The sequence below is a fragment of the Nocardiopsis alborubida genome (assembly GCF_012396365.1).
In the GTDB taxonomy this organism is placed as follows: Bacteria; Actinomycetota; Actinomycetes; order Streptosporangiales; family Streptosporangiaceae; genus Nocardiopsis; species Nocardiopsis alborubida.
In genome coordinates this window covers 1-55940 of sequence record NZ_JAAXPG010000009.1, presented here as the reverse complement: position 1 = coordinate 55940, position 55940 = coordinate 1, and the positions used below count along the sequence as shown (strand labels likewise).

At 70.6% G+C, this 55940-nt stretch carries 58 protein-coding genes (1 of these 58 running past the window's edge); 29 read left to right on the top strand and 29 right to left on the bottom strand.

Annotated features, from left to right (window positions below; translation table 11 throughout):
• From HGB44_RS11370 to HGB44_RS11350, 5 genes are all read left to right on the top strand, one after another.
• Nucleotides 1–1015, top strand: partial view of a 2-oxoacid:ferredoxin oxidoreductase subunit beta gene (locus HGB44_RS11370; RefSeq protein ID WP_082768634.1) — the 3' portion only. It extends 62 nt beyond the left edge of the window; the window shows 1015 of its 1077 coding nt (coding positions 63–1077); its start codon lies off the left edge, out of view; the stop codon is at nt 1013–1015.
• A 264-nt stretch (nt 1016–1279) separates the two neighbouring features.
• Complete coding sequence (locus HGB44_RS11365; protein ID WP_061083388.1) at nt 1280–1948, top strand: SDR family oxidoreductase; 669 nt, start codon at nt 1280–1282, stop codon at nt 1946–1948.
• A 154-nt stretch (nt 1949–2102) separates the two neighbouring features.
• Nucleotides 2103–2624 carry a hypothetical protein gene (locus HGB44_RS11360; protein WP_061083389.1) on the top strand — a complete coding sequence of 174 codons (522 nt, stop codon included), beginning with the start codon at nt 2103–2105 and terminating at the stop codon, nt 2622–2624.
• 318 nt (nt 2625–2942) lie between these two features.
• Nucleotides 2943–3155: a hypothetical protein gene (locus tag HGB44_RS11355; RefSeq protein ID WP_061083390.1), complete on the top strand. Its 213-nt coding sequence runs from the start codon at nt 2943–2945 to the stop codon at nt 3153–3155.
• A 95-nt stretch (nt 3156–3250) separates the two neighbouring features.
• The gene (locus HGB44_RS11350; RefSeq protein WP_061083391.1) at nt 3251–3466 is read left to right on the top strand and encodes a hypothetical protein; all 216 of its coding nucleotides are present in this window, start codon (nt 3251–3253) and stop codon (nt 3464–3466) included.
• A gap of 104 nt (nt 3467–3570) precedes the next feature.
• On the opposite strand, the gene HGB44_RS11345 is transcribed toward HGB44_RS11350, so the two are convergent.
• Nucleotides 3571–4107: a GNAT family N-acetyltransferase gene (locus HGB44_RS11345; RefSeq protein WP_061083392.1), complete on the bottom strand. Its 537-nt coding sequence runs from the start codon at nt 4105–4107 to the stop codon at nt 3571–3573.
• Nucleotides 4108–4281: 174 nt separating this feature from the next.
• Between HGB44_RS11345 and sigJ the strand changes: the two genes are divergently transcribed.
• Together sigJ and HGB44_RS11335 are read left to right on the top strand one after the other, a co-directional pair.
• A complete protein-coding gene (gene sigJ / locus HGB44_RS11340) occupies nt 4282–5187 on the top strand; it encodes an RNA polymerase sigma factor SigJ (protein ID WP_061083393.1) in 906 nt (301 codons plus the stop codon).
• A gap of 4 nt (nt 5188–5191) precedes the next feature.
• The gene (locus tag HGB44_RS11335; RefSeq protein ID WP_061083394.1) at nt 5192–6337 is read left to right on the top strand and encodes an FAD-dependent oxidoreductase; all 1146 of its coding nucleotides are present in this window, start codon (nt 5192–5194) and stop codon (nt 6335–6337) included.
• Nucleotides 6338–6620: 283 nt separating this feature from the next.
• Here HGB44_RS11335 and HGB44_RS11330 read toward each other — a convergent pair whose 3' ends face one another.
• Complete coding sequence (locus tag HGB44_RS11330) at nt 6621–6989, bottom strand: VOC family protein (protein ID WP_061083395.1); 369 nt, start codon at nt 6987–6989, stop codon at nt 6621–6623.
• A gap of 163 nt (nt 6990–7152) precedes the next feature.
• Between HGB44_RS11330 and HGB44_RS11325 the strand changes: the two genes are divergently transcribed.
• Nucleotides 7153–7770: a Uma2 family endonuclease gene (locus tag HGB44_RS11325; protein ID WP_061083403.1), complete on the top strand. Its 618-nt coding sequence runs from the start codon at nt 7153–7155 to the stop codon at nt 7768–7770.
• Here the strand turns inward: HGB44_RS11325 and HGB44_RS11320 are convergent.
• The 3 genes from HGB44_RS11320 to HGB44_RS11310 all read right to left on the bottom strand — a co-directional run bounded on the left by HGB44_RS11320 (nt 7752) and on the right by HGB44_RS11310 (nt 11159).
• Complete coding sequence (locus HGB44_RS11320) at nt 7752–8438, bottom strand: response regulator (RefSeq protein ID WP_061083396.1); 687 nt, start codon at nt 8436–8438, stop codon at nt 7752–7754. The two genes, HGB44_RS11325 and HGB44_RS11320, sit on opposite strands and share 19 nt — an antisense overlap.
• Complete coding sequence (locus HGB44_RS11315; RefSeq protein WP_061083397.1) at nt 8435–10111, bottom strand: ATP-binding protein; 1677 nt, start codon at nt 10109–10111, stop codon at nt 8435–8437. Before HGB44_RS11315 ends, HGB44_RS11320 begins: the two co-directional genes overlap by 4 nt.
• A gap of 172 nt (nt 10112–10283) precedes the next feature.
• Complete coding sequence (locus HGB44_RS11310) at nt 10284–11159, bottom strand: phosphorothioated DNA-binding restriction endonuclease (RefSeq protein ID WP_061083398.1); 876 nt, start codon at nt 11157–11159, stop codon at nt 10284–10286.
• 137 nt (nt 11160–11296) lie between these two features.
• On the opposite strand from HGB44_RS11310, the gene HGB44_RS11305 reads away from it, so the two are divergent.
• The 4 genes from HGB44_RS11305 (at nt 11297) to HGB44_RS11290 (ending at nt 15969) form a co-directional block, all read left to right on the top strand.
• Nucleotides 11297–12349, top strand: a complete 1053-nt coding sequence (locus HGB44_RS11305; RefSeq protein ID WP_061083399.1) for a LacI family DNA-binding transcriptional regulator — start codon at nt 11297–11299, stop codon at nt 12347–12349.
• A gap of 215 nt (nt 12350–12564) precedes the next feature.
• Nucleotides 12565–13884 (top strand): extracellular solute-binding protein, encoded by a 1320-nt coding sequence (locus tag HGB44_RS11300; RefSeq protein ID WP_061083400.1) that lies wholly within the window; start codon nt 12565–12567, stop codon nt 13882–13884.
• Between the two features lie 260 nt (nt 13885–14144).
• Nucleotides 14145–15137, top strand: coding sequence for a carbohydrate ABC transporter permease (locus tag HGB44_RS11295; protein WP_061083401.1), 993 nt, complete (start codon nt 14145–14147; stop codon nt 15135–15137).
• A complete protein-coding gene (locus HGB44_RS11290) occupies nt 15130–15969 on the top strand; it encodes a carbohydrate ABC transporter permease (RefSeq protein WP_061083402.1) in 840 nt (279 codons plus the stop codon). The genes HGB44_RS11295 and HGB44_RS11290 overlap by 8 nt, the downstream gene beginning before the upstream one ends.
• 144 nt (nt 15970–16113) lie before the next feature.
• Here HGB44_RS11290 and msrA read toward each other — a convergent pair whose 3' ends face one another.
• Nucleotides 16114–16776: a peptide-methionine (S)-S-oxide reductase MsrA gene (msrA, locus tag HGB44_RS11285; RefSeq protein ID WP_082768619.1), complete on the bottom strand. Its 663-nt coding sequence runs from the start codon at nt 16774–16776 to the stop codon at nt 16114–16116.
• Between the two features lie 133 nt (nt 16777–16909).
• On the opposite strand from msrA, the gene rarD reads away from it, so the two are divergent.
• The 4 genes from rarD to HGB44_RS11265 all read left to right on the top strand — a co-directional run bounded on the left by rarD (nt 16910) and on the right by HGB44_RS11265 (nt 21118).
• The gene (gene rarD / locus HGB44_RS11280) at nt 16910–17989 is read left to right on the top strand and encodes an EamA family transporter RarD (RefSeq protein WP_061083230.1); all 1080 of its coding nucleotides are present in this window, start codon (nt 16910–16912) and stop codon (nt 17987–17989) included.
• A 121-nt stretch (nt 17990–18110) separates the two neighbouring features.
• Nucleotides 18111–19118 carry a hypothetical protein gene (locus HGB44_RS11275; RefSeq protein WP_061083231.1) on the top strand — a complete coding sequence of 336 codons (1008 nt, stop codon included), beginning with the start codon at nt 18111–18113 and terminating at the stop codon, nt 19116–19118.
• A 210-nt stretch (nt 19119–19328) separates the two neighbouring features.
• Nucleotides 19329–20468, top strand: coding sequence for a hypothetical protein (locus tag HGB44_RS11270; RefSeq protein ID WP_061083232.1), 1140 nt, complete (start codon nt 19329–19331; stop codon nt 20466–20468).
• Nucleotides 20469–20743: 275 nt separating this feature from the next.
• Nucleotides 20744–21118 (top strand): hypothetical protein, encoded by a 375-nt coding sequence (locus HGB44_RS11265; RefSeq protein ID WP_061083233.1) that lies wholly within the window; start codon nt 20744–20746, stop codon nt 21116–21118.
• Nucleotides 21119–21274: 156 nt separating this feature from the next.
• Here the strand turns inward: HGB44_RS11265 and HGB44_RS11260 are convergent, their stop codons facing one another.
• From HGB44_RS11260 to HGB44_RS11180, 17 genes are all read right to left on the bottom strand, one after another.
• Nucleotides 21275–22279: a polyprenyl synthetase family protein gene (locus HGB44_RS11260; protein ID WP_061083234.1), complete on the bottom strand. Its 1005-nt coding sequence runs from the start codon at nt 22277–22279 to the stop codon at nt 21275–21277.
• A gap of 291 nt (nt 22280–22570) precedes the next feature.
• Nucleotides 22571–24220, bottom strand: a complete 1650-nt coding sequence (gene nuoN / locus HGB44_RS11255) for an NADH-quinone oxidoreductase subunit NuoN (protein ID WP_061083248.1) — start codon at nt 24218–24220, stop codon at nt 22571–22573.
• Nucleotides 24221–24228: 8 nt separating this feature from the next.
• Complete coding sequence (locus HGB44_RS11250) at nt 24229–25896, bottom strand: NADH-quinone oxidoreductase subunit M (protein WP_061083235.1); 1668 nt, start codon at nt 25894–25896, stop codon at nt 24229–24231.
• A gap of 1 nt (nt 25897) precedes the next feature.
• The gene (nuoL, locus tag HGB44_RS11245) at nt 25898–27841 is read right to left on the bottom strand and encodes an NADH-quinone oxidoreductase subunit L (RefSeq protein WP_061083236.1); all 1944 of its coding nucleotides are present in this window, start codon (nt 27839–27841) and stop codon (nt 25898–25900) included.
• Nucleotides 27842–27855: 14 nt separating this feature from the next.
• Nucleotides 27856–28155: an NADH-quinone oxidoreductase subunit NuoK gene (nuoK, locus tag HGB44_RS11240; protein ID WP_013156051.1), complete on the bottom strand. Its 300-nt coding sequence runs from the start codon at nt 28153–28155 to the stop codon at nt 27856–27858.
• Nucleotides 28143–29192 carry an NADH-quinone oxidoreductase subunit J gene (locus HGB44_RS11235; RefSeq protein ID WP_061083237.1) on the bottom strand — a complete coding sequence of 350 codons (1050 nt, stop codon included), beginning with the start codon at nt 29190–29192 and terminating at the stop codon, nt 28143–28145. Before HGB44_RS11235 ends, nuoK begins: the two co-directional genes overlap by 13 nt.
• Complete coding sequence (nuoI, locus tag HGB44_RS11230; protein ID WP_013156049.1) at nt 29189–29746, bottom strand: NADH-quinone oxidoreductase subunit NuoI; 558 nt, start codon at nt 29744–29746, stop codon at nt 29189–29191. Before nuoI ends, HGB44_RS11235 begins: the two co-directional genes overlap by 4 nt.
• Nucleotides 29739–31112, bottom strand: a complete 1374-nt coding sequence (gene nuoH, locus HGB44_RS11225; RefSeq protein ID WP_061083238.1) for an NADH-quinone oxidoreductase subunit NuoH — start codon at nt 31110–31112, stop codon at nt 29739–29741. Before nuoH ends, nuoI begins: the two co-directional genes overlap by 8 nt.
• Complete coding sequence (locus tag HGB44_RS11220) at nt 31109–33601, bottom strand: NADH-quinone oxidoreductase subunit G (protein WP_061083239.1); 2493 nt, start codon at nt 33599–33601, stop codon at nt 31109–31111. The genes nuoH and HGB44_RS11220 overlap by 4 nt, the downstream gene beginning before the upstream one ends.
• Complete coding sequence (nuoF, locus tag HGB44_RS11215; RefSeq protein WP_061083240.1) at nt 33598–34917, bottom strand: NADH-quinone oxidoreductase subunit NuoF; 1320 nt, start codon at nt 34915–34917, stop codon at nt 33598–33600. Before nuoF ends, HGB44_RS11220 begins: the two co-directional genes overlap by 4 nt.
• A complete protein-coding gene (gene nuoE / locus HGB44_RS11210; protein WP_061083241.1) occupies nt 34914–35666 on the bottom strand; it encodes an NADH-quinone oxidoreductase subunit NuoE in 753 nt (250 codons plus the stop codon). Before nuoE ends, nuoF begins: the two co-directional genes overlap by 4 nt.
• A complete protein-coding gene (locus tag HGB44_RS11205; RefSeq protein WP_061083242.1) occupies nt 35663–36958 on the bottom strand; it encodes an NADH-quinone oxidoreductase subunit D in 1296 nt (431 codons plus the stop codon). Before HGB44_RS11205 ends, nuoE begins: the two co-directional genes overlap by 4 nt.
• Before the next feature lie 43 nt (nt 36959–37001).
• On the bottom strand, nt 37002–37742 hold the full coding sequence (locus HGB44_RS11200; protein WP_061083243.1) for an NADH-quinone oxidoreductase subunit C: 741 nt from the start codon (nt 37740–37742) through the stop codon (nt 37002–37004).
• 1 nt (nt 37743) lies between these two features.
• Nucleotides 37744–38289, bottom strand: coding sequence for a NuoB/complex I 20 kDa subunit family protein (locus tag HGB44_RS11195; protein ID WP_017562992.1), 546 nt, complete (start codon nt 38287–38289; stop codon nt 37744–37746).
• Nucleotides 38290–38502: 213 nt separating this feature from the next.
• Nucleotides 38503–38862 (bottom strand): NADH-quinone oxidoreductase subunit A, encoded by a 360-nt coding sequence (locus HGB44_RS11190; protein ID WP_026114451.1) that lies wholly within the window; start codon nt 38860–38862, stop codon nt 38503–38505.
• A 277-nt stretch (nt 38863–39139) separates the two neighbouring features.
• Nucleotides 39140–40444, bottom strand: coding sequence for a geranylgeranyl reductase family protein (locus HGB44_RS11185; protein WP_061083244.1), 1305 nt, complete (start codon nt 40442–40444; stop codon nt 39140–39142).
• 636 nt (nt 40445–41080) lie between these two features.
• Nucleotides 41081–41791, bottom strand: a complete 711-nt coding sequence (locus HGB44_RS11180) for a demethylmenaquinone methyltransferase (protein WP_061083245.1) — start codon at nt 41789–41791, stop codon at nt 41081–41083.
• Nucleotides 41792–41990: 199 nt separating this feature from the next.
• Here HGB44_RS11180 and HGB44_RS11175 point away from each other — a divergent pair, with 199 nt between their 5' ends.
• The 8 genes from HGB44_RS11175 to HGB44_RS31910 all read left to right on the top strand — a co-directional run bounded on the left by HGB44_RS11175 (nt 41991) and on the right by HGB44_RS31910 (nt 49820).
• Entirely contained in the window at nt 41991–42284 is a 294-nt protein-coding gene (locus HGB44_RS11175; RefSeq protein ID WP_061083246.1) for a hypothetical protein, read from the top strand.
• A 34-nt stretch (nt 42285–42318) separates the two neighbouring features.
• Nucleotides 42319–42690 (top strand): DUF6507 family protein, encoded by a 372-nt coding sequence (locus tag HGB44_RS11170; protein ID WP_061083247.1) that lies wholly within the window; start codon nt 42319–42321, stop codon nt 42688–42690.
• Nucleotides 42691–42840: 150 nt separating this feature from the next.
• Nucleotides 42841–46140 carry a hypothetical protein gene (locus HGB44_RS31915; protein ID WP_233458669.1) on the top strand — a complete coding sequence of 1100 codons (3300 nt, stop codon included), beginning with the start codon at nt 42841–42843 and terminating at the stop codon, nt 46138–46140.
• Complete coding sequence (locus tag HGB44_RS11160; protein WP_061083611.1) at nt 46137–47018, top strand: immunity 49 family protein; 882 nt, start codon at nt 46137–46139, stop codon at nt 47016–47018. The genes HGB44_RS31915 and HGB44_RS11160 overlap by 4 nt, the downstream gene beginning before the upstream one ends.
• Nucleotides 47019–47071: 53 nt before the next feature.
• The gene (locus tag HGB44_RS11155) at nt 47072–47533 is read left to right on the top strand and encodes an antitoxin YezG family protein (RefSeq protein WP_061083610.1); all 462 of its coding nucleotides are present in this window, start codon (nt 47072–47074) and stop codon (nt 47531–47533) included.
• 146 nt (nt 47534–47679) lie between these two features.
• Nucleotides 47680–48573, top strand: a complete 894-nt coding sequence (locus HGB44_RS11150) for an immunity 49 family protein (protein ID WP_082768649.1) — start codon at nt 47680–47682, stop codon at nt 48571–48573.
• Between the two features lie 153 nt (nt 48574–48726).
• On the top strand, nt 48727–49305 hold the full coding sequence (locus HGB44_RS11145) for a hypothetical protein (protein WP_061083609.1): 579 nt from the start codon (nt 48727–48729) through the stop codon (nt 49303–49305).
• Nucleotides 49306–49343: 38 nt separating this feature from the next.
• A complete protein-coding gene (locus tag HGB44_RS31910; RefSeq protein WP_231972674.1) occupies nt 49344–49820 on the top strand; it encodes an antitoxin YezG family protein in 477 nt (158 codons plus the stop codon).
• Between the two features lie 48 nt (nt 49821–49868).
• On the opposite strand, the gene HGB44_RS11135 is transcribed toward HGB44_RS31910, so the two are convergent.
• Together HGB44_RS11135 and HGB44_RS11130 are read right to left on the bottom strand one after the other, a co-directional pair.
• On the bottom strand, nt 49869–50228 hold the full coding sequence (locus tag HGB44_RS11135) for a hypothetical protein (protein ID WP_061083612.1): 360 nt from the start codon (nt 50226–50228) through the stop codon (nt 49869–49871).
• An 11-nt stretch (nt 50229–50239) separates the two neighbouring features.
• Entirely contained in the window at nt 50240–50812 is a 573-nt protein-coding gene (locus tag HGB44_RS11130) for an ATP-binding protein (protein WP_210751493.1), read from the bottom strand.
• Between the two features lie 198 nt (nt 50813–51010).
• On the opposite strand from HGB44_RS11130, the gene HGB44_RS11125 reads away from it, so the two are divergent.
• The 4 genes from HGB44_RS11125 (at nt 51011) to HGB44_RS11110 (ending at nt 53274) form a co-directional block, all read left to right on the top strand.
• A complete protein-coding gene (locus HGB44_RS11125) occupies nt 51011–51835 on the top strand; it encodes a helix-turn-helix domain-containing protein (protein ID WP_061083607.1) in 825 nt (274 codons plus the stop codon).
• Complete coding sequence (locus tag HGB44_RS11120) at nt 51822–52007, top strand: DUF397 domain-containing protein (protein ID WP_061083606.1); 186 nt, start codon at nt 51822–51824, stop codon at nt 52005–52007. Before HGB44_RS11125 ends, HGB44_RS11120 begins: the two co-directional genes overlap by 14 nt.
• 206 nt (nt 52008–52213) lie before the next feature.
• Nucleotides 52214–52771 carry a hypothetical protein gene (locus HGB44_RS11115; RefSeq protein WP_061083605.1) on the top strand — a complete coding sequence of 186 codons (558 nt, stop codon included), beginning with the start codon at nt 52214–52216 and terminating at the stop codon, nt 52769–52771.
• The gene (locus HGB44_RS11110; RefSeq protein ID WP_061083604.1) at nt 52768–53274 is read left to right on the top strand and encodes an ATP-binding protein; all 507 of its coding nucleotides are present in this window, start codon (nt 52768–52770) and stop codon (nt 53272–53274) included. The genes HGB44_RS11115 and HGB44_RS11110 overlap by 4 nt, the downstream gene beginning before the upstream one ends.
• A gap of 40 nt (nt 53275–53314) precedes the next feature.
• On the opposite strand, the gene HGB44_RS11105 is transcribed toward HGB44_RS11110, so the two are convergent.
• Nucleotides 53315–53680, bottom strand: a complete 366-nt coding sequence (locus HGB44_RS11105; protein ID WP_061083603.1) for a DUF1330 domain-containing protein — start codon at nt 53678–53680, stop codon at nt 53315–53317.
• 187 nt (nt 53681–53867) lie between these two features.
• Between HGB44_RS11105 and HGB44_RS11100 the strand changes: the two genes are divergently transcribed.
• The gene (locus HGB44_RS11100; RefSeq protein ID WP_061083602.1) at nt 53868–54062 is read left to right on the top strand and encodes a hypothetical protein; all 195 of its coding nucleotides are present in this window, start codon (nt 53868–53870) and stop codon (nt 54060–54062) included.
• 59 nt (nt 54063–54121) lie between these two features.
• On the opposite strand, the gene HGB44_RS11095 is transcribed toward HGB44_RS11100, so the two are convergent.
• The 3 genes from HGB44_RS11095 to HGB44_RS11085 form a co-directional block, all read right to left on the bottom strand.
• Nucleotides 54122–54580, bottom strand: a complete 459-nt coding sequence (locus HGB44_RS11095) for a hypothetical protein (RefSeq protein WP_168444009.1) — start codon at nt 54578–54580, stop codon at nt 54122–54124.
• A gap of 262 nt (nt 54581–54842) precedes the next feature.
• Nucleotides 54843–55292, bottom strand: coding sequence for a hypothetical protein (locus HGB44_RS11090; RefSeq protein ID WP_168444008.1), 450 nt, complete (start codon nt 55290–55292; stop codon nt 54843–54845).
• Nucleotides 55293–55342: 50 nt separating this feature from the next.
• Entirely contained in the window at nt 55343–55795 is a 453-nt protein-coding gene (locus HGB44_RS11085; protein WP_168444007.1) for a hypothetical protein, read from the bottom strand.
• Nucleotides 55796–55940: the final 145 nt, after the last annotated feature.

Genomic DNA, 55940 nt, shown 5'->3' with positions numbered 1-55940 from the left:
GGTGCCCAGGACCGACACCGCGTACAAGATGAAGGACTTCAAGTCCGACCAGGAGGTGCGCTGGTGCCCGGGCTGCGGCGACTACGCGATCCTGGCCGCCTTCCAGTCCTTCCTGCCCGAGCTGGGCGTGCCGCGCGAGAACATCGTGATGGTGTCGGGCATCGGCTGCTCCTCGCGCTTCCCGTACTACCTGAGCACGTACGGCATGCACTCGATCCACGGGCGCGCCCCGGCGATCGCGACCGGGCTGGCCACCAGCCGCCCGGACCTGTCGGTGTGGGTGGTGACCGGTGACGGCGACGGGCTGTCCATCGGGGGCAACCACCTCGTCCACGCGCTGCGCCGCAACGTCAACATCAACATCCTGCTGTTCAACAACCGGATCTACGGGCTGACCAAGGGCCAGTACTCCCCCACCTCCGAGCCGGGGAAGATCACCAAGTCCTCGCCGGTGGGCTCGCTGGACCACCCGTTCAACCCGCTGTCGCTGGCGCTGGGCGCGGAGGCCACGTTCGTGGCCCGCACCGTCGACTCCGACCGCAAGCACCTCACGTCGGTGCTGCGGGCGGCGGCCGACCACCCCGGCGCGTCGTTCGTGGAGATCTACCAGAACTGCCCGATCTTCAACGACGACGCCTTCGAGCCGCTGAAGGACCCGGCGGCGCGGGACGTCCGGCTGCTGCGCCTGGAGCACGGCGAGCCGCTGCGGCTGGGCCCGGACCGGGGCGTGGTCGCCGGGGAGTTCGGCGGCCTGGAGGTCGTGGACGTGGACTCGGTGGGAGAGGACCGGCTGCTGCGGCACGACGCGCACCGGGAGGACCCGGGGTACGCGTTCGCGCTGTCGCGCCTGGACCAGCCCGCGTTCGAGCACGTGCCGATCGGGGTGCTGCGGGACGTGCGCCGCCCGGCCTACGACGAGCTGGTGAACGAGCAGGTCGCCGACGCGCGCGCCGAGCGCGGTGACGGCGAGCTGGCCGCCCTGCTGGCCAGCGGGGACACCTGGAGGGTGGAGTAGGGCCGTGTCCGGACCGGTGTGTCCGGGTCCCGCCGTGTGCGGGCCCGGACACACCGGGGGTCCGTGCGGCCGCTCCCTCCTCCGCTGGTGGGCGGGGCCTCCGCCGCTGGTGGATGGGCCCGGCCGCCACCGGCCCCGGCCGCACGCGGCACCGCGCCACCCGCCGCCCGTGGGCCGGGCCGGGCGCACGGAAAAGCGGGATGTGACCCGGCGGACAGGGTCGCTACCCCGCCCACCGCACCGCGAGGGCATACGCTCTCCCCCATGCGTATCGTCATCGCCGGAGGACACGGGAAGATCGCACTGCGGCTGGCCAGGCAGCTGGCCGACCGAGGTGACGAGCCCGTCGCCCTCATCCGCAACCCCGACCACGCCCAGGACGTCGTCGACGCCGGTGCCGAACCGGTCGTGATCGACCTGGAGAAAGCCACCGTCACCGAGCTGACGGAGAAGGTCATGAACGCCGACGGCGTCGTGTTCGCCGCGGGCGCGGGCCCGGGCAGCGGCACCGCCCGCAAGGGGACCGTCGACCACAAGGCCGCCGTACTGACCGCCGACGCGGCCTCCCTGGCGGGCGTGCGCCGCCTGGTCCAGGTGTCGGCCATCAACGTGGACGAGCCCGTGCCGGAGGGCACGGACGAGGTGTGGGCCGCGTACGTGGAGGCCAAGCGCGCGGCCGACGCCGACCTGCGCGAGCGCGACCTGGAGCTGGACTGGACGATCCTGCGCCCGGGACGGCTGACCGACGACCCGGGCACCGGCAGGGTGGAGCTGGGCGGGGAGGTCGAGCGCGACGCGGTGACCCGGGACGACGTGGCCTCGGTGATCGTCGCCCTTCTGGACGAACCGGGGACGGTCGGCAGGGTTCTCAACCTGGTGAACGGGGAGACACCCGTCGCCGAGGCCGTCCGCGCCGCTGCCGCCTCCTCCTGAGGGGGCGCCCACGGCTCTCTGTGGCCAGATGCGCCTCCAGGGGGCATGATGGTTGCGGAGCCCGGCGGAGTCCCGCCACGGTGGACGCGGATGACCGGGTGTCAGCCCGACGAGTACGGCAAGCTCCACGCAGAGCAGATGGGTACGGTTATTCATGAGCGTCACGCAGGTCGTGAGGGACAGCACGGTCGTCGAGCACGCCAAGGTCGCCGCGCAGCAGAAGCGCCGGATGTTCATCATCCAGCTGGAGGTGAACGCCTACGACGAGGCCTCCAGCAAGCTGCGTCCCGGACTGACCCGCATCCTGGAGGGGATCGAGGAGGCCGGGTGGCGCCTGGACCTGATCACTCCGGGCGACGAGGGTGACAAGCCCGCCCGTCTGTTCATCTTCCGCCCGGACCCCGACAGCAAGAAGGACGACGCCGCCAGGGCCGAGCAGCAGCACCAGCACCAGCAGGAGCCCTCGGGCCAGCAGCACGCCTACCCGCACCCGCCGACGGGCGCGCAGCCGCAGGACCCGTACGCGGGTTACGGCCAGCAGCCCGGCTACGGGCAGCAGTACCCGGGCTACGACCAGCAGCAGTACCCGGGGTACGGGCAGCAGCAGCCGGGGTACGGCCAGCAGCCCGGCTACGGGCAGCAGTACCCGGGGTACGGGCAGCAGCAGGGCTGGTAGTCCCGCGGCGAAGCCCGTCCCACAGCGAGGCACCAGGCCCGCACGGTCAGCCGTGCGGGCCTTTTTCGTGTGCCTGATGTCGGACAAGTCCAGGTTCCGATGCATTAGTCAGACATCGCTTCTGTCCCTGCTTTCGGTTGGGTAAAACCTGTCCCCGGCGAAGCGGCTATATGTCCGGCATGTCCACCCTGAAGCCGAGGAAACTCCAGGGAAACTCTGGATTCTCCCCTGAAAGTACTCCAAGCGCGCTCGTGACTACGCTAAGTTAATTCCGGCGGATGCAGCCACCCTGTTTGGAACTTCCGAAAGGTAAGAAGAATGTCCCGTATTGCCAAGGTTTCCGGATTCGTCCTCGCCACCGGCCTCGCGTTCGGTGCCTTCACCGGGACCGCCGCCGCGGACAACAACGCCGAGGTCCAGAACGTGACGATCCCGATCTGCCTCGACGTCCTCGCGGCCTCCGGCGTCAGCGGCAGCGAGTGCAACGTCGTCAACTGGGACTCCACGAGCGGCATCCACGTCGAGGACTAGGACCGGGCCGCCCTCGCACCCGGCTCCGTCGCAGCGGGACCCGCGGGTCCTGCCAGCACCAACCATCACACCACGAACCGAAAAGGACCAACACCATGAAGCGTTTCGCCTCCGTCTCCGGCCTCATCCTCGCCACCGGACTCGCCCTGGGCGCCATGTCCGGCACCGCCGCCGCGGACAACAACGCCGAGATCCAGAACATCACCGTGCCGATCTGCGCCGACGTGCTGGCCTTCGACGGCTTCACCCTGGGCGGCAACTGCAACGTGGTCTCCGGCGACAGCACCTCCGGCATCTCCGTCGAGGACTAACCGGTCGACCCGACGAACCTCTTGCGTACGACCTTCTGTGGGGGTGGACGCGGGGCACGGCGCACGCCGCGCCCCGCGTTCCGTGTCCGCGCCGGGCACGACGGTCAGGGCGCGCAGGGCCGCGGTTCGACGCCCTCCACCGGGTCGGTGGCCAGCCGGGCGTGCGCGCCCGTGTCGAAGCGCTCAGCGCCGTAGCGCAGCTTGCTCCGCTCGATCCCCTCCGGACGGAACCCGGACCGGCGCGCCACCAGGCACGACCCCGGGTTGTTCAGGCGGTGCCCCAGCTCCAGCCGGAACAGGCCCGCCTCGGCGAAGGCGTACTCGCTCACCAGCAGCGTCCCGGCCGTGGCCACGCCCCGGCCCCGTGCCTCGGCCAGGGTCCAGTAGGAGACCCAGCCGGTGTCGTGGTTCCTGCTGGTCACGGTGACCTGGACGTGTCCCAGCACCGGCCCGACCTCCTCGACGACCGCGAAGCCGAAGGCCGTGCCCTCCTCCGCCCGGGCGCGCTGTCGGCCGATCCACGCCGCGGCCAGCTCCGGGGTGTCGGGGACCTCGGGCGACTGCCAGGCCAGCTCCGGCTCGGCGAAGGCCTCCAGCACCCGGTCGGCGTCCCCCGGCTCCCACCTGCGCAGTCGGTACACAGCGGCTGCACTCCCCCTCGTCCGCGCTCTGACCGCGCCACGTTACTACTCCCGCCTTCGGGGAGGGTGTGCCGACGGGCCCCGTTCGCCGGCAGGGGCGTCCCAGCGGGCGCAAGGGCCCGTTCCTCGGCCGGGGGATGTCACGTACGGCCGGAGCTGGTACGTCTGCCTGTCATGACCACCGATGTCTTCGAAGAGCACCGCTCCCTCCTGACCGGCGTCGCCTACCGCATCCTCGGCAGCGCCTCCGACGAGGAGGACCTCGTCCAGGAGACCTGGCTGCGCTGGTCCTGCGTCGACCCGGCCGCGGTGGACGACCCGCGCGCCTACCTGGTCACCGTCACCTCACGCCTGGCCATCGACCGGCTGCGCAGCGCCCGGGCCCGGCGGGAGTCCTACGTGGGCGACTGGCTGCCCGAGCCGGTCAGCGACATCCCCGACGGGGCCGAGCACGCCGAGCTCGCGGACTCGGTCGAGTTCGCGCTGCTGGTGGTCCTGGAGACCCTCAGCCCGCTGGAGCGCGCCGTGTTCGTGCTGCGCGAGGCCTTCCAGATGCCCTACGCCGAGATCGGCGCGGTGATCGGCCGGGAGGAGGCCGCCACCCGCCAGCTCGCCCGGCGGGCGCGCGAGCACGTACGGGACAGGCGCCCCCGGTTCGAGGCAGACCGGGCCGTGCGGAGGCGGATGACCGAGCGCTTCCTGGGGGCCTGCCTGGAGGGCGACCTGGAGGGGCTGACCGGTCTGCTGGCCGACGACGTCACGCTGGTCAGCGACAGCGGGGGGCGGACCCGGGCGCCACGCCGGACGATGGAGGGCGCGGAGAAGGTCGGCCGGTTCCTGTCCGCACTGTCGCGGCCGCACAACATGGAGCGCTTCCTCGCCTCGGCGGGCCTGGGCGGCGCGGAGGAGCTGCGGCCCGCGGTCATCGAGGTCAACGGCGGTCCGGCCGCGGCCGTCTCCGTCGGGGGCAGGGTGATCGCGCTCCTGTCCCTGGACATCGCCGACGGCCGTGTGCGGCACGTGTACCTTCTGGTCAACCCCGACAAGATGTCACGTCTGCGGTCGCCCGAACCGTCCTAGGGGCATGGACATCACCGTTGTGGGCGGTGGGCTCGCCGGACTGACCGCGGCCATCGCCAGCGCCGAGAGGGGCGCGAACGTCACCCTGCTGGAAGCGCACCCGACCCTGGGCGGGCGGGCGCGCTCCACCGAACCGCCGTACACGGCCAACGAGGGGCCGCACGTGCTGTACGGCGACGGCCCGCTGTTCGCGTGGCTGGCCGAGCGCGACCTGCTCCCGCCGTACCTGCCCTTCCCCGCGCGCGGCGTGCCCCGGGTGCGCGTGCGCGACCGGGGGCGTGTGGGGGCGCCGCCGGTCTCCCTGCTCCGGGCGGCCGCGCGGCGGCGGCTGCGCGCTCCGCACGACCGGGACTTCGGCTCGTGGGCGCGGGAGTCCCTCGGGGAGGAGCCCGCGCGCGTGGCCGCGAACATGATGGGCGTGGCGCTGTTCGACTCCGACCCGTCGCGGTTGTCGGCCGCGTTCGTCTGGGAGCGGTTCCTGCGGGTCACGAACCCCCGCTGGCCCTCGCCGAAGTACCTGGTCGGCGGCTGGTCCTCGCTGGTGGGGCGGCTGGCCGGGCGGGCCCGGGAGATGGGGGTGCGCGTGGGGACCGGGGAGCGGGTGGACGCGCTCCCCGGCACCCCGACCATCGTCGCGACGTCGCTGGCCTCGGCCCGCGCGCTGCTCGGCGACGACTCGCTGGAGTGGGAGAGCGGGCACACCCTCATGGTGGATCTGGGGCTGCGGCGCGGCCGGGACCCCTTCATCGTCTTCGACGCCGACGAGTGCGGTTTCCTGGAGCGCTACTCGCTGGTGGACCGCACGCTCGCCCCCGCGGGCGAGGAGCTGGTCCAGGCGCAGCTGCCGGTGCGGCCGGGCGAGTCCCGGACTCGGGTCACCGAGCGGCTGGAGCGGTTCCTGGACCTGTCCCTGCCGGGGTGGCGGGAGCGGGTGACGTGGCGGCGCGACCAGGTGGCGCGCGGGCGCACGGGCGCGCTGGACCTGCCGGGGTACACGTGGCGGGACCGCCCGGCCGTCGATCGGGGCGACGGCGTCTACCTGGCCGGTGACGCGGTGGCGGCGCCGGGCCTCCTGGGCGAGGTGTCGCACAACAGCGCGGTCGCGGCGGCGGAGGCGGCCACGGGCAGGCGCGCCGTCGGCACGGCCTAGTGCCTTCGCCGGGGCCGCGCCCTCCGCCGTGACGCTTCTTGTACTTGTAGCGCGTCTCGACCGCCCGACCTCGCTATAAGCACAAGATCAGCAGGTCAGGACCCGTGCGGCACACCAGCGACGGTTCCGGCCAGCACATGGGGCAGTCGGGGGGGGGCGGGGGGCGGCGGGACCCGCCGAGGCCTCCGCCGTTCCCGTCGCCCGTGCTCCGGCGGCGTGCCCGGACAGGCGGGACGAACCGGTGTGCGGCCGCCCGCGCCCCGGCGTGTTCCGGGGGGCCCGGTCAGGCGGGCGCGTGCGCGACGGCCTCGACGTTGTTGCCGTCCGGGTCGCGGACGAACGCGCCGTAGTAGTGCTCGTGGTACTCCGGCCAGACCTTCGGCTCGTGGAGCACCTCCGCGCCCGCCTCGACGGCCGCGGCGAAGAAGGCGTCCACCGCCGCCCGGTCGGGCGCGGTGAAGGCGAAGTGCGACTCGCGGGCCTCACCGGACGTGGGCGCGGGTCCGATCCAGAAGTCCGGATCGGAAGTGCCGTAGCCGATGTTCTCGCCGAAGTCGAGGACGCGGCGCGCGCCCAGCGGGGCGAGGACGGCGTCGTAGAAGGCGGCACTGGCCGCGGGGTCACTGACCTGGATTCCGAGATGGTCCAACATGGGCCGAGTGTGACACGGGCCACTGACACTTCCGGGGGCAAGGGGCCAGGTGCGGGGCCGGGTTTCGGACACCCTTGCGAGGCTTTCTCCGTGCAACCCGCCGGTAACCGATCGTGCACACGAATACCGGCCCTCATGAAGACGAGGAGGCATGATGTTGGTCATGACTACCAGGCACCCGGAAGCACCCGAACGACGCCTGACCGTGGACGACCTGGAGAACACGCCGGACGACGGACGGCGGTACGAGCTGGTCGACGGGCGGCTTGACGTGTCACCAGCCCCCAAGCCCCTGCACACGCGCGTTTCCTACCGCCTGGGTTTTCACCTCGGTACCGTGGCTCCGGACGAGTTGGAGATCGGTGAGGGTCCTGGTGTCGACCTGAACGCCGAGCGAACCCATCACCGTATTCCTGATCTGGCGGTCTTCGACTGCGAGTTGCCACCACAGGGCTACTTCGATGTTCCCCCGCTTCTCGCCGTGGAGATCGTCTCCCCCGAAAGCGTCCTACGGGACAACCACACCAAGCGCCGCGAATACGCGGCGTTCGGCGTCCCCTCCTACTGGATCATCAACCCTCTAGCCGACAAGGTCGGGCTCGTCGAACTCCGTCTGGAGGACGGCTGCTACCAGGAGGTCGTCCAGGCCCACGGCGAGGACGTCTTCGAGACCGACCTCCCCTTCCCCGTGAAGCTCGTGCCGCACTGGCTCACCGCCAGCGGCCCGTGGAGGAGGCACACCGGCGGCGGCACCGAGGAGGCTCAGGCCGTCCAGCGGTAGAGGTGTTCGGGGCGGCCCGCCGAGCCGTAGCGCATGCGCAGCTCGGCCCGGCCGTTCGCGCACAGGTGCTCCAGGTAGCGCCGCGCGGTCACCCGGGACACCCCGGCGCGCTCGGCCACCTCCGAGGCCGACACGTCCCCCTGCGCCTCCCTCAGCACTCCAGCCACCAGGTCCACGGTGGTCGGGGTCAGCCCCTTGGGCAGCGACCGGCCCGCGGCCGGGCGCAGCAGTCCGAACAGCCGGTCCACCTCCTGCTGGGTGGCCTCCCCGTCGGCGTCCATCCTCCGGCGCGCCACGGCGTAGCGTTCCAGCTGGTCGCGCAGCACGCTGAGCGGGAACGGCTTGAGCAGGTAGTGGACCGCCCCGCCGTGCATGGCCGAGCGCACCTGGCCGATGTCGCGCACGGCGGTGATCATCAGGAAGTCCGTCTGCTGGGGCGCGGCGCTGGTGGCGGCGGCGCGCAGGGCGCGCATCACCGAGATCCCCGAGGCGTCGGGCAGGTGCAGGTCGAGCAGCACCAGGTCGGGCTGGTGCCCCCGGATCTGGGTGAGGGCGGACGCGGCCGTGTGCGCGACCCCCGCCACGGTGAACCCGGGCAGCGACTCCACCAGCTCCTGGTGGTTGCGCGCCACCCGCACGTCGTCGTCCACGACCAGGACGCGGATCATCGGACCGCCCCCAGCGGCGCGTCGGCCCCCGACAGGGGCAGACAGGCGGTGAACACCGCGCCCTCGTCGGCGTCGGGCGCCTCCATCTCCACGCTTCCCCCTCTTCCCTCGCAGACCTGCTTGACCAGTGCCAGGCCCAGTCCGCGCGTGCCGCCGTCCCTGGACGCCTTGGTGGTGAACCCGAGCCGGAAGATCTCCTCCGCCACGTCGTCGGACACGCCGTGCCCGGAGTCGGTCACCCGGATCTCCAGCAGGTCGTGCGGCAGGTCGGTGCCGTCGGCCCGGTGCAGCCGCACCATCAGCTCCACCCACCCGTGCGGGGACGAGGCCACCGCGTCGAGCGCGTTGTCGACCAGGTTGCCGAGGACGAGCAGCGCGTCGGAGCGCACGTCCCTGGCCAGGGCGGGGACGCTGGTGAGGGGGGACAGCCGCAGGTCGACGCCCAGCTCGGAGGCCTGCGCGGACTTGGCGATGGTCAGCGCGGCCAGCGCGGAGTCGTCGACGTGCCGGGAGATGTCCTCGCTGGTGCGGCTGTGCGTCGCGGACAGGTCGGCGAGGTAGGCGCGGGCCTCGTCGTGGGCCCCGAGTTCGAGCATCCCGGCGATGGTGTGCACCCGGTTGGCGAACTCGTGGGTCTGGGCGCGCAGGCCGCGGGTGACCGTGCGCGCGCCGTCGAGCTCACCGGTGAGCCGGTCCAGCTCGGTGCGGTCTCGGAAGGTGACGACCGCACCGGCGTCCTGGCCGCGCACGTGGACCGGCATCCGGTTGGCGACCAGGATGCGGTGCCCCGCCAGAAGAAGGCGGTCGTCGCCGGGGTCGGCACCGGAGACGATGTCGCGGACGCGCTCGGACAGGCCGAGTTCGTCGAGGCCGCGGCCCTCGGCGTCCTCGGGGAGACCGAGCATCTCCCGGACGGGCGGGTTGGCCAGGACGAGGCGGCCCGAGCCGTCCACGGCGAGCACGCCCTCGCGGACCGCGTACAGCAGGGCCTCGCGGCTCTCCAGCAGAGAGGTGATGTCGGCGGGTTCGAGCCCGTGGGTCTTGGTGCGGACCTGGCGGGAGAGGGCCCACGCACCGGCCACGCCCAGGACCAGCACCACCGCCACCGTGCCCAGTATGGCGGGGATCGCGGCCCTGGCCTCGGTGGCGGCGCTGGAGGCGAGGATGCCCAGGGAGACGTAGCCGACCACCTCGCCCCGCGCGTCGCCGCCGTTGACCGAGCCGCCGCCGGAGAACACCGGGACCTTGGCTCGCACGGTGCGCCCCCGGGTCCCCTCCTGCACACCGGTCCACTCCCGTCCCTCCGCGGCGGATCCGGGCGGGGTGGACACGGTGCGGCCGATGAGTTCGTCGTCGGGGTGGGAGTAGCGGATCCCCTCCGGGGAGGCGATGACCACGAACTCGGTGCCGGTGGCGGAGTCGATCCGGTCGGCCAGGGGGGAGAGCTCGGCCGCCGGGTCGGCGGACTGGAGGCCCCCGACGACCTCCGGCATCACGGCCACGGAGCGGGCCAGGCTCAGGACCCGGTCGGCGTAGTGGCGGTCGGTGACCCGGTCCATGTGGACGGCCCACAGCGCGCCCACGGCGGTGAGGGCCAGTGCCAGCAGGAGCACGTAGCCGATGAACAGGGAACCGGTGAGCGACAGGCGAAAGCGCGCGGGGTACGTGATCATGTGTTCTCCAGGCGCCGTGGCGGGGGACGCGGAAGCCCCTGCCGGGCGAACGCGCAGGTGGGCGTTGCACGAACAATACGACCGAACGTGACGCGGGTGTTAACAGAATCCTGACACGCGCGTGACCCGTGTCACCATCCAGCCCGTTTCGCGGCACTCGGGGCGGGGGATCTCAGGCGGCGGCGCGCCGGAAGACCTGCCTGGAGTGCCAGTCGACATGGGCGGGTTCGACGGCGGGGTGCCCCGGGTCCGGGCGGAGGAGTTCGCGCCCGGCGAGGGAGAGGACGACCGTCTCGGCCGCGGGGGATCGGGCCTCGAACCTCGGGGACACCGCGACGGTGAGTTCGCCGGTGAGCCCGAGGACGCCGCGGTCGAACAGCAGGTGGTGCGTCGGGCACAGGCACAGGCCGTTGTCCAGGTCGTTGGGGCCGTCGTGCGACCACCAGCGGATGTGGGCGGCCTCCAGCCCGACCGACACGTCGTCCAGCCGCCCCTCGTACCCGCAGAACGCGCACCGGTGCTCGTAGGCGGTCAGCACGGCCTCCCGGAACCGGGGGTCGCGGACGCCGCCCTCCCCCGGCGCGGGGACCGGCCCCTGGCCCACGCTGAGACCGGTGAGGGCGATGATGCCCTCGTGCAGCGAGGGGGCGAAGTTGTCGTCGAGCAGGTGGCGGCCGATGCGGGCGGCCAGGCCGGGGTCGTCCCGCAGGGCCGCGTCCAGGTCGGCGCTCAGCCTGCCCCGCGCCTCCCTCCCGCGCAGCAGGGTCACCCCCGATCCCGGAGACCCCTCCCCGTCCACCGTGGTGACCCGCCAGAACCCGTCGGTCTCCAGGTGGTGGAAGGGATAACCGGGGTGGGTGGGCTTCGCCGGGCCGAACTCCCGCAGAAGTCGCGCGAGCCGGGCCTCGGCCTCGCTGTAGACGATGGGGGCGTTGCCGTGCCGCTGGTGGTGCGCGAGCGCGTACAGCAACAGGAGGGGCTTGTGGGGGGCGCGGACCCCGGCACGGGTCCACCGTTTGACGGATCCGAGCCGCTGGGTCCAGTCCATAACGGCACACCCTAGTACGGGAGGCCTCTCGTCCACCGCCCCTTCCCCCCGGCCGAGGCCGCCCCGGGCCCGGCAGGCCGCGGTACCAGGCACTATCGACTCGGGCCCCCGGAGTCCGGCGGACTACCATCTTCACCATGACAAGCGGGAGCACGGGTCGAAAGCGCCCCACGATCAGCGATGTCGCCCGTCGGGCGGGCGTGAGCAAGGGCGCTGTGTCACGGGCGTTGAACACCGGCACCGGTACCAGCGCCAGTACCCGCGAACGCATCCGCCAGGCGGCGGTAGAACTGGGCTGGAGCCCGAGTTACGTCGCACGCGCGCTCAACGGCAAGTCGCTGGGCACCATCGGTCTGGTCGTACGCCGCTCCCCCGAGATACTCGACTTCGACGCGTTCTTCCCGTCGTTCCTGTCCGGTATCGAGTCGGTGCTCTCCGGCGAGGAGCACGCCACCGTCATCCGCTTCGTACCCGACGAGCGGACCGAGACCGCCACCTACGAGCGGCTGTTCAACGACCACTTCGTCGACGGTTTCCTGGTCACCGACCTGCGGACGGACGACGGCCGCCCCGCGTTGCTGCGCCGTCTGGGCGCGCCCGCCGTCGTGGTCGGCGCACCGGAGGGCTCCTCCGACTTCCCCACGATCACCAATGACTCCAGGGAGGCGATCCGCGGTCTGGTCCGCTGCTTCGTCGAGGCGGGCCACCAGCACATCGCGCACGTCCAGGGCGACCCCCACATGCTGCACGCGCTCCAGCGCCGACGCCACTGGGAGCAGGCGGTGCGCGAGTTCGGACTGGAGCCGGGGCCGGTGGAGGAGAACGGCGGCTACACCATCGCGGGCGGGGCCCAGGCCACGGAGCGCATCATCGCCGGGCGCGGCGGCGAACGCCCCACCGCCGTCTTCTACGGCAGCGACCTCATGGCCATAGGCGGTTACTCCGTGCTGAGGGAGGCGGGTCTGAGCATCCCCGACGACATGGCGGTGGCCGGGTTCGACGACATCCCCCTGGCCTCGTTCGTCACGCCGCCGCTGACGACCGTCCGCAACAGGCACCGCGCGCTGGGCAGTGTCGGCGCCCGCATCCTGCTGGACATGCTCAAGGGACAGGAACCGCCGCTGTCGACCGTGCTCACCGGCGAGCTCCGCCTGAGGAAGTCGTCCGGACAGCCGGACCCCCGCTTGTAACGGTTCCACAACTGACTCTCCTGCCTTTCTGTGATCTCGCCTACACTGGCCAGGTAAACCGGTTTACCTAATCGTCGGGCCACTCGGGGCGACTGTGTGGCCCACGGTTTTCGATGCTCTCGCCCACGGGTCGACGGGCGCGTCCGACCTGCCTGTTCCGTCACCGCCGACGCTGACGACGGGCCCACACGGCATACAGAGAAACGGAGACGGCCGTGAAGACACCCCCCACAGCACTCCTGTCCGCTTCGACCGCGCTGGGACTGGCCGTCGCACTGACGGGCTGCGGTTCCGGTGAGGACTCCGGGGACCAGACGCTGACCTACTGGGCCAGCAACCAGGGAGCGAGCGTGGAGGAGGACCGGGAGGTCCTCCAGCCCGCGCTCGACCGCTTCACCGAGGAGACCGGTGTCGAGGTCGAACTGGAGGTCATCCCCTGGAGCGAGCTGTACAACCGCATCCTCACCGCGGTCAGCAGCGGCGACGGTCCCGACGTACTCAACATCGGCAACACCTGGGCGGCCAGCCTCCAGGAGACCGGTGCCTTCGTGCCCTACGAGGGCGCGGACCTCGAAGCGGTGGGCGGCGAGGAGCGCTTCGTCAGCACCAGCTTCGCCACCGGCGGCGCCGAGGGTCAGCCGCCGACGTCGGTGCCGCTCTACGGACTGTCCTACGCGCTGTTCTACAACCCCACCATGTTCGAGGAAGCGGGCATCGAGGCGCCGCCCGCGACCTGGGAGGAGTTCGTCGACACCGCGGACGAGCTGACCAGGGACACCGACGACGACGGCGAGGTCGACCAGTACGGCTTCGTGCTGGAGGGCGGCAACGAGCGGCAGAACTCCCACATGGCCTTCATCCTCGGCCAGCAGCAGGGCGGAGGGCTGTGGGGGGAGGACGGGCCCACCTTCTCCTCCGACGAGCAGGTCACCGCGGTCAAGCAGTGGGTGGACCTGATGGCCGTGGAGGAGGTCGTCGACCCCAGCAGCGCCGAGTTCAGCGACGGCACCCAGGGCATCAGCGACTTCGTCGACGGGCGCGCGGCCATGATCATCGTGCAGGGCAGCGCCCGCACCAGCATGGCCGCCCGCGGATTCGAGGACTACGAGGTCGCCCAGGTGCCCATGCTCGACCCGCTGCCGGGCGAGCCCATCCAGAGCCACGCGGCCGGGATCAACATCAGCGTCTTCAACGACACCGACGACAAGGAGGGCGCCCTGCGACTGGTCGAGCACCTGACCAGCCCGGAGGAGCAGGTGTACCTGTCCCAGGAGTTCCAGACGCTGCCGGTGGCCACCGAGTCCTACGACAGCGAGGAGCTGCGGGGCGACGAGTCGATGGAGGTCTTCCGCACGATCCTCGCCGAGCACTCCGCGCCGATGCCGCTGATCCCCGAGGAGGGCCAGATGGAGACGGTGCTCGGCGAGGCGATCGGCAGGCTCTTCGCCCAGGTGGCGACCGGCGGCGAGGTCACCGAGGCCGACGTCCGCCAGGCCATGGAGGAAGCCGAGACCCAGATGGACGCCGCGAACTAGGCGGTGTTTTTTGGACCTCCGCTTCGCTTCGGTCCGTGTTCGGGCGCCCGAAGAACGGAAATCGGGTTGTAGCAGGCGCGGTGGTGTCTACGGCTGGTTCGCTCGTTCCTCACGAACCCGCCTCCGCCACCTCCAGGACCCCGTGGACGCCCGAACCAACCCCCGCAAGCCGAGGCCCGTCCAAAAAACAGACCCTAGGCGGTGTATCCCTTCGGTCGCCTCGTCCCCGCGGCGGGGCGGCCGTCTGATGGAGGCGCTAGATGTCGACTACAGAAGAACAGGGGTCCGGTACCGCTGAGGTCCGGCCCGGGACCGGCCCCGTGGAGGAACCGGGCAGGCGGAGCAGGCGCCGCCCTGGGTGGTTCCTGCCGTACGGCATGCTGCTGCCGGCGGCGGTACTGGAGCTGCTGGTCCATATCATCCCCATGGGCCTGGGGATCTACATCGCGTTCACCTCGCTGACGCAGCTGACCATCCGGCGCTGGACGACGGCGCCGCTGGTCGGCCTCGACAACTTCGTCCGCGGCCTCGATCCCGGGAACGCCCTGGGCAGCGCCCTGTTCGAGAGCCTGTTCCGCACCACCGTCTACACCGTGCTGGTGGTGGGGGTGTCGTGGGTGCTGGGGATGGCCGCCGCCGTCGCGCTGAACACGAAGTTCCGGGGACGCGGCGTACTGCGCACACTGTTCCTCGTGCCCTACGCCCTGCCGGTCTACGTCGCCGCGATCGTCTGGGCGTTCATGTTCAACCAGCGCGACGGCATGGTCAACCGCCTGCTCGTGGAGGACCTGGGGCTGCTGGACGAGCGTCCGTTCTGGCTCATCGGCGAGAACGCCTTCTGGGTGCTGGTGATCGTGTCGGTGTGGCGGCTGTGGCCGTTCGCGTTCCTGATGCTGCTGGCTGCGCTGCAGAGCATCCCCGAGGACATGTACGAGGCCGCCGCCATCGACGGCGCCTCGACCTGGAGGCGGTTCACCGGCATCACGCTGCCCATGGTGCGCTCGGCGAACGCGGTCGTGCTGCTCGTCATGACGTTGTGGACGTTCAACGAGTTCAACATCCCCTTCCTGCTCTTCGGCGACACCTCGCCCGAGAGCGCGAGGCTGATCTCACCGCTGATCTACGAGCACTCCTTCGTCAACTGGAACTTCGGACTGGGCTCCGCGATGAGCGTGCTGCTGCTCGTCGCACTGGTCATCGCGTCGGCGGTCTACGTCCGGATGGTGCTGCCCAAGGGGAGTGGCGATGCGTGAGACACGAGGATTCCGCTGGTTCCGCCGGATCGTCCTGACCTTCCTCACCGTGTTCACCGTGCTGCCCCTGTACGTGCTGGTGGTGACCTCGGTGAAGCCGCTGGAGAACGTCCGGGGCACGTTCACCTGGCTTCCGGACCGCGTCACCCTCCAGCCGTACGTGGACATGTGGACGACGATCCCGTTGGCCCGCTATCTCACCAACAGCCTGATCGTCACCACCACGGCGACGGCCCTGGCACTGGTGGTGGCGGTGCTGGCCGCCTATCCGCTGTCACGGCTGCGGTTCCGCGGCAGGCGGCTGTTCAGCATGACGGTGCTCTCGACGCAGATGTTTCCCGGCATCCTGTTCCTGCTGCCGCTCTTCCTGATCTTCGTGCGGCTGGAGGACCTCACCGGCGTCGAGTTCACCGGCTCCTACACCGGGCTGATCATCACCTACCTGACCTTCGCCCTGCCGTTCTCGATCTGGATGCTGGCCGGGTACTTCAGCGCCATCCCCGAGGGCCTGGAGGAAGCGGCGATGATCGACGGCACCAGCAGGATCGGCGCCCTGGTCCGGGTCATCCTCCCCGTGGCCCGCCCGGGCATCCTCGCCGTCGGGGTGTTCGCGTTCATCACCGCCTGGGGCGAGGTGCTGTTCGCCTCGGTGCTCACCGACACCGAGACCCGCACGCTCTCCATCGGGCTGAAGCTCTACACCAGCCAGACCGACACCCTGTGGAACGAGCTGCTGGCCGCGTCGGTGACCATCTCCCTGCCGGTGGTGGTCGCCTTCATGCTGGTCCAGCGCTACCTCGTGTCCGGGCTGTCGGCGGGCGCGGTCAAGTAGCGCGAGGGCCCCGCCCGCCCCGGGAACCCGCCGACGGCGGGGCCGGAGCGGGCGGGGCCCCGTCCCGCCGGGCGCCTCCGACCGGCTCGGCGGTCCCGGCGGCTCCGTCACGCCAACGCGGGCCTGAGCGGAGAGGCCCCCTCATCACTCCGTGGGCGCCACACCGATCGGACAGCTGGCACCGGTTCCGCCGATGCCGCAGTAGCCGTTGGGGTTCTTGGCGTCGGACAGGTACTGCTGGTGGTGGTCCTCTGCGAAGTAGAACGCGCGCAGCGGCGCGATCTCGGTGGTGATCGGCCCGTAGCCCGCCCGGGCCAGCACCGGCTGGAAGGCGTCGCGGCTGGTCTCGGCCGCGATCCGCTGGGCGTCGTCGTGGTACAGGATCGCCGACCGGTACTGGGTGCCGACGTCATTGCCCTGGCGCATGCCCTGGGTCGGGTCGTGGCCCTCCCAGAACACCTTGAGGATCTCCGCGTACGAGATGCGCTCGGGGTCGAACACCACGCGCACCGCCTCGGTGTGCCCGGTCAGGCCCGAGCACACCTCCTCGTAGGTCGGGTTGGGCGTGTAGCCGCCCGCGTAGCCCACCGCGGTCGTGATGATCCCCCGCTCAGCTCCCAGGCGCCAGAACATGCGCTCGGCGCCCCAGAAGCAGCCCATCGCCACGTCGGCGATCTGGCTGCCCTCCGGGTAGGGCGGGGTGAGGCTGGTGCCCAGCACCGTGTGCCCGAAGGGCACGTCCATCGGGGTGTCCCGACCGGGCAGGGCGCGTGCTGGATCGACCATGGTCGTCTTTGTCCCGAACATGCTTCCCAGGGTATCCGCGGGCCTGGCCCGGCGCACGGACGCAATCGAACCTGTGGACGAACGCGGACGGTGTGGCGGCCGTCGCCGCAGCCACAGGAAGACACTCCGGACAATTCGTCCTACCATTGCTGGCGTGCCGGAATCCAAGCGTGGTGTCGTCCTCGGGGCGGCCGCCTTCCTCCTCTGGGGCGTGGCGGCCCTGTACTGGCCACTCCTCTCCTCCTCCGAACCCAGCGAGATCCTCGCCCACCGCATGGTGTGGGCCCTGCTCGCGATGTGCGTCGTCCTCCTCGCCACCCGCCGGGGCTGGTCCTGGTTCCCCTCGGTGCTGCGCAGCCCCCGCCGCCTGCTGCCGGTGGCCGCGGCGGCGGTGCTGATCTCCGTCAACTGGTGGGGGTTCATCTACGCGGTCTCCACCGAGCAGACCCTCCAGGCCTCGCTGGCGTACTTCATCAACCCGCTGATGTCGGTGTGCCTGGGGGTGATGCTGTTCTCCGAGCGGCTGCGGACCCTCCAGTGGGTGGCGGTCGGCCTCGGCGTCCTGGCCGTGGCCGTGATGACCGTCGCCTACGGCGTGGCCCCGTGGCTGTCGCTGCTCATGGCCTCCTCCTTCGCCGCCTACGGCGCGGTGAAGAAGTACGTGGACCTGGACGGCGTGCAGAGCCTGACCATCGAGACCCTGGTGATGTTCCTGCCCGCGCTGGGCTTCGTGGTCCACCTGGAGGCCACCGGCGCCGGAACCGCGTTCTCGGTGTCGGCGGGCCACACCGCCCTGCTGGTCGGCGGCGGCTTCGTGACCGCCCTGCCGCTGCTGCTGTTCGGCATGGCCGCGCGCCAGGTCCCCCTGAGCGTCATCGGCATCCTCCACTACATCGCCCCGGTCATCATGTTCTTCGTCGGCTGGCTGGTGCAGGGCGAGGACATGCCGCCCGCGCGCTGGCTGGGCTTCGCGCTGGTGTGGCTGGCGCTGTGCGTGTTCGTCGTCGACCAGGTCCGCGACGTCCGCTCCCGCCCCCGGCCACGCGCCTCCGGCCGGGACGGGGAGCAGACCGGGGAACAGCCCGGGGAACAACCCGGGGAGCAGACCGGGGAACAGCCCGGGGAGCCGACCGGGAAGCAGGACGGGGGCCACGACGACCAGCGGCGACGGGAGCCCCGGCGACCCCGGAAGCCGCTTCCGGGGGAACCCACCCGACCGGAGCCCGCGGACTGACCCGGCCTTCCCCGACCACGGAAAACCCAAACTACCCTCTGTGACTCTGTGCTAACGTCAGGTCGCGAGCCGGGGTCCTCCCCCGGCTCGGACCAGGCCGCACGTCCCGGAGGGCCCTTCCATGCCTCGCACCAGCCGAACGGCACGCGCCACGCGCGCCGTCGCGGCCGTGTGCCCCGAGGCGCCCTCCCTGCTCCTGCTGCCGCTGCTGGCCGGGGCGCTGCTGGTCGGCCTGTGGCTGCTCGGCGCGGCCCCCGCCTCCGCTGACTCCGGCGGCTCCGGCGCGGGCGCCTCCCGCTCCCTGCTCGGCGAGGGTTCACTCACCGCCGGCCGGCTGTCGGAGGGCTTCTCCGGCACCTCCGAAGACCACGACCGCGCCCCCTCGGAGCACACCGCCCCGCACCACACCCCGCGGGACCACTCCTCCTCCGGCCGCGCCTCCCTGGACAGTGCGCCCCTGGACGCCTCCTCCCTCCGGCTCGGGGACCCCGGCCGCCTCGGCGAGGTCGTCCCCGGGGGCGTCGGCCAGGTGACCGAGCCGGTCGCCTCCACCCTCGGCACGGTGCACCAGCGCCTCGAACACGGGGCCGGGCGCACCGCCGCCGGGACCGCCGCGGTCCTGCCCGAGGCCGCGTGGCCGGTCGCCGGGATGGGCGAGGGCGCACGGGGCGTGGTCCGCGAACTCGACCGCGACGGCCGCACCGCCGGGGGACTCCTCTCCGCCGTGGCCTCCGCGGTCTCCGGGCCCGCCGCGGAACCGGACGGCGACGGCTCCGGAACCGACCCGCGCGAGCGGGCGGAGGACGACGACGCCGTCGGCGGGACCGCGTACGGGACCGTCCACGGGCACGGCGCCGTCCTCCCCGCGGACACCGCCGGGGCCTCCTCCGGCGAGGACCGGAGCGAGCGGCCGGACGCGGCGGCACCGGTCCCCGGCTCCTCCGCCCACCAGCTCACCACCGGTTCGGCCGCGCCCGCCGGGGGCTCCGCCCCCGTTCCCGCCGTCGCCGGCTACCTCACCGCGGCGCCCGTCACCGCGCCCTCCGCCGACGCCGTCCTGCTCGCCGCCAGGGCCCTGCTCACGGTGCCCGTCGGCCCCAGCGACGACCCCACGGTCTCCCCCGACTAGGACGCGTCCCTCCCGCGCGGACGCACGCTCCCGCGCACGGACCCGTCCCAGCCCGCCCCTCCGCGCGCCCTCTGGGAGCTGACCTGAGTCCCGTGCCCCGTTCACGGAATTCACGCCAGCCGGTGGTCCGCCCCGGCTCCGGCCGAGCGCGCCCCACGCGTTCGGCCCCCGTATCCACTGATCCAGAGCACAACCTCCGAAGGGAAACCCATGACGCAGGTCAAGCGCATATCAGCCAGGGCCGTCCTCCTCTCCGCCGGAACGGCGGGCTTCGTCGCCCTCGGCGCCGGAGTCTCCGGTGCCGAGAGCCTCTCCTCGCCCGTCCACGAGATCGCGCCCGTCGTCGAGCGCGCCCTGGTGGAGGGCGTCGCCCCCACCCTGAACAGCGTGGCGCCCGAGGGCGTCGGGCCGATCGCCGACAGCGCCCTGTCGGAGCTCCAGGAGACCGCGCACAACCCCGACAAGCCCGCTCCCGACCTGTCCGCCCCGCTGCCCGAGGGGGAGGACATCCGGACCCCGCTCGGCGAGGTGTCCAACCCGACCTCCGAGCTGGCCGACACCGTCTTCGAGGTCCAGGACGCCACCGGCCTGGACGGCGACCCCCACGACACCATCGGCCACGACGCCGGGCGGGCCCTGGAGCACGGCGGCCACCGGGCGGGTGAGGCGGTGGAGGAGACCGCCGTCACGGTGCTGCCGCAGACCCTGGAGTCGGTCTACGGGCTGCGCGAGCAGGTGGACCTGCCCCGGGTCGACCAGGTCGCCCAGCTGCCGGACACCTCCCGGCTCCACGACGTCGCCAGGCTGCCCGACACCTCCGACCTGTCCTCGGTGACCGGCGGCAACAGCCTGGCGCTGGACGGCGCCGAGGCCCCCGCTCTGGAGGACGCCCTGGGCCTGGGCGGCTCCTCCACCGTGCGGCAGAGCGCGTCGGCTCCCGCGACGCCCGGCCTGGGCGACCTGGCCGGCGCCCTCAGGAGCGGTTCCGAGAGCGGCGACCTCAGGGCAGCCGAGTTCCGGCCCCTGAACGTGGAGGGCCCCCTGGCCGAGTCCGAGGTGCCCCGCCTCTCCGGCACCGGCGTGCCCGTGGTCGACGACGCGGTGGACTCCGTCGTGCCGCAGCTCGCCGACGCCGGGGTGCCCGGGGTCGCCGAGGGCGTCAACACCGAGACCGCCGAGGACCTGGTGGCCGCGCTGAGCCGGGGCACGGACCTGCTGAACGACGTGGACACCAGCGACCTGCTGTCCATTGAGGGCGGCACCGTCCCGCAGGAGACCCCCGCGGGCATGACGCAGCACCCGACCTTCATGGAACTGCCCGGTTCCGAGGCCCTGCCCGTCGTGAGCTAGGGCGCGACCCCGCACAGCCGGCGGGCGCGACGGCTCTCCCCCGCCGCGCCCGCCGGTCCCGGGGCGGTCCGCCGGACACCTGAACGGAATCCCACCGCGGCACCGGCGCGGCCTCCCCGCACGGCGGGACTGAGAGAACGGCGACGGCGCCGCCCCACCGGGGCGGCGCCGTCGTCGTGTCACCCGCACCGGACCCGGGCCGGAACGCGCTGGTAGCGTCGTCGGGCCCCACCGCGGCCCGCTCCGGGCCGCGTTCCGAACGCCGAGGTGCCCGGATGAACCCGCACACCGACCTGTACTGCAAGGTCTTCGTCGGAAGAACGACCGAGACCGACGCGCGGACCCTGCTGTCCGCGCTCCTCGGCGTCGGCTTCAGCAGGGGCACGGCCCGCCTCGGCGACCTCTTCGTCGACGTCCGCCGGAACAAGGAGCACGTGGCGGGCGAGACGGACTTCCTCTTCTGGCCGGTGGTCGTGGAACTCGACAGCGAGGAGAGGTCGGCCGGGGAAAGGCTCGTCGAGACGACCGCCGCCGTCCTGCGGGCCCTCTGGAACGCCGGGTGTCCCGCGGTCGCCGCATGCGACTTCGAGGACGTCCTGCCCTGGAGCGGGGGCATCGGGAGCCCGGTGATGCCGCCGGAGGACGCCTGACGGCCGCAGCGGCCGCTGGGAGTCGCGCGGGGCCCACCCCCGCCCACCGCCCGGGCACAGCGAGACGGCGCCGCCCCACCGGGGCGGCGCCGTCGTCAGTCCTCGGGTCCCTTGTCCTCGGCCGCCGCAGGCGTCCTCGCGGAACACCCGCGGGGGTCAGCCCGAGCGCTCGACCACGTAGTCGCACAGCGCCTCGAAGGCGCCCCTCGCCGGGCTCTCGGGCAGGGTCGCCAGCTCCGCGCGCGCCTTGTCGGACCAGCCGCGCAGGGTGGCCTCGGCCTCGGCCATCGCCGGATGCACCCGCAGCAGCGCCAGCGCCTCCTCGGCCTCCTCGTCCCCCAGCGGGCGGCCCAGCAGCGACTTGAGCCGCTCGTCCGCGGCGTCCTGGGACCGGAGCGCGTAGAACATCGGCAGGGTCAGCACGCCCTCGCGCAGGTCCGTCCCCGGGGTCTTGCCCGAGTCCGTGCTCTCGCTCGCCACGTCCAGCAGGTCGTCGGCCAGCTGGAAGGCCATCCCCAGCGCGTCGCACGCCCGCGTGACCGTCCCGATCGTCTCGGGGTCGACCTTGCCGAACATGCCGCCGAACTCCGCCGACGACGCGATCAGGGACGCCGTCTTGTCGCTGATCACCCTCAGGTAGTGGTCCAGCGGGTCGGTGCCCTCCTGCGGACCCGAGGTCTCCAGGATCTGCCCCTGCACCAGGCGCCCGAACGTGGTCGCCTGGAGCCGGACCGCCTCGGTGCCCAGGTCGGCGAGCATCTCCGAGGCGCGGGCGAACACGTAGTCGCCGGTCAGGATGGCGACGCTGTTGCCCCAGCGCTGGTTGGCGCTGGGCTCGCCGCGCCGCAGCTCCGCCTCGTCCATGACGTCGTCGTGGTAGAGCGTGGCCACGTGGGTGAGCTCCACCACGGCCGCGGCCGGGATGAGGTCGGGCACGGACGGGTCCCCGAAGTGGGCCGCCAGCAGCACCAGGGTCGCGCGGAAGCGCTTGCCCCCGGCCACCAGCAGGTGGGACGCCGCCTCGGTCAGCAGGGGGTCGCTCGACGCCACCGACTCCCGCAGCAGGTCCTCGACCTTCTCCAGGTCGTCCTGGACCTCCCGGGCAAGGGCATCGTCGACTCTCGGCAGAGCGAGAAACCCGCTCGGGACAGCACCGCTCACCGTACAGCTCCACCTGTCGAACGGCACGGAGGTGACCCCGGGTGAGGGGGCCGCCGCGTGCTCAGCACATGAACATGATCCGACTTGCCACGGTATCCGACCCGGAATGAACAGCCAAAGCCACACCCGGGTACGGAACCGGCAGGTGACCAATCCCAGGTCAGACCCGGTAATTGGTCACTCTGCCGGTCGCTTGGGGTCAGCGTGCGCACCCGCCTCGGGCCCCGGGCCCGTACCCGTCCCGGATCCGGAGCGCATACCCGCCGGTCAGCGCACGTCCACGACCGCCGGTCACTCCGCGCCTCCGGCGGATCCGGTCTCCGTGGACGCCTGGTCCACCATCACCGAGGTCGGAGCCTGGTCGGCGTCGACCGAGGGCAACAGGTTGTCGAGCACCGCGCCCGGGTACACGCCGAGCAGCAGCGTCGCCGCCACCCCGATCGCGATGACCCCGCCCGTGGCCGCGCCCGCGCGCACCACCGTGGGGCCCTCGCCCTCCGGGTCCCGGAAGAACATCACCACGATGATCCGCACGTAGAAGAACGCGGTCACCGCGCTGCTCAGCACGCCCACCACGACCAGCGGAACCGCACCGGCCGCCACAGCCGCCTCGAACACCGCGAACTTGCCGATGAAGCCGCTCGTGAGCGGGATCCCGGCGAAGGCCAGCAGGAACAGCGCCAGCGCCCCGGCCAGCGCCGGCGAGCGGCGGCCCAGCCCCGCCCACCGGTCCAGGTCGCCCAGCTCCTGGCCGCCGTCCTTGGTCCGCACCAGCGTCACCACGGCGAACGCGCCGAGCGTGGTGAACCCGTAGGCCGCCAGGTAGAACATGGCGCCCGCGAGCCCGTCCGTGCTGCCCGCCACGACCGCGGTCAGGATGAACCCGGCGTGCACCACCGACGAGTAGGCCAGCAGCCGCTTGACGTCGCGCTGGGTGACCGCGATGACCGCGGCCACGACCATCGTCAGGACGGCCACCGCCCACAGCATCGGCTCCCAGCTCTGGGCCGAGCCCCCGAAGGGCACGAAGAACACCCGCAGCAGGGCGCCGAACGCGGCGACCAGCGTGCAGGAGGCCATCAGGGCCGTGATCGGGGTCGGCGCGCCCTGGTACACGTCCGGCTTCCAGTTGTGGAAGGGCACCGCGCCGACCTTGAACAGCAGGCCGATCGCCACCAGGCCGATGCCCATGAGCAGCAGCGGTTCGCCGTCGCCGCCCTGGAAGATGTCCGCGCCGCCCGCCTCGACGGCCGCGCGGATCTCGCCGAAGTTCACCGAGCCCGCGTAGCCGTAGACCATGGCGGCGCCGAACAGGAAGAACGCCGAGGAGAACGCGCCCAGCAGGAAGTACTTGACCGCGGCCTCCTGCGAGAACAGGCGACGGCGCCGGGCCAGCCCGCACAGCAGGTACAGCGGCAGGCTCATGACCTCCAGCGCGATGAACATCGTCAGGAAGTCGTTCGAGGCCGGGAACATCAGCATCCCCAGCACCGCGAACATCACCAGCGGGTACACCTCGGTGTGCTGGGAGCCCGCCATGATGTGCGCGCGCTCCTCCTCGCTGCCGGGCACCGTCGCCGCCTGGGCGGCGAACGCGTCGCGCCCGTCCCGGCGCTCGGAGATCAGCAGCAGGCTCACCAGCGCCAGCACGGTGATGGTGCCCTGGAAGAAGATCACCGTCCGGTCCGCCGCCAGCGCCCCGGCGCCGACCGTCACCCCCGGCGCGTCCTCGGGCAGCGAGCCCACCTGGAGCACCAGCAGGACGAACGCGGCCAGCAGCGCGAGCGCCGCGAGAGCGATCTGGATGCCGCGGCGCCGCCCCCGCGGGACGAACGCCTCGAACAGCACGCCCAGCACACCGGCGGCGAACACCGTGAGCAGCGGCGCGAGCAGCCACCAGTCCAGCTGCGGCGGCGCCTCGGTGATGACGGGAAGGTCCATGTGGGGGATCACTCCGCGTCTCCTTCCTCTTCCTGGGCGCCCGCGGCGCCCCCGGTCCCGCTGTCAGGGCCCGCGCCGACCTCCACGGTGCGCTCCACCGCGGGGTTGATCACGTCCAGCACCGGCTGCGGGTACAGGCCGAGCAGGAGGATGAGCGCGAGCAGCGGGGCCACCGCCCACGTCTCCCGCGCGGACAGGTCTCGCAGTCCGGTCAGGTCCTCCCGGGTGGGTCCGTTCATGGTGCGCTGGTACATCCACAGGATGTAGAGCGCGGCCAGGACCACGCCGACCGCCGCGATGACCGCGGGGGCCGGGCTGAACGCGTACACGCCGACGAACACCAGGAACTCGCTGACGAACGGCGCCAGCCCCGGCAGCGCCAGACCGGCCAGGCCCGTCACCAGGAAGACCCCGGCCAGCCGGGGCGCGATCCTCTGCACTCCGCCGTAGTCGCTGATGAGCGCGGAGCCGCGGCGGGCGATCAGGAAGCCCACGACCAGGAACAGCGCCCCGGTCGCGAACCCGTGGTTGACCATGTACAGGGCGGCTCCGGCCTGCCCCTGCGCGGTCAGGGCGAAGATGCCCAGGGTGATGAAGCCGAAGTGGGAGACCGACGTGTACGCCACCAGGCGCATCATGTCGTTCTGCCCGATGGCCAGGATCGCGCCGTAGATGATGCTCACCAGGCTCAGCGCCACCACCGGCCACACGAACCACGACACGGCCGCCGGGAACAGCTCCAGGCAGTAGCGCAGCATCCCGTAGGTGCCGACCTTGTCCAGCACGCCGACCAGCAGCACGGCGGTGCCCGGGCGCGAGGCGCCCGCCGCCGAGGGCAGCCAGGTGTGCACGGGCCACATCGGCGCCTTGATCGCGAAGGCGATGAAGAAGCCGAGGAACAGCCAGCGGGCCGTGGCCGGGTCCACGGCGGCCAGGGCGCTGCCCTCGCCGACCAGGTCGCTCCACAGGAAGGTGCCGCCGACGACGTACACGCCGATCACCGCGACCAGCATGACCAGGCCGCCGGCGAGGCTGTAGAGCAGGAACTTGACCGCGGCCTTGGCCCGGTCGTCACCGCGCCCGTAGCGCCCGATCATGAAGTAGACCGGGATGAGCATGGCCTCGAAGAACACGTAGAACAGGAAGACGTCGGTGGCGGCGAAGACGCCGATCATCATCGCTTCCAGGACCAGGATGAGCGCGAAGTACCCGCGCCCCCCGTCCTCGCGGTCGTCGTGCTCGCGCCAGGCGGCCAGGACCACCAGCGGCACCAGCACGGCCGACATCAGGACCAGCGCCAGGGCGATCCCGTCCACGCCCACGGCGTAGCTGACGCCGAAGCGCGGGATCCAGGGGTAGACCTCCTCGAACTGGAGGGCTCCCGCCCGGGAGGTGTCGAACTGGAGGGCCATGGCCCCGAGCACGAGCAGGGTGGCGAGCGAGAAGCCCAGCGTGAGCCGCTTGGCGGTCTCGGCCGGGGCACCGCCCCCGGCCGCGGCGGCGGGCCGCACGGCCGTCGCCGTGGCGGTGGCGCCTCCCGAGGAGGCGGTGGCGGACGAGGCGGCCGAGGCCGCGGCCGTCCGCTCCGTGGCGGCCTTGGCGGTGCGCGGCAGCGCCCAGACCAGGACCGCGCCGACCGCGGGGAGCGCGATCGCGATGGTGAGCCAGGGGATCATGTCAGAACCTCACAGCCAGCGTCGCGGCGACGATGACGGCGCCGAAGAGCATGGTGAGCGCGTACGTGCGGGCGAACCCGGTCTGGACCCGGCCCAACCCGCTGGAGGAGTCGCGCACCCCGGCGCCCAGCCCGTTGACCGCCCCGTCGATGACCTTGTCCTCGATGACGAGCAGGGCCCGGGTCAGCTGCTGGCCGGGCCGCATGAGCAGGCCCTCGTTGATCTCGTTGCCGTACAGCTCGCGGCTGGCGGCGACGGTGACGAGGTTGCCCCGGGGCGCGGTGCGCTCCACCGGCCTGCGCAGGTACACCGCCCAGGCGGCGGCCACGCCCAGGACCATGACGCCCAGGGCGGCCAGTCCGTAGGGCGCGGTGAACGCGTGCACGACGTCGAAGTGGTGCGGGTGGGCCCCGGTGGCCGGGGCCAGGAAGCCCGCGAACCGGTCGCCGAGCGTGAGGAAGGCGCCCAGCGCGACCGACCCGACGGCCAGCACCACCATGGGGGCGGTCATGCTGACCGGCGACTCGTGCGGGTGCACTCCCTCGTCCCACCGCTTCTTGCCCAGGAAGGTCATGAAGACCATCCGCGACATGTAGAAGGCGGTGAGCCCGGCGCCGACGATGACGGCGGTCCCGAGCACCATGCCCTGGGTGCCGCCCACGCCGAAGGCCGCGGAGATGATGCTCTCCTTCGTCCACCAGCCCGACAGCAGCGGGAAGCCGATGATGGCCAGGTAGCCGAGGCCGAAGGTGGCGAAGGTGACCGGCATGACCCGGGCCAGCCCGCCGTAGCGGCGCATGTCCACGCCGTCGTTCATGGCGTGCATGACCGATCCGGCGCCCAGGAACAGCCCGGCCTTGAAGAAGCCGTGGGTGACCAGGTGGGCGATGGCGGCCACGTAGCCGACCGGGCCAAGCCCGGCGGCCAGGACCATCATGCCGATCTGGCTCATCGTGGACCCGGCCAGGGACTTCTTGATGTCGTCCTTGGCCGAGGCGATGATCCCGCCCGCCAGCATGGTCGCGGCGCCCACGACGGTGACCACGGTCTGGGCCACCGGGGCGCCCTCGAAGATGGGCCCGGCGCGCACGATGAGGTACACGCCCGCGGTGACCATGGTGGCCGCGTGGATGAGCGCGGACACCGGGGTCGGGCCCTCCATGGCGTCGAGCAGCCACGCCTGGAGCGGCAGCTGCGCGGACTTGCCGCAGGCGCCCAGGAGCAGCAGCAGCCCGATCGCGAGCAGCACACCGTCGCTCGCGCCCGGGACGGCCGCGAACACGTCGCTGAAGCTGACCGCGCCCAGCACCGCGAACATGATCATGATCGCGATGAGCAGGCCCATGTCGCCGACGCGGTTGATGAGGAACGCCTTCTTGGCGGCCACCGCGGCGGAGGGCTTGTACTGCCAGAACCCGATGAGCAGGTAGGACGCCAGGCCCACGCCCTCCCAGCCGAGGAAGAGCAGCACGAAGTTGTCCGCGAGCACCAGCACGAGCATGGCGGCCACGAACAGGTTGAGGTAGGCGAAGAAGCGCCGCCTGCCCGGGTCCTCGGCCATGTAGCCGACGGAGTAGATGTGGATGAGCGACCCCACGAAGGTGATCAGCAAGGCGAAGCTGATCGAGAGGGGGTCGACGAGCAGGTCCACCCCGGCGGAGAACTCGCCGACGGAGAACCACTCGTAGACGGGGACGGAGACGCTGCGCGCGTCGGCCGCCCTGCCGAGCAGGTCGAACAGGACGAGGAGCGCCCAGGCGAAGGAGGCGACCGGCAGGGCCGTGGCCAGCCAGTGCCCCCACTTGTCGGTGCGCCTGCCGCCGAGCAGCAGGATCGCCGCGCCCGCGAGCGGCAGGGCGATGAGCAGCCATGCGCCCGACAGCACGGCGCTGTCGGCCGCGGTCGCCACCACGGGTTCGGCGGCGAGGTACGCGTGAGATGTCACAGCCACGTCGCCTTCTAGTGCTTGAGCAGGTTGGCGTCATCCAGCGACGCCGACCTGCGGGTTCGGAAGATCTGCATGATGATCGCGAGGCCCACGACCACCTCCGCGGCGGCGACGACCATCACGAAGAAGGCGATGACCTGCCCCTCGATGTCCCCGTGCATCCGGGCGAACGCGACGAACGCCAGGTTGCAGGCGTTGAGCATCAGCTCCACGCACATGAAGACGATGATCGCGTTGCGCCGGACCAGGACGCCGACGGCGCCGATGGTGAACAGCAGCGCCGCGAGGACGATGTAGTTCATCGGGTCCACGAGGACTCGACCTCCTGCCCGTTGCCGTTGCCGTTGCGCGGTCCGTCCGCGTCGTCGGGACCGCCGGAGCCCTCGGCCCCGCCGGGGCCGTCGCCCTCGTCGGCGTCGCCCTCGACCCGTGTGCCGGTCTCCACCCGGTCCCCGGGCGCCTCCGCGGCGGGCCGGGCCCGGTCGTCGGCGGCCGGCTCGGCCGTCTTGGAACCGGCCGAGGCCGAGGCCCCGCCGGGCAGCGCCGCCTGGCCGGTGCGCACGGTCTCGGGCACCCGCGACTGGTACTCGGGGTCGCGCGCGGTCAGGACGGGGTTGAGCGAGAGCTGGGAGACCGAGCCGTCCGGCAGCAGCGCGGGCATGTCGATCGCGTTGTGCCGGGCGTAGGTGCCCGGTCCCGGCAGCGGGGTCGGGTGGTCGCCGCGGATGCGGTCCTCGGCGATCTCCCGCTGGGTGCGGCGCTTCTTGGTCCGGGCGGTGTGCGCCAGGACCATCGCGCCCAGGACCGCGGTGATGAGCAGCGCGCCGGTGGCCTCGAAGGCGATCACGTAGCGCAGCAGCAGCTCGCCCGCGATCCACGGGATGGTGCCCCCGGCCGCCGCGGCGCCCTCGGTGAGGCCGACCGGGTCTCCCACCGCGATGCGGGTGATGCCGGTGGCCAGGGCGCCGACGAAGGCCAGGGCGACGACGGCCGTCATGACGCGCTGTCCGCTGATGGTCTCCACCAGGGAGTCGGCCGAGCTGACGCCGATGAGCATCAGCACGAACAGGAACAGCATGAGGACGGCGCCGGTGTAGACGACGATCTGCACGACCATGAGGAAGGGCGCCGCGTTGATGCCGTAGAACACGGCCAGGCCGAGCATGGTCAGCGCCATGGACATCGCCGAGTGCACGGCCTTGCGGGAGAAGACCACGCCCAGGGCGCCGAGGAGGACCACGGCGCCCAGGATCCAGAACGCGGTCGCCTCGCCGCCGCCGATCGGCGCGGCCAGGTACAGCGGCTGGTCGGACGGCGCGGCGGCGGAGACGCTGGTGAGCGGGTTCAACGGACCGCCTCCGGAGTCTCGGGCGCCTCGTGCCCGTCCTGTGAGCCGTGCTGGCCGCGCCCGGTGGCGTAGTAGTCCTGCTCGGTCTCGCCCAGGCGCATGGGGTGGGGCGGCTGCTCCATCCCCTCGCGCAGCGGGGCCAGCAGCTGCTCCTTGGTCCAGATCAGGCTCTGCCTGCTGTCGTCGGCCAGCTCGTACTCGTTGGTCATCGTCAGTGCGCGCGTGGGGCAGGCCTCCACGCACAGCCCGCACAGGATGCACCGCAGGTAGTTGATCTGGTAGACCCGGCCGTAGCGCTCGCCGGGCGAGTACCTGTCGTCGTCGGTGTTGTCACCGGCCTCCACGTAGATGGCGTCGGCCGGACAGGCCCAGGCGCACAGTTCGCACCCGATGCACTTCTCCAGGCCGTCGGCCCACCTGTTCAGCTGGTGCCGTCCGTGGAAGCGCGGCGCCGTGGGGCGCTTGACCTCCGGGTACTCGACGGTCGGCACCTTCTTGAACATCGTGTGGAAGGTGACACCGAAACCCTTGACGGGGTTGAGCCACTCAAGCACCGGTAACCTCCTCACCCTTCTTGTTGCGGTCGGCGGCGGCCGGGGCCGTCCGCGGCGGTTCGGCGAGCATGCTGCTGCCGTAGTGCGGGGCGGTGCTCGGCGGCACCGGGAAGCCGCCGAAGGCGGGGTCCCGGTGCGCCCGTCGGGCGTTCTCGGCGCGCTGGCGGGCCTCCTCGGCGCGCTCGCGGCGCGCGTGGCGCAGCCAGGCGGCGAAGGCGGCCACGGTCGCGGCGGTGAAGGCGGCGACCACCGCGCCGATGACCACCGGGGAGGCGCCGTCCAGGACGAGCATCCGCACGACGGCGACGGCGGTGATCCACACCAGCTGGATCGGGATGAGCACCTTCCAGCCCAGCTTCATGAGCTGGTCGTAGCGCACCCGGGGCAGGCTGCCGCGCGCCCAGATGAACAGGAACATCACGCAGACGAACTTGAGCAGCCACCACAGGGCGGGCCACCAGCCCTCGTTGGCGCCCGGCAGGAACGCCGTGATCCCGGGCGGGGCGAGCCAGCCGCCGAGGAAGAGCGTGACGGACACGGCGGCGACCGTGCACATGTTCACGTACTCCGCGAGGAAGAACATCGTGAACTTCATGGACCCGTACTCGGTCATGAAGCCGCCGACGATCTCGCCCTCGCCCTCGGCCAGGTCGAAGGGCAGCCGGTTGGTCTCGCCGACCATCGTCACCAGGTAGATGAGGAAGGACGGCAGGAGCAGCACGGCGAACCACAGCCCGCGCTGGGACTCGACGATCCCCGAGGTGGTCAGGGTCCCGGACATGATGAAGACCGCGACGAAGGACAGGCCCATCGCGATCTCGTAGCTGATCACCTGCGCGGAGGCGCGCAGGCCACCGAGCAGGGCGTAGGGCGACTGGGAGGCCCAGCCGCCGAGCACGAACCCGTAGACGCCCAGCGCGGCGGTGGCCAGGACCACCAGGGCCGCGACGGGCAGGTCGGTGAGCTGGAGCGGGGTGATGACCCCGAACAGGTTCACCTCGGGCCCGATCGGGATGACCGAGAAGGCGATGAAGGCGGGCACGGCCGCGATCACCGGCGCGGCGATGTAGACGAACCGGTCCACCCCGCGCGGGATCAGGTCCTCCTTGAGGGAGAGCTTGATGCCGTCGAAGAGCGACTGGAGCAGGCCGAAGGGGCCCATCCGGTTGGGTCCGTGGCGCTGCTGCATCCGGCCCATGACCTTGCGGTCGGCCATGATCATCATCAGCACGCAGAGCATGAGGAAGACGAAGATCGCCAGCGCCTTGATGGTGGTGATCCACCAGGGGTCGCCGCCGAAGGCGCTCAGCGTCTCCTCGGAGGCGAGGTGGGCGGTCACGCGCGGATCGAGAGCGGCGGGGGTCACTGCTGCCTCCCGTTGGTGCTGGCGGCCCCGTTGCTACCGGTTCCGTTGGTGGTGGACGCGGCCAGCAGCACGGTCTGCCCGGCGCCGCCGCCCAGGTCGCGGGGCACGTCGCACCCGTCGGCGTTGGCCGGGAGCCAGACGACCCGGTCGGCGATGTCGGTGACGATGACCGGCACGGAGACCGAGCCGCGGGCGCCGGTGACGTGGAGCGTCCCGCCGTCGGGGACGCCGACCTCGTCGGCCGTGGCCTGGGACAGGTAGGCGCGCGCCTGCCGGGCGGTCCCGGCGAGGTAGGGCTCGCCGTCCTCCATGCGGCCGGTGCCGAGCAGTTGGCGCCATGTGGACAGCAGGGCCTGGCCGGGCTCGGGCCGCACGACCTCGGCGGGCCGCACCCGCGGCCCGTCCGCGCGCTCGCCGGTCCACAGGCCCAGCTCCATCAGCTCGCCGTAGGCGGACGCGGCGTCGGGCAGGCCCAGGTGCACGTCCATCTGGTCGGCGATCGCGGAGAGCACCCGCAGGTCGGACAGCGCGCCGGGCACCCTGAGCGCGTCGCCGAAGGGCCGGTGGCGGCCCTCCCAGTTGACGAAGGTGCCGGACTTCTCGGCGACGGCGGCCACCGGCAGCACCACGTCGGCGCGGTCGGTGACGTCGCTGGCGCGCAGTTCGAGGCTGACGACGAACGGCACCCGGGCCAGGGCCGCTCGGGCGGCGTCGGGGTCGGGCAGGTCGTCCAGCTCCACCCCGGCGATCACCAGGGCGTCCAGCTCCCCGGCGGCGGCCGCCGCCAGGATGGCGGCGGTGTCGCGGCCGGGGGTCTCCGGCAGGGAGCCCGTGTTCCAGACCCGCGCGACCTCGGCGCGGGCGGAGGGGTCGGTGACCGGCCGGCCTCCGGGCAGCAGGCCCGGCAGCGCTCCGGCGTCGACGGCCCCGCGCTCCCCTGCGCGGCGCGGCACCCACACCAGGCGGGCGCCGGTCCGCTCGGCCAGGGCCGCGGCGGCGGTCAGGGCGCCGGGCACGGCGGCCAGGCGCTCACCCGCCAGGATGACCGCGCCCTCCTCGTTCAGGGCTGCCACGACGCCGGGGTCGTCGGTGTCCAGGGCGTTGAGGACGCGGGCCTCGTCGCCGGGCACGGCCCTGACCAGGGTCCCCCGGGTCTTGGTCAGGCCCAGGCTGGCGTGGGAGCCGACCGAGTAGACCTTGAGGCCGCGCTTGCGCACGCCCTTGCGCAGCCGCAGGAAGACCAGGGGCGACTCGTCCTCGGGCTCGAACCCGGCCAGCAGGACCGCGGGCGCCTTCTCCAGGGCGGTGAAGTCCACGCCGACCGGGGTCCCGGCCACGTGGGCGGCCAGGAAGTCGGCCTCCTCGGACGAGTGCGCGCGGGCCCGGGCGTCCACGTCGTTGGTGCGCAGGGCCACGCGGGCGAACTTGGCGTAGGCGTAGGCGTCCTCGTAGGTGAGGCGGCCCCCGGTCAGGACGCCGACCCGGCCGCGCGCGGCGGCCAGCCCCCGGGCGGCGAGGCCGATGGCCTCGGACCAGGAGGCGAACTCCAGGGCCCGGGACTCCTCGTCGCGCACCAGCGGGCGGGACAGGCGGTCGGACTGGGTGGTGTAGCTGAACGCCCACCGGCCCTTGTCGCAGTTCCACTCCTCGTTGACCTGCGGGTCGTCCCCGGCCAGGCGGCGCATGACCTTGCCGCGCCGGTGGTCGGTGCGCTGGGCGCACCCGTCGGCGCAGTGCTCGCACACGCTGGGCGTGGAGACCAGGTCGAAGGGGCGCGACCGGAACCGGTAGGCGGAGCCGGTGAGCGCGCCGACCGGGCAGATCTGCACGGTGTTGCCGGAGAAGTAGGACTGGAAGGGCTCGCCCTCGGCGATGCCGACCTGCTCGTCCGCGCCGCGCTCCATCAGCTCGATGAGCGGGTCGCCCGCGACCTGCGCGGCGAAGCGGGTGCAGCGGGCGCACTGCACGCAGCGCTCCCGGTCCAGCAGCACCCCGGTGGACAGCGCGATCGGCTTGGGGAAGGTCCGCTTGACGTCGGTGAAGCGGGTCTCGCCCCGCCCGGTGGACATGGCCTGGTTCTGGAGGGGGCACTCGCCGCCCTTGTCGCAGACCGGGCAGTCCAGCGGGTGGTTGATGAGCAGGAACTCCATGATCCCGCGCTGGGCCTTCTCCGCCACCGGGGAGGTCAGGTGGGTGTTGACCACCATCCCCTCCATGACGGTGATGGTGCAGGAGGCCTGCGGCTTGGGCATGCCGCGCCCGTTGCCCATGTCGGGGATCTCGACCAGGCACTGGCGGCAGGCCCCGACCGGGTCCAGCAGCGGGTGGTCGCAGAACCTCGGGATCTGGATGCCCAGGAGTTCGGCGGCCCGGATCAGGAGGGTCCCCTTGGGCACCTGGATCTGGAACCCGTCGATGGTGACGGTGACGAGGTCCTCGGGCGGCGGTGCGGGCGCGGCTCCGCCGGAGGAGTTGGAGGTGACGGTCACTGGTGTCCTCCCGTCGTGGTCGGCCGGTCGCCCCAGAGGGTGGCCCGGGAGTGGTCGAAGGGGCAGCCGCCCCGCTCCACGTGGTCGATGTACTCCTGGCGGAAGTGCTTGATCGAGGAGGTGACCGGGCTGGTCGCGCCGTCGCCGAGGGCGCAGAAGGAGCGGCCGAGCAGGTTGTCGCAGATGTCCAGGAGCTTGTCGAGGTCGGCCTCGGTGCCCTGCCCGTTCTCCAGCCGGTCCAGGACCTGGACCATCCAGAAGTTGCCCTCGCGGCAGGGTGTGCACTTGCCGCAGGACTCGTGGGCGTAGAAGGCGATCCAGCGGCCGACGGCCTTCACCACGCAGGTGGTCTCGTCGAAGATCTGGAGGGCGCGGGTGCCGAGCATGGACCCGGCGGCGCCCACCGACTCGAAGTCGAGCGGGGTGTCCAGGTGCTCCTCGGTGAAGATCGGCGTGGAGGAGCCGCCGGGCGTCCAGAACTTGAGCCGGTGCCCGGGCCGCATCCCGCCCGACATGTCGAGCAGCTCGCGCAGGGTCACGCCCAGCGGGGCCTCGTACTGTCCGGGGTTGGCCACGTGCCCGGACAGGGAGAAGAAGCCGAACCCGGCGGACTTCTCGGTGCCCATGGACGTGAACCAGTCGGCGCCGTTGGCCACGATGCTCGGCACGCTGGCGATGGACTCGACGTTGTTGACCACGGTCGGCGAGGCGTAGAGGCCGGCGACCGCGGGGAAGGGCGGCTTGAGCCGGGGCTGGCCCCGGTAGCCCTCCAGGGAGTCCAGCAGCGCGGTCTCCTCACCGCAGATGTAGGCGCCCGCCCCGGCGTGGACGACGACGTCGAGGTCGAAGCCGGTGCCCAGGACGTCCCTGCCGAGCAGCCCGGCCTCGTAGGCCTCGGCGACGGCCCGGCGCAGGCGCCGGATGACGTGCACGACCTCGCCGCGCACGTAGATGAAGGCCTGGCTGGACCTGATCGCGTACGCCGCGATCGCCACCCCCTCCACCAGCGCGTGCGGGTTGGCGAGCATGAGCGGGATGTCCTTACAGGTGCCCGGCTCGGACTCGTCGGCGTTGACGACGAGGTAGCGCGGGTTGGGGTTGTCCGCGGGCAGGAAGCCCCACTTCATCCCCGTGGGGAACCCGGCGCCGCCGCGGCCGCGCAGGCCGGACTTCTTGACCAGGTCCACGATGGCGTCGGGCTCCATGGCCAGCGCCTTGCGCAGCGCGCCGTAGCCGCCGGTGGCCCGGTAGCCCTCCAGGGTGAAGGAGTCGGGGCGGTCCCAGTCGCGCGACAGGATCGGGGTCAGGGTGGTCACTTGGCGTCCTCCTCACCCTGGTCGGCGGGCTTGGCGGGGAGGTTGTCCGGGTCGGGCGCGGTCCAGCCGCGCTCCCGGGCCAGCTTGAGTCCGGCCAGGGAGGGGGCCGCGGCCTGGACGCCCTCGCCCGCGCGTCCGTCGTCGAATCCGGCCAGCACCCGGGAGGCCTGCTTCCAGGTGCACAGGCTGGCGGGACCGCGCGTGGGCGCGACGTCCCTGCCCAGGCGCAGGTCGTCCACGAGCCGCCTGGCCGAGTCGGGGGTCTGGTTGTCGAAGAACTCCCAGTTGACCATCACGACCGGCGCGAAGTCGCAGGCCGCGTTGCACTCGACGTGCTCCAGCGTGACCCTGCCGTCCTCGGTGGTCTCGTTGTTGCCGACCCCCAGGTGGTCCTTGAGGCTCTGGAAGATCTCGTCGCCGCCCATCACCGCGCACAGGGTGTTGGTGCACACGCCCACCTGGTAGTCGCCGCCGGGGCGGCGGCGGTACATGGTGTAGAACGTGGCGACCGCGTTGACCTCGGCGAGGGTGATGCCGAGCTGGTCGGCGCAGAAGCGCATCCCGGCCTTGCTGACGTGCCCCTCCTCGGCCTGCACCAGGTGCAGCAGCGGCAGCAGCGCCGACCTCGGCCGCGGGTAGCGGCCGATGATCTCCTTGGCGTCCGGCTCCAGCCGTGCGGTGACCTCGGCGGGGAACGCCTCGCGCGGCTCGGCCGCCCCCGCTGTCTCGGTGGTCTCGTGCTCGCTCACCGGTCCACTCCTCCCATCACCGGGTCGATACTGGCCACGGCGGCGATGACGTCCGCCACCGTTCCCCCCTCGCACATGGCCGCGACGGCCTGGAGGTGGGTGAACGAGGGGTCGCGGAAGTGCACGCGGTGGGGACGGGTGCTCCCGTCGCTGACCGCGTAGCAGCCGAGTTCGCCCTTGGCGCTCTCGACGGCCGCGTAGGCCTGGCCCGCGGGGACCCGGAAGCCCTCGGTGACCAGCTTGAAGTGGTGGATGAGCGCCTCCATGGAGCCGCTCATGATGTGCGCGATGTGGTCGGGCGAGTTGCCCAGGCCGTCGGGCCCCAGCGCCAGCTTGGCGGGCCAGCCGATCTTGGCGTCCTGGATCATCACCGGGCCGGGCTGGAGCTTGTCCAGGCACTGCTCGATGATCTTCAGGCTCTCGTCCATCTCGGCCATGCGCACCCGGTAGCGGGCGTAGACGTCGCCGCCGTCGGAGACCGGGACGTCGAACTCGTATCCCTCGTAGCCGCAGTAGGGCTTGGCCTTGCGCAGGTCCCAGGCCAGGCCGGAGGCCCGCAGCAGCGGTCCGGTGACGCCGAGCGCCATGCAGCCGGGCAGGTTGAGGTGGGCCACGTCCTGCGTGCGGGCGAGGTAGACGGGGTTCTCGTCCAGGAGCTTGCGCATGATGGCGATGCGCTTGGGCATCTCCTTGAGCAGCTCGCGGACCTTGCCGACCGCGCCGGGCGGCAGGTCCTGGGCCACGCCGCCGGGGCGGACGTAGGCGTGGTTCATCCTCAGGCCGGTGACCAGCTCGAAGATGTCCAGGATCATCTCGCGCTCACGGAAGCCGTTGGTCATGACCGTGGTCGCGCCCAGCTCCATGCCGAAGGTCGCCATCGCCACGAAGTGCGAGGCCATCCGGTTGAGCTCCATCATCATCACGCGGATGACGTTGGCCCGCTCGGGGACGCGGTCCTGGATGCCGAGCAGCTTCTCGACCGCCAGGCAGTACGCCGTCTCGTTGAACAGCGGCGTCAGGTAGTCCATGCGGGTCACGAACGTGGTGCCCTGCGTCCACGTCCGGTACTCCATGTTCTTCTCGATACCGGTGTGCAGGTAGCCGATACCGACGCGCGCCTCGGTGCAGGTCTCGCCGTCGAGGGTGAGGATGAGCCGGAGCACGCCGTGCGTGGAGGGGTGCTGGGGACCCATGTTGACGACAAGGCGTTCGGCGCTGGTGGCCTGCGCCTTCTCGATGACGTCGTCCCAGTCCCCGCCGGAGGCGTCGATGTAGTCCTCGGTGACGGTCATGCCGGGCCTCCCTTCGTGGCGGAGTGCGTGGGGTTGGCGGGGCTCACTTGTAGGACCTCCGCTCGTCCGGCGGGGGCACGGTGGCCCCCCGGTACTCGACCGGGATGCCGCCCAGCGGGTAGTCCTTGCGCTGGGGGTGGCCGTGCCAGTCGTCGGGCATCTGGATGCGGGTCAGCGCCGGGTGGCCGTCGAAGACGATCCCGAAGAAGTCCCAGGCCTCGCGCTCGTGCCAGTCGTTGGTCGGGTAGACCGACACGATCGAGGGCACGTGCGGGTCGGCGTCGGGACAGGTGGTGGCGACGCGGATCTCGCTGTTGTGGGTGATCGAGCGGAAGTGGTAGACCGCGTGCAGCTCCCGGCCGGTGTCGTCGGGGAAGTGCACCCCCGTCACGCCCGTGCACAGCTCGTAGCGCAGGGCCGGGTCGTCGCGCAGCAGGCGGGCCAGCCCCGGGAGCGCCTCACGGCGCACGTGGAAGGTCAGTTCGCCGCGGGCGACCTCGACCCGCTCGACCGCTCCCGCGTCCTCGCCCAGGGCGGCCTCCAGGTCGTCGGCCACCCGGTCGAAGTCGGCGGTGCGCGGGTCCTCGGGATCGGTGAAGGGGCGCTGGCTGTGCGCGGGAGCGCTCCCCCGCACCCGAAGGCCGCCGAATCCCGAGGTGTCGCCGGTGGTCGTGGCGCCGAACATCCCGGTGCGCCGGATCGGCGCGGCCAGCCGCTCGCGGCCCAGCTTGTCGGGGAGGTTCGCCGCTTCCTCGTCGCGTTCGCGTTCGTTCTCGGTGCTCATGTCAGTCCTTGCTCACCAGCGGCAGCGAACGGCGGAGCATCCGCTCCTCGTTCTCGGTGATCTCCTGCTCCCGGTGGGCGCCGAGCTTGGTGTTCTGCACCTTGTCGTGCAGCTTGAGCACGGCGTCCAGGAGCATCTCCGGCCGCGGCGGGCAGCCGGGCAGGTACATGTCGACGGGGACGATGTGGTCCACGCCCTGGACGATCGCGTAGTTGTTGAACATGCCGCCGCTGGAGGCGCACACGCCCATCGCGATGACCCACTTGGGCTCGGGCATCTGGTCGTAGATCTGGCGCAGGACGGGGGCCATCTTCTGGCTCACCCGCCCGGCGACGATCATCAGGTCGGCCTGGCGCGGGGTGGCGCCGAACTTCTCCATGCCGAACCGGGCCAGGTCGTAGTGCGGGCCGCCGACGGACATCATCTCGATGGCGCAGCAGGCCAGACCGAACGTGGCGGGCCACATGGAGCTCTTGCGGGCCAGGCCCACGACCTGCTCGACGGTCGTGAGCATGATGCCGCTGGGCAGTTTCTCCTCAAGTCCCATCAGCTGTGGTCCTCCTCCGGGCTGGACTGCGGGGTGTGCTCTGCGGCCGGCGCTTTGTCGCGGCGGTTCGCGTTCGGGCGTCGGCGGGGTTCTGGAGGCGATCGGGCGTGCCGCCAGCGAGGAACGAGCCAGGCACGGGAGACGCCGAAGGTTCCCGCCCTCGGGACGCCCGAACACGGGGCGAAGCAGAGCGGAGCCCCGAAGAAGTACTGTTCAGTCCCATTCGAGGCCTCCGCGGCGCCACTCGTAGGCGTAGGCGATGGAGACGTTCACCAGGAAGAGGACGATCGCGACCAGTCCGAACCAGCCCAGGGCGTCGAAGTGCACGGCCCAGGGGATGAGGAAGATGATCTCGATGTCGAAGACGATGAACATCATGGCCGTCATGTAGTACTTGACGGTGAAGCGGCCGCCGCCCGCGGGCTGGGGCGTGGGCTCGATGCCGCACTCGTAGGCCTGCATCTTGGCGCGGTTGTAGCGCTTGGGCCCCAGGACCGCACCGGCGACCATCGACACCACGACGAACGCGGCGCCGATCCCGCCGAGCACGAAGATCGGTGTGTACAGCTCCACGCTCACCCTCCTCCTGGCTGCTGGGCACGCCCGCGCGGCGTGCCGGGGGCGCTTGTGATTGCTTTCACTTGTGCGGGCTCTTCTCCGGTCGTCCCGTGTGTCCTGTTGTGGAGCCGGGCTCGACCGCCCGGTGGGTTGTGTGTCCGGCTGGGCCGGTGCCCCGTACCCGGGGGTCTCGGTGCCGCGGCGCCCGGCTGGCGGCGCTCGGGCGGCTCCGGCCCTCCCCGGTGCGGGCCCCGTCCGGGCGGGTCCGGGCGCGGGCGCCCGGACCCGCCCGTCAGGCCGCGGGGGCGATGCGGGACAGGCCGTTGATGACCCTGTCCATGGCGTCTCCCTGCGTGGGCTCGGTGAGGTTGGCCAGCATCTTCAGCGCGAACTTCATGAGGGTGCGCTGGCGCAGGCCGTACCTGGTCGCGTACTTCATGAACTCGGGCTGGCCGATGACCTTCACGAAGTAGCGGCCGAGCGTGTAGTAGCCGCCGTAGGTGTCGGCGAGCACGTCCGGGTAGCGCAGCAGGGCCCGCTCGCGGGTCTGCTGGGTGGGTCTGCCGTGCGCCTGCACGATCACGTCGGCGGCGATGTTCCCGGCCTCCATGGCGTAGGCGATGCCCTCGCCGTTGAAGGGGTTGACCATGCCGCCCGCGTCGCCGACGAGCATGAGGCCGCGGGAGTAGTGCGGCACCCGGTTGAAGCCCATGGGCAGCGCGGCGCCGCGGATGCCGCCCTTCTGGTTCTCCTCGGTGAAGCCCCACTCCTCGGGCATGGAGTCGGTCCAGCGGCGCAGGAGCTTGCGGTAGTCCACGTCCTGGAAGGAGGCGGTGGAGTTGAGGATGCCCAGTCCGACGTTGCTGGTGCCGTCGCCGACGCCGAAGACCCAGCCGTAACCGGGCAGGAGGACGTTCTTGTCGCCGCTGCGGTCCCACAGCTCCAGCCAGGACTCCAGGTAGTCGTCCTCGTGGCGGGGGCTCTCGAAGTAGGTGCGCACGGCCACGCCCATGGGGCGGTCGTCGCGCTTGCGGATGCCCATGGCCACGGACAGCCGGGAGGAGTTGCCGTCGGCCGCCACGACCAGCGGCGCCCGGAAGGTGACGGGCTCGCGGTCGGCGTCCTTGGCCCGGACCCCGACGATGCGGTTGCTGCGCTCGTCCATGAGGGGGCCGGTGACGGTGGTGCGCTCCAGGAGCTTGGCCCCGGCGGCCACCGCGCGGTTGACCAGGATCTGGTCGAAGTCGTAACGGGTCCGCACGAGGCCGAAACCCGGATAGGCGGCCAGGTCGGGCCAGGGCAGTTCCAGGCGCACGCCCGCGCCGACGATGCGCAGGCCGTGGTTCCTGATCCACCCCTCGTCCTCGAAGGTGACGCCCATGGCGGTGAGCTGCTTCACCGCCCGGGGGGTGAGTCCGTCGCCGCAGACCTTCTCCCTCGGGAAGGAGGTCTTCTCCAGGAGCAGGACGTCCAGTCCTGCCTGGGCCAGGTAGTAGGCGGTGGTGGAGCCGGAGGGACCTGCGCCGACCACGATCACGTCGGCGTCGTACTCGGTCCGCTCCCGGCCTCGGGGAGAGGAGGTGGCTGTCTCGCTCACGGGTGGGTCCTCGACTGCTCGCGCGGATGCACCGTGGCGGGCCTGCCTGCGGGATGGACCCGCTCACGGGGGGAGTTGTATGGGTGCTGTGGGGAGTCCGTTATGTCCGACATAGAGGCATGTGTCCTATACCTCCCAGACTTGTGAAGCACTTCACAAGCCTCTTTTCGGCAGTCTAGACCCTCCCGGAGTCCGAGGCGAGTCCCAGGGGGGTATTCAGACGGCCTGCTATCAAAGGGGACATAGGCCCCCAGAAGGCTTCACGGGCCCCGAACTGCGTCACTCTCCGTCAGAGCCCCAGATCAGAATGGTGAGCGCCGCCTCAGGCATCACACGGGCAACACGAAAATCCCGAGGAGCGGGGTGCTCCTCGGGATTACGGAATCCTTATGCCTGATGTGCTCCGGCCGCGCGCGGGCGTGCGGTGGGGCCACGGGACCCGCAGGGGTCCGCGGCAGCGGGCGCACGGTGAGCCCACAGGGATCCGCAGGGGTTTCGGCGGCGCGGGAGAGGGACGGCCTTCCCGGCGTGATCTTGCTACTGGAGTCGAGTTCGCAGCCGACTTTGACTCCAGTAGCAAGATCACCGCAGGTGGGGACCCCACGTTTCCCACCGGCCACACTTGCGGTGGGGCCGCTACTCGTCGCGGAAACCGCGGTGCAGGGCGACGATCCCCGTCGACAGGTTGCGCCAGGCCACCCGCGACCAGCCCGCGCCCTGGAGGCGGCGCGCCAGCTCGGGCTGCTTGGGCCAGGCCATGATCGACTCGGACAGGTAGTCGTAGGAGTCGCCGCTGCCGGACACCATGCCCGCGATCTTGGGCAGGGCGCCCATGAGGTAGGTGGAGTAGAGCCGGTCCACGAACTCGACCGGGATGTGGCTGAACTCGCAGATGACCAGCCGCCCGCCGACCTTGGTGACCCGCCGCAGCTCGCGCAGCGCCTGGTCCACGTCGTTGACGTTGCGCAGGCCGAAGGAGATCGTGACCGCGTCGAAGGTCTCGTCGGCGAAGGGCAGGTGCAGGGCGTCGCCCGCCACGAAGGTCACGCCGCCCCGGGAGGCTCCCCCGCGCCGCCGCACTCCCGCGCGGAGCATGCCGAGGGAGAAGTCGCAGGCCACCACGCGGGCGCCCTTCCTGACGAAGGACTCCGAGGAGGTGCCCGTGCCCGCCGCCAGGTCCAGGACGAGTTCGCCGCTGTAGGCGTCGACCGCGTTGACCGCGGCCTTGCGCCAGACGCGGTCCTGGCCCAGCGAGATGACGTCGTTGACGAGGTCGTACCTGTCGGCGATGCCGTCGAACATCGCCGCGACGTCCTGGGGCTGCTTGTCGAGTTTGGCGCGGGTCATGGGCACAAGACTAAGGGTGCGGCCCGAGCGCCCCGACCCCGCGGGCCCGTACGGGGCGGACTCCGTGGCGCGAAACGGACAACCCCTGGGCAGACCGACTGTCCGCGCGCGAGAATAAGGTGTGCGCGAGGTTTCCCGAACCACCGAGGGCCTTCGGACGTCACAACGGACGGACACGGTCGGCCGAGAGGGGGAGTACGTGAAGTTCGATCTGGTGGAGCCGAGCGACGAACAGGCCGTCGTCGACGAGGAGCGGCCCGAGGACCCCCGCGAGGGGGCCGCCCGCGGCGTCCACCCCAGGCTCGTCATGGCCTCCGCGCGGATGCGCTCCCGGATCCGGGACGACCTCGCCTCCCTGAACGCGTCCCTGGGCATGCTCAACGAGCAGATCCAGGCCGTCCAGCACCGGGAGGGTTCCGCTGCCGCGGACACGGACGCGGCGCCGCCCGCGAACTTCCGCTCGGGCGCCTTCTCCCGCCCCAGCGACTCCTGAAGCCCCCCGAAGCCCCGGAGAGGAGAGGATCCCGATGTCCAAGTGGAACATCCAGCCCGCTGATGTGGGCGCCGTGCTGACCAGCGTCGCCGGGCACATCGGCGAGGAGGGCGGCAGCGACGGTCTCGTCGGCGCCATGACCTCCGCCGAGAGCCTGATCACGGAGATCAGCACGGAGGCGGACAGCGCGCCCGTCAGCGTCGCGCTGGGCGAGTTCGCCGAGCACAACTTCGGTCTCATGGGCGACATGGCCGGGCTGACCGTGAGCGCCGTGACCGGGGCCAGTGAGGCCACCACGCACTACTTCAACGGCAACACGGAGATGGCCGCCGAGGCGCAGGCCAACGCGGGCGTGGTCCCCGAGCCCGAGCCGCCCCAGCAGTACGGACCCCACGCGCCCGTGTAGCGGGCCCCGTCCGCACGGAAGACCCCGCGCTCCGCCCCCTCCCCTCCCCCGGCCCCCCAGCCCCCGGAGACCCCGGAGACCCCGGAGACCCCCGACGACCCCACCCTCCCTCCCTCCGGTTCCTCAGATGGAGACACCCCTGTGACCGAGATGTGCGTCCCCACGGGCGGCGTGATCGACCCCCGAAACTTCCCCGTCCCCACCGCGAGTCCCGCCACCCTGGAGAGGCAGGCCAGGGACCTGCGCCGGGAGGGGTCCAACGTCGCCGGGATCGGCGGCGACATCAAGAGCGCCTGGGCAGGGCTCTCCTCCTGCTACTCCGCTCCCGAGGCCGAGACCCTGTACGCGGTGGTCGACCCGGTGGCCACCGACGGCGACAAGGTGGAGACCTCCTTCGACAAGGCCGCGAGCGCGCTGGAGACCTTCGCCGAGGCCGTCCGTGACATCCAGGCCAAGTGGACCACGCTCACGAGCGACGCCAACACCTTCCGCAACTCGATCGAGGGCGACGACGACTGGCGCGAGGCCGACGGGTTCTTCAACAGCCTCCTGGGCCGCGAGAGCGACAAGGTCGAGGAGCACCAGGCTCTGCTCGACCGCGCGGACGCGCTGCGGCGGGAGTTCGAGGCCGCCGAGATCGCGTGCGCCAACGCCATCAACGCCGGGATCCCCGACCGCACCAACTTCGTCGCGGGCGACGGCGACGGGGAGTCCGCGCCGGGCGTGTTCGAGCACGGCTACGACGGCTACCTCGGCGACGTCGCCATGGCCTGGGGCGGTCCCATGGAGACCGACCACGGCTGGTGGATCGACGCGGGGGCCGCTGTGGGCGACTTCTTCGTGGGGATCGCCGAGGACGTCGGCGGGATCACCGGGATGTACAGCTCCGAGGGCTGGTTCGAGATGTCCTGGGGCGACGCTATGTGGGAGTACCACGAGGGCAACCTCCAGTCGCTGGCCTCGCTGGCGGGCATGTACGACTCCGAGAACGACAGCTGGGGCTGGTCGGGCTGGGACACCGTCGGCAACGCCTGGAAGGACGCCGCGCACGCGGTGGTGCCCTGGGAGGAGTGGGGCGAGCGGCCCGGCTACGTCATCGGGACCGCCCTGCTCAACATCGGCGCGACCGTGGGCGGCGCCGTCCTGACCGCGACCGGCGTGGGCGCGGTCGTGGGCGTGCCGCTGATGGCCTGGCGCGGTTCGGCCATGCTCAACAGGATGGGCGGGGACGGGCCGAGCGTCCCCGACGTGGACGTGCCGGACATGAGCCGGATCAACCTGAGCCTGCCCCGGTTCGGCAACGTCTCCCTGGCGGATCTCAGGATCGACCTGGGCCAGCTCCGGGAGGGCGCTTTCAGTGCCACGCGGCTGTCGGAGATGCAGAACCTGCTGAGCCGGTTCACCGGCGGAGGCTTCTTCGGCGGCGGGGACAACCCGGGCGGCAACGGCTCCGGCGGCGACGGGAACGGTAACGGCTCCGAGGGCTCCAACGCCCAGCGCGTCGCGAACCACCACGGCGACGGGGAGGGCGACCCCGCCGGCACCCGCCCCGCCGTGCACCCGACCACGCGCCAGCTCGACGACAGCCAGGAGCTCCTGGAGCTGCTGGCCTCCCACCCGGACTTCGCCGAGCTGGGCGACACCGGCCGCCGGATCCTCGGCGAGCAGGGCGACGGCACCGACGCCTCCCGGCCGAACCGTCCCGGGCGGTCCGACGTGGAGGAGCTGGGCCTGGACCCGTCCCTGGAGGCGGTGTTGAGCGACATGAGAGCGCACGCCTCGGACTACCCGGCGTGGGAGGCCAACCAGTCCCCGGACGGCCCGGAGTCTGGGAGGGTTCCCGCCCTCGTCGGCGGCGGGAACAACGACACGTTCGACGCCCAGGCCGATGCGCCCCGTCCAGACACGGTCATCGGCGATCGCAGCGTCATCGACGTCGCGGGCCTCGACGACCTCGGCGACGGGTTCGACGGAGCCTTCGGCGACCGGTTCGACGCCGACGGCCCGCGGATGAGCAACACCATGCCGGAGGTCACCAACCGGGACGGCAACGGTGGTGACCCGCTGGACACCGACGGGAACTCCCCCGGCGGCACGGACGTCCTGGACCGGCCCGGCGACGGCGGCACCAGTACAGGCGGCGAAGGCGGAGGCGACCGGCCGGGCGTCCCGGGCACGCCCGTGCTCAACGGGGACGGAACCTCCGGCGACCGGGATGGCGACAACGGCGGGGAGAACAACGGCCCGACGAACGCGGACGAGTTCAGGACCCACTCGTGGGGGGACAGGAACGACCCCGCCAACCAGCAGCAGCTCCTCGACGATCTCCGACGGCTCCTCAACGAGCGTCAGGGCAACCGCGAGTACAACGACTTCTACCGGGAGTTCTACAAGGAGAACAACGGTCACCGGAAGCGGGCTGACACCGTGGTCGGCGCGGAGAACTGGGAGCTCCCCCGGATCAGCCGGGCCGACAACGGTGACTGGGTTCCGCTGAAGCCCGCGGAAGCGCCTGATTACCTGGGTGACAAGACCGAGGTCCGCCTCGACAACCCAAACTTCATGCCGGAGAGGGGGAACAACCTCTCAGCCGAGGAGGCGGCGCGAATCGACACGGAGATCGCCCGACGCGAACACCTCCGGACCGAGCTGGGCGGACTCGACAGCCTGGCGGAGGACCGCCGCGCGGCCATCATCAAGGACATCGAGGCCAAGAAGCACCTGGACGCGATGGAGGAGCTGCACGGCAAGTTCAAGGAGAACGGACCCAACCACCCCCGGGTGGAACAGGCCAAGCAGGACTACCGGAACACGCACACTGATGCCACCGAACTCTCCGAAGAGTTCGGTGAGAGGACCGCCAGGATCGGTGCGCATTTCGAGTTCAACGGCGATGTCATCAGGGATAACGACGGCAAGCCGGTGATGGCGCACGATGTCGACTCCAACGGCAACACCATCCTCGAGAACGGTCAGCCCAAGCTGGTCGAGCTGAGGCCGAACCTCGAAGGGGCGACCGAGATCCCGGCCTCGCCGTTCGCCCCGGAGAACGGAAACCACCAGTTCGACCAGATCTACCGCACCGTGGACGGCGACTTCGTCATCGTCGAGGCCAAGAGCAGCACCAGGACCGAACTAGGCGAACGCGAGATCAAGGTGCCCGGTGAGGATCCGCGTCTGGTGAGCCAGGGCACGCGAGCCTACCTGGAGGACATCCTCAAGAAGATGGAGGAGAGGGGTAAAAAGCCGGGAAACATCCAAGAACTCATGCTCGCCGATGAAATCCGGGAGAAACTCAAGCAGGGTCGCGTCGTCTACACGGTGTTCAAGGGTGACCCCGTGGACTCCTACCAGCTGAACGAAAAAGGCGAACGGGAGTGGACCGGGGAGTCCACTGCCAACGGCTACGATCATCGCATCTTCGACCTGTCAGATAAGGAGGCCTCGTGACCGTCCACGTCTCCCGGCACGAACTGGACCACGGAGTGGACCAGGACCTCATCGCGTACCAGACCAATCGTCGTGCGAAGTTGGTCAGCAGGTTGGAGCAGGACTGCTCCAACATCGACCTGGACCTCTACCCCATCTTCGACGCAGCGCAGACGAGGCTCCTGCTGGACCCCGAGGCCGCGGAAGTGGAGACTTGGGAGGCGTGGACCGTCGCGATGCAGGTCCACAGCGCTGTCTTCGCCGTCTCCGAGGCGGAGAAGGGGGCACAGGTCGCGTACCTGATCGACCATGAGGTCCGTGCGCTCACGGCACCCGGGATGCTCCACTGCGCCGACCCTGCCACGTGGGAGAAGGCGTTCTACCTGGCGGTCGTCTGCCGCGACAACGCCCGCGCCGACGCCCTGTGCCGCGTCCCCGTGGAACACCTGCGCCGCGCGGCCGAGGGCGCAAAGGTGCGGTACAACGAGTACACCTACCACTGGATCGCCGCTCTCCAGGCCTACGTCAACGGCACCGACAACCTGGTGAGTGAGCTGCGGTCGGCCATGGAACAGTCCTCTCCCCGCAGCGGCGCCTTCGGAGGCGAAGCCCTTGATCTGCTGATCTTCCCGAAGATGGAGGTCTTCCGCCGTCTGCTGATGGGAGACTCCACCAAGTTCAACGAAGCCCTCGTCTTCGCCCTGGAAAGCTTCAAGCGGTACAACACCACCGAGGAGGCTCAGGCCGGGGTCCAGGGCATCGTCCCGCTCGGGCTGCTGGCATGGGCCTGCCTGGCCTACGACAAGTCCCAACGCGGCGACTTCTCCCTCGACGTGGAGTCGGAGTACCTGCCCAAACACCTCGTACAGCGATCCTGGTACGGCGAGTTCCCCGTCTAGGCACCTACGGCGGAATCCGGGGAACCGCCCCGGCTGCGGAGGACAACCGAGCGATGAGCCATTTCCAGCGCGGGCATCTGGGACCGGAAGAGCAGCAGAAGGTCCTCACGCAGATCGGTGGACGCATCCTCGATGAAGCCCCCGAAGGATGGACACGAATCGTCTACACGGAAAAGGCGGTTATCGACCATTCGACCGGCTTGATCATCGTCGAGTTCGGGGACGGGACGACCCGTCGGAAATCTCCTCCATCCGGCATGGGCATGATGATCGACGACCTCAGGGCGGGGATGTACCAGGAGGGCAAGGGCACCTGGTTCTCCTTCGAGTACGTCATCACCCCGCCCGGCAGGTTCAACGTCACCTACAACTACGACGAGGACCCCGGCATCACCTTCCCCACCGCCTTCGGCTTCACCAACGACCTGGTCTACTTCCCGCGCGACGAGGAGTACATGACCGACTGGCTCCGCGAGAAACTCCGGGAAGAGGCCGAGGGCCGGGCAATGGAATAAACATTCTGTTTCTTGCTTCGGCCGTGTCCTGCGGGACGCGGCCGAAGGAACCCCGTTTCATATCCGTGTCGATGAACGGCTACGGGCGGTGCAAGCAGTTCGGCGAGCCTCTGTCACCAGATTTTCGACTTGTCCGAGAAGGCTTCATGAACACTTATGTGCCCCGGCACGACCTGAACCGCGAGCCCGAGGAAGAGATTTGGGAGCTGAACAAGCTCAATCGCGAAGCTTGGTCGGCTCGGTTGGACACCGAGGACGCCAGCACCATCTACTTCTCCCTGACCACGCTCTACCTGAACGCGATGTACAGCGTCCATTCGGACCCTGATGCGGCTCAGGTGGACACCTGGGAGGCCTGGACCACAGCGATGCAGATGTACCATGCCATGTTCGCGATGACCACCAACCCGCCGGGCACCGAACTCGAACTCATGGTCAACCACCAGGTTCGACACCCCCAAGCCACCGGGCCGCGTTACTGCACCAACGCCAGCAACTGGCTCACGGCTTTCTTCCTCGCCGTCGTCTGCCGCGACCAGCAGCGCTACCGTCAACTGTGCGAGATCCCCGTCGACCGCCTGCGCGAGGCCGGGGAGAGCGAGGGGACCCAGTACAACCCCTTCACCTACCACTGGATCTCCGCCCTCCAGGCCTTCGTCCTCAACCGCCCCGGTTTGGGCGAGGAACTCCTGGCCGCGATGGAACTATCCGCCCCCGACCGAGTGGACATCGGCTCTCCCGAACTGATGGAGATGATCGTCTTCCCCCCGATGAACACCTTCCTGCGCCTGGTCGAGCGCGACACCGAGAAGTTCAACGACGCCCTCGCCCAAGGCCTGGAGCTGTTCCGCACCTACCAGACCTCCGACGCCGAACGCACCAGAGACATCGAAGGGGTCGTGTCCCTGCCCCTGCTCGCCCTGGCCTGCCTGGCCTACGACACCGATCAGGTCGACTCGGTCTTCCGCCTGGAGGTCGAGTCCGGTTACCTGCCCAAGCACCTCGTGCAGCGATCCTGGTACGGCGAGTTCCCCGTCTGAGCCAGCATGAGCGATTGAAGGGCCGGGCCCCTCGGCGCACGGGGCCGTCCGCGTTCCCCTGCCCGTCGCGGATTGTCCCTGTCAGACGAGACGATCAACGCGGAAACGGCGCGGTTACGGTCTTCGGAGAGCCGCAGGCACGGGAGCGGAGGGATGCACCAGATCGTGGGCGAACACGTGGTGGCACTCTCCCTACGCGTGCAGGCGATCCGATGGAACGAGAAGTCCCTGTTCCGGAGGTCGCAGGGACGGCTCCTCCAGGAGTACCTGCGAAGATCGGCGTTGTGGAGGCTGGAACTCGGCTGCGGAGGGTGGCCCTTCCACGACATCGCCCTCACGGTGGATCCCGGGGTCCGCGCCCCTCAGAACGTGGTCGACCGGACCCTGGCCTCATTCTCAGGCCATGGGACCTTCTACACGGCCCGCACCGTCGAGTGGGCACTGCACTTCGCCGCGCTCAAGGACTCCGAGCAGGAGCTGCCGGACCTTGCCGACCCCTTCTTCCCCCTCCTGCTCGTGTACGAGCGGGGCGATTCCGTCAACCTCGACTACGCGGGTTCCATCGAGGTGGGCGGAGTCCACGTCCCACGGGGCGTGCCCGAACGCTACGCCCGCACAGCACCACTGACCGACTTCAGCGAGGGTTCCCTGAACGCCATGGACCAGCGTGAACGGAACCGGAAACAGCGCGGCGGCGGAGACGGCGTCGGCGCTCACGATGGGAAGACATGACCTCGCCACGGCAACCAGACCCGGAGAACAACCGCCTGATGCGGCCTTTCAGGCGCGGGCACCTGGACCCGCAGAAGCAGCATGAGATCCTCACCGAGCTCGGGCAGGAGATCGTGCGCTCCCTCCCCGACACCTGGACCGAGATCGCTTACACCGCGCGTGCCATCGTGAGTTACCGCGAGGAGTTGATGCTCGTGCGCCACGATGACGGCCGTTCGGAACGGGCGGATATCCCGATAGGAACCACGCTAAAGCTCGGCGAGTTGCGCAGGGGGATGTACCAGGAAGGAAAGGGGACCTGGTTCTCCATGAAGATCACCGTCACACGCCCCGGGAAGTTCACGACGGAGTTCGACTACGACAACGAACCCGGGTTCCTGTTCCACTCCGGAGACGGTGACTACGTCCGGGAGCTGAGGCAGTTCCCCCGCGACGAGGAGCACGTCCCCGCCTGGCTCCGTGAGAAGGTCCGTGCGAGGCCCGGAGCAAAGAGCGAAGGCCGGGCCACGGGCTGAACGCCGCAGCTCGCGGAACCCGGCATACGCCGTCCCACCGCACCACCCTCATCCCCCGGCCGTGCTCGGCGGGCGCGGCCGGGGGACCCCAGCGATGCGGCCGCCGTCGGCGGGCAGCGGGCACGGGTGGCGCATCGGACGGATCGAGGACCACGCGCACCCCGCGACCGGGCAGCTCCAGTACCCGCCGGCGGCCCCCGCCACCTCGCGTTCCACCTCCCGCAACCGCTCCACCAACCCCGCCGGGGACGGCGCGCCCTGCCACGGCACGGCCTCCGGCCCCAGGTAGAAGGCCGCGTAGGCCCGCATCGACGGACTCCACATGACCGTCCACAGCCGCCCGCACCGCCGGTCGAGCACGCGCGCGGCCTCGCACCGGTCCAGGTCGTCGGCGTGGTTCCAGCCCACCTCCGCCGCCCTCACGACCGCGTGCGCGGCCGGTCCAGCTCGAACCACACCGTGGTGCGGCCCCCGTCGTGGAGGGTCCCCCACCGGCTGGACTCCGTGGCCACCATGCGCAGGCCCCATCCGCCCACGGCACCTGGCTCACCCACGCCGCCTGTCTCTCCCGTCCCACCCGGCACGACCACCCCGACGGGTACCACCGGCACCACCGGGCGCAGGTGCGGCGAGGAGGCGCCCGCGTCGCGCGGGCCCTGGTCGATCACCTTGATCTGGACCCGGCCGGGGAACCGGTTCACGACCACGGTGACCTCGCCGCCCGCCTCCCCGCTGCGCGAGTGGGCGACGGCGTTGTTGAACAGCTCGCTGGCCAGGGTCAGAGCCGTGTCCGCGAGCGAGTCCGGCAGCACCGCGGCCAGACGCCCGCGCAGCACACGCGCTTGGTCCGCCGTCCCCGGCAGCCTCAGCGCGTGGTTCGGGTGGTGCTGCGATATCCGGCCCAGCACGATCGGCGCCCGCGCCTCCGGGTCGACCACCCGCCGCGGCAACGGGTCGGAATGGCGATTGATGCCGCTTTTACCAGGGTTCATACGAATCACTGCGCCCACCTGAATTCCCTTTCCCCGACACCGCGCCCACTGCGGCGCGCGGCACCACCATGGACAAAGGCCGTTCGGGCGCGCCAGGGATATCACCGAACGGTCACACTTCGTCGTTCCCCGCCCTATCGGGTCGCGCCCGGGTCTTGCATGGGTGATGACGGTGATAGCGCGGAAATGGGAGTCGTCATGGCACGCAAGGTGGACCCCAGGCGTGTGCGCCTGGGCAAGAAGGTCAGGAACGTGCGTGACTCGGTGGGGATGACGCAAACTCAGGTGTCCCGGGCGTTGCGGGTGATGCAGTCCACCGTGTCGTCCTGGGAGTGCGGCAAGCGCAGGCTGCCCGCCGACCGGGCGGAGGAACTCGACGAGCTGTTCGGCTCCTCCGGTGCGATAAAGCAGGCCTGGAACACCGCGAACGCGCCCGACGCACTACCGCCCTGGTACACCGAGGTCGGCCAGTTGGAGCGCGAGGCGATCGAGCTGCGCGAGTACCAGCCGGTGATCTTCCCGGGTCTGGTGCAGTGCGAGTCCTACACCAGGAACCTCCTCACCGACAGCGCCCCGTGGTTCTCCGCGGAGGAGATCAAACAGATGGTCACCCTGCGGATGGAGCGCCAGCAGATCCTGAAGGGCGACAACCCGCCGCTGGTGTCGGTCGTGGTGGAGGAGGCCGTGCTCCGCCGCAACGTCAGGGGCGGCCGGAAGGTCCTGGGCGAGCAGATCGCACGGGTCCAGGCCCTGATCGACGAGGAGAGGATCCGCTTCCAGGTCATCCCCGCCGACACCGAGTGCCACCCGGGCGGTTCCGGTCCCTTCCGGCTCTACACCTTCCCCGACAGGCACACGGTCGCCTCGGCGGAGCACATGGAGGGCGAGCAACTCATGGATGACATGATGCAGGTGCAGCACTGCGCGACGCTCTTCGGCGTTCTCCAGTCGGAGGCGATGTCGCCCCGTGCGAGCCGGGATCTGATCAGGAAGGCCAAGGAAGAACTCGATGGCAAAGCGTGAGCCCCACTGGCACAAGAGCAGCTACAGCGGCGCTTCGGGAAGCTGCGTCGAGGTGGCCGAGGGGCAGACGGTCCTCGTCCGCGACACCCAGAACCGCGAACTCGGCCACCTCGGCTACACCCCCGAGGCCTGGACCGCGTTCCTGAGCTGCACCTCCCTCACAAACTCCTAAATACTGGACATAACAACGGCCGACCAGCATTCTGGTCGGCCGTTTCCACATTTCCCTCCACATTACTCCCCAGTATTTTGGCATTCCACTCCCACCACCCCTTATCCTCTCTCTCGAACACACAACCCAAATGACCCCGCGACGGATGTAACCGTCCGGGGCCGTGGCCAGCAACTTCCATCCCTTTAGCAACAAGGACTGCTAGCATGCGCCAGTTTAGCGCTGCCCTTCTCAGCCGTGCCCTCGGCCCGCTGATCGCCTTCCTCTCCGCGCCCTGCGGACGCCACTCCACGGTGGCCGGTCGCCGCCGACGCCGCTCCACCCGCGTCCGCCGCTACGTTCCCGAGGCCCCGCCCGTCTCCGCTTCCGAGCCCGCCATGCCGAGGCTGGCCCCCGCGCGCGAGGTCATCACGGCCGAGGACGTGGCCCTGGTCCGCCCCTACTTCGCCGCCCACGAGCGCCTGACCGCCTCCGCCGCGCCCCGCGTCCCCGCGCCCCGGAGTTCAGAACCCGCTTCCGATGCGGACGAGGTCCGGCGCGCGTTCGCCCTCGTCCAGGAACGCGCCGCCGCCCTCCTCCAGCAGTGGCGGGAGGACCCCGGCGGCGACCTGCTCGGCGAACCCGCTCCCCGCTTCGGCGTCATGCGCCCCACCAGGCCCACCAAGCCCGCCACGCCCACCAAACCCACCCGCTACGCCGAGTGGGACGAACTGGCCTCCCTCGTCCGGATATGGGACGAGCAGCGACAGGGGGTTCCGGCATGACCGCCTCCGGCCTCGACTCCGCCGTCCGCCGCGCCCACGTCCACTGGGAGCACCGCGTCTACCCCGGTTCACTGTCCCGGCTCTCCGAGGTCCGCGCCGACCTGGCCCGCGACCTGTCCGGGTTCGATCCCGACTTGGTGGACACGCTCACGCTGGTCACCAGCGAGCTGTTCGCCAACTGCTGCAAGTACACCGATTCGGGCCGGCCAGACGGCGAGATCCTGCGCGCGCTGTCGATGCCCGATCCGGCCACCCTGCGCGTGGGCCTGTCCGACTGCGGCGGCGGGGGCGGCGTTCCGGCCGTCCCGCACCAGCGCACCGCCGACGAGTGGGACTGGGCCGAGGGGCAGCGCGGCCTGCTCCTGGTCGAGAACCTGTCCGCCGCCTGGGGCCACTACCGCCTCGCGCCCTGGGCCGACCTGGGCACCCACGTGTGGGCCGTCTTCCCCGTGGAGCCGGTCGCGGTGCCGCCCGGTTTGCGCTCCTTCGTGTTCACCCGCTGACCGCGCCGGGCGGACGGGAGCCCGCACCCCGTCCGCCCGGCTACCGGCCCCAGGGAACGGTCGGCTGGAGTACGGCCTCGCTCAGGGCCTCGGTGCGCAGGTGGGTGATCCTCTGGTACTCCGGATCGGCGACCATGCGGCTGAACGCATCCCGGCTGGGGTAGCGCACGAGCAGCACCGCGTCCCAGGCCTGCCCTTCGTCGGCCACCAGGGGCGACGCGCCGTCACCGGCGTAGAGCAGTTCGGCCCCGTAGCGCTTCAGGAACCCGCCCGCCCGCCGTGAGTACTCCTCGTACGAGGGGCGGCCGTCCGGCTTGAACCGGAGCAGGTTGAGCATGACGACCGGGCCGCCGGGGTCCTCGTCCACCAGGCGTGCGAGATCCGGTCCCGAGGGGTCGACTGCCATCGGTGCCTCCTTGGCCATCGTCTTCCGTGCCGCGAGTGGCAGAAGTCTAGGTGTGCCACGCCCCTTTTGCATACCGTCCGGTTGGTATCTCATGCGAGCGCCGCAGCCGGAGACCGCCGCGGCCCCGGCTCCAGCCGTGGGACGCCATGGCCCCTGGCCGGTGCGGTCCGCGTGCGATCATCGCGTTGTGTCAGAGAACAAGGAGGTCCGGGAGCTGCTGGACCGCGCGACCGCGTGGCGCCGGGCGACGGCGCGGGTGATCGAAACGGCGCGCTTCGGCGGCCGGAAGTTCCGCGCCGACGAGTGGACCACCGGCGTCTACCACCTCGCCCCGCGCGGCTGGCTCCGTGTGCACTCCCACACCACTCCGGCCGAGGACTGATGTTCCGTCGCTCAGCCCGCCGCGTTCCACAGTCAGCGCCGAAATCCGGAGCTTCCTGATCACATCGGAAACCGAGAAACAACAGCTCCCGGAAGCTCAGGAACCGGGATCTCGACATCGGTCACCCTGAGCGCGTCACCATCGTGCTCGGGCTCGTGGAGACGTGCGTACGCCACCTCACCGCGAGGCGTGGCCACTTTCCACAGGCTGGGGATATTCTCCGCAGGCGGGAAAAGAACAGCGGTCGCGAGCGCACCGGCCAGATCCAGGGACAGCCGCTCCTCGCTCGGCGGTGACGGCACGCCATCGGCCACGAAGACGCTCAAGCCCCATGAGAGGTCCCCGTTCCGCGGCGAGTAGTCAGTGAACACCTTCGCGTCCCAGACGCGCGCCCCATGGTCGTCCTCATGCCCCACGTCAACGTCCTTCAAGGAAACACCGAGCGCTCCGGCGAGGGCCTCCTTCAACCGGCCCAGGTCAACGCTCCCGACCAGCAACGGATTGTACAGCACAGACACAGAAGGCGGCCTTACTCCCCATCACCAGAGGGGCTCTGCTGCTGACGGACCTGGTACTGACGAAGTTTCTTACGAAGCCAGACAGGAATGTTCTCCCCATCCCTGGGATGGTGTCGATAGTCGTTCGCATAGCACTCCGGATCCAAAGCGCCGAAAAGAATTTTATTATCGAAGTATGCGCACTCGAATTTTAGATTGATCTTCTTCCCGGGGGCTATCTGAGCATCTCGTCGAGCCCAAACTCCATGGAATTCTGAGGCCCTTAGCCTTTCCCGGCCTGTTCGATCTCAAGTTGGAGCCAACCTGGGATAAACTCACTTTCCCTTGGAAATGACTCGAGATCTTGAACGAAAGCTTCCAGGGATGGTGAAAAATCAAAATCTACTTCATCATAGCTGTACTCCGCCCTGTAATCTCCCGACGGAGAGATTGTGTAACGCATCCCATGCCAAGCACCCCTGCTTTCTTGGTACATACCGGAACGCAACTTTCTCACCGATTGCATCACAACCAGAGGAGCACGCCCCTTTTCCGCCTCCCGGTCACCGTATACCACTTCCAAATCTTCTTCCAAATAGCTCTCGATTAGGTTGACAGTGTACTTTACTTCACGCCAGCCATCCCCCAGCACTGCCAGGATCTCTCCCCCAATTTGTTGAAGGATCCACTCCTGTTCAATAGGCCCCAAGGAAGTTCGCCCAGACTCTGCCATTTGCTCCCTTTCGGATAAATTTCCTCGGCACGTTCGAGCAAAAAATCATCCTAATCTTGCTTCCCCCTCCCCATCAGCCTGGCCTCCCTCAGCTTTTGCATCAACCATTCAGGGATCTCATCGACAAGGCGAGGAAAATAATGCATATCTTCATAGAAGCTTCGAGGGCCGATGGGATTTTGAAAGACAGGAGGAACGTCGTACTCAAAATCTGTTTCAGAGACCCCGGTGGGTTCGACCACAGTCCAAGCGTTGTACCAGGTGCCCTTGCCACGCTGGTGCATGCCGGTTCGTAGCTTGTTGTAGAGAACGCCAACGTCGGGAGGGAGGGGGACCAACTCAGTGGAACCGTCCGCCCTTGTCTTCTCAGCTCGAAGAGAGGACACGCTGACAAGACCGGAGAACCTGATCTTTACATCCGTCCAGCCTTCATCGCGGTTCTCACGAAGCACCAAATCAACGATACTTTGCAGGATCTCATTCTGCTCTTCAAGACTCATCATCAAACATCCCCGAGCCGATATTAAGAAATTCATAAGTTCCCGTAGTTACTTTATGCCTTTCGGGTATAATTTTCTGTATGGCGAAGAAAGGGCGCCGGGCCACGGAGGAAGAGCGGGAGTTGGCGATCCGGCTCATCGAGTCCGG

Bases quoted from the DNA above. Each gene is read 5' to 3' on its own strand.
- msrA (WP_082768619.1), bottom strand. From the start codon at position 16,776: ATGTTCGGGACAAAGACGACCATGGTCGATCCAGCACGCGCCCTGCCC.
- HGB44_RS11085 (WP_168444007.1), bottom strand. From the start codon at position 55,795: ATGATGAGTCTTGAAGAGCAGAATGAGATCCTGCAAAGTATCGTTGAT.
- HGB44_RS11360 (WP_061083389.1), top strand. From the start codon at position 2,103: ATGAGCGTCACGCAGGTCGTGAGGGACAGCACGGTCGTCGAGCACGCC.
- HGB44_RS11180 (WP_061083245.1), bottom strand. From the start codon at position 41,791: ATGACCCGCGCCAAACTCGACAAGCAGCCCCAGGACGTCGCGGCGATG.
- HGB44_RS11110 (WP_061083604.1), top strand. From the start codon at position 52,768: ATGACCGCCTCCGGCCTCGACTCCGCCGTCCGCCGCGCCCACGTCCAC.
- HGB44_RS11290 (WP_061083402.1), top strand. From the start codon at position 15,130: ATGCGTGAGACACGAGGATTCCGCTGGTTCCGCCGGATCGTCCTGACC.
- HGB44_RS11315 (WP_061083397.1), bottom strand. From the start codon at position 10,111: ATGATCACGTACCCCGCGCGCTTTCGCCTGTCGCTCACCGGTTCCCTG.
- sigJ (WP_061083393.1), top strand. From the start codon at position 4,282: ATGACCACCGATGTCTTCGAAGAGCACCGCTCCCTCCTGACCGGCGTC.
- HGB44_RS11355 (WP_061083390.1), top strand. From the start codon at position 2,943: ATGTCCCGTATTGCCAAGGTTTCCGGATTCGTCCTCGCCACCGGCCTC.
- HGB44_RS11115 (WP_061083605.1), top strand. From the start codon at position 52,214: ATGCGCCAGTTTAGCGCTGCCCTTCTCAGCCGTGCCCTCGGCCCGCTG.
- HGB44_RS11325 (WP_061083403.1), top strand. From the start codon at position 7,153: ATGACTACCAGGCACCCGGAAGCACCCGAACGACGCCTGACCGTGGAC.
- HGB44_RS11130 (WP_210751493.1), bottom strand. From the start codon at position 50,812: ATGAACCCTGGTAAAAGCGGCATCAATCGCCATTCCGACCCGTTGCCG.
- HGB44_RS11310 (WP_061083398.1), bottom strand. From the start codon at position 11,159: ATGGACTGGACCCAGCGGCTCGGATCCGTCAAACGGTGGACCCGTGCC.
- HGB44_RS11350 (WP_061083391.1), top strand. From the start codon at position 3,251: ATGAAGCGTTTCGCCTCCGTCTCCGGCCTCATCCTCGCCACCGGACTC.
- HGB44_RS11150 (WP_082768649.1), top strand. From the start codon at position 47,680: ATGAACACTTATGTGCCCCGGCACGACCTGAACCGCGAGCCCGAGGAA.
- HGB44_RS11145 (WP_061083609.1), top strand. From the start codon at position 48,727: ATGCACCAGATCGTGGGCGAACACGTGGTGGCACTCTCCCTACGCGTG.
- HGB44_RS11200 (WP_061083243.1), bottom strand. From the start codon at position 37,742: ATGAGCACCGAGAACGAACGCGAACGCGACGAGGAAGCGGCGAACCTC.
- HGB44_RS11270 (WP_061083232.1), top strand. From the start codon at position 19,329: ATGACGCAGGTCAAGCGCATATCAGCCAGGGCCGTCCTCCTCTCCGCC.
- HGB44_RS11090 (WP_168444008.1), bottom strand. From the start codon at position 55,292: ATGGCAGAGTCTGGGCGAACTTCCTTGGGGCCTATTGAACAGGAGTGG.
- HGB44_RS11265 (WP_061083233.1), top strand. From the start codon at position 20,744: ATGAACCCGCACACCGACCTGTACTGCAAGGTCTTCGTCGGAAGAACG.
- HGB44_RS11120 (WP_061083606.1), top strand. From the start codon at position 51,822: ATGGCAAAGCGTGAGCCCCACTGGCACAAGAGCAGCTACAGCGGCGCT.
- HGB44_RS11195 (WP_017562992.1), bottom strand. From the start codon at position 38,289: ATGGGACTTGAGGAGAAACTGCCCAGCGGCATCATGCTCACGACCGTC.
- HGB44_RS11105 (WP_061083603.1), bottom strand. From the start codon at position 53,680: ATGGCAGTCGACCCCTCGGGACCGGATCTCGCACGCCTGGTGGACGAG.
- HGB44_RS11170 (WP_061083247.1), top strand. From the start codon at position 42,319: ATGTCCAAGTGGAACATCCAGCCCGCTGATGTGGGCGCCGTGCTGACC.
- HGB44_RS11305 (WP_061083399.1), top strand. From the start codon at position 11,297: ATGACAAGCGGGAGCACGGGTCGAAAGCGCCCCACGATCAGCGATGTC.
- HGB44_RS31915 (WP_233458669.1), top strand. From the start codon at position 42,841: ATGTGCGTCCCCACGGGCGGCGTGATCGACCCCCGAAACTTCCCCGTC.
- HGB44_RS11250 (WP_061083235.1), bottom strand. From the start codon at position 25,896: ATGATCCCCTGGCTCACCATCGCGATCGCGCTCCCCGCGGTCGGCGCG.
- HGB44_RS11275 (WP_061083231.1), top strand. From the start codon at position 18,111: ATGCCTCGCACCAGCCGAACGGCACGCGCCACGCGCGCCGTCGCGGCC.
- HGB44_RS11295 (WP_061083401.1), top strand. From the start codon at position 14,145: ATGTCGACTACAGAAGAACAGGGGTCCGGTACCGCTGAGGTCCGGCCC.
- HGB44_RS31910 (WP_231972674.1), top strand. From the start codon at position 49,344: ATGCGGCCTTTCAGGCGCGGGCACCTGGACCCGCAGAAGCAGCATGAG.
- HGB44_RS11365 (WP_061083388.1), top strand. From the start codon at position 1,280: ATGCGTATCGTCATCGCCGGAGGACACGGGAAGATCGCACTGCGGCTG.
- HGB44_RS11330 (WP_061083395.1), bottom strand. From the start codon at position 6,989: ATGTTGGACCATCTCGGAATCCAGGTCAGTGACCCCGCGGCCAGTGCC.
- HGB44_RS11125 (WP_061083607.1), top strand. From the start codon at position 51,011: ATGGCACGCAAGGTGGACCCCAGGCGTGTGCGCCTGGGCAAGAAGGTC.
- HGB44_RS11320 (WP_061083396.1), bottom strand. From the start codon at position 8,438: ATGATCCGCGTCCTGGTCGTGGACGACGACGTGCGGGTGGCGCGCAAC.
- HGB44_RS11205 (WP_061083242.1), bottom strand. From the start codon at position 36,958: ATGACCGTCACCGAGGACTACATCGACGCCTCCGGCGGGGACTGGGAC.
- nuoN (WP_061083248.1), bottom strand. From the start codon at position 24,220: ATGGACCTTCCCGTCATCACCGAGGCGCCGCCGCAGCTGGACTGGTGG.
- HGB44_RS11155 (WP_061083610.1), top strand. From the start codon at position 47,072: ATGAGCCATTTCCAGCGCGGGCATCTGGGACCGGAAGAGCAGCAGAAG.
- HGB44_RS11335 (WP_061083394.1), top strand. From the start codon at position 5,192: ATGGACATCACCGTTGTGGGCGGTGGGCTCGCCGGACTGACCGCGGCC.